General features: G+C 71.6%; 49 protein-coding genes (1 of these 49 only partly in view). 26 read left to right on the top strand and 23 right to left on the bottom strand.

The window, feature by feature from the left end; translation table 11 throughout:
* The 3 genes from ACWEK3_RS17790 to ACWEK3_RS17780 all read right to left on the bottom strand — a co-directional run.
* Positions 1-431: the beginning of an endonuclease/exonuclease/phosphatase family protein gene (locus ACWEK3_RS17790; protein WP_450541213.1), read on the bottom strand. The gene continues 475 nt to the left of window position 1, outside the view; the window shows 431 of its 906 coding nt (coding positions 1-431); its start codon is at positions 429-431; its stop codon lies beyond the left edge, outside the window.
* Between the two features lie 309 nt (positions 432-740).
* Complete coding sequence (locus ACWEK3_RS17785; RefSeq protein WP_450541153.1) at positions 741-2,264, bottom strand: cellulase family glycosylhydrolase; 1,524 nt, start codon at positions 2,262-2,264, stop codon at positions 741-743.
* A gap of 97 nt (positions 2,265-2,361) precedes the next feature.
* The gene (locus ACWEK3_RS17780) at positions 2,362-3,342 is read right to left on the bottom strand and encodes a WD40 repeat domain-containing protein (protein ID WP_453250058.1); all 981 of its coding nucleotides are present in this window, start codon (positions 3,340-3,342) and stop codon (positions 2,362-2,364) included.
* Positions 3,343-3,430: 88 nt separating this feature from the next.
* Between ACWEK3_RS17780 and ACWEK3_RS17775 the strand changes: the two genes are divergently transcribed.
* The 3 genes from ACWEK3_RS17775 (at position 3,431) to ACWEK3_RS17765 (ending at position 5,877) form a co-directional block, all read left to right on the top strand.
* On the top strand, positions 3,431-4,105 hold the full coding sequence (locus ACWEK3_RS17775; protein WP_453250057.1) for a GDSL-type esterase/lipase family protein: 675 nt from the start codon (positions 3,431-3,433) through the stop codon (positions 4,103-4,105).
* Positions 4,106-4,221: 116 nt separating this feature from the next.
* Entirely contained in the window at positions 4,222-4,809 is a 588-nt protein-coding gene (locus ACWEK3_RS17770; protein WP_453250056.1) for a Uma2 family endonuclease, read from the top strand.
* 72 nt (positions 4,810-4,881) lie between these two features.
* Entirely contained in the window at positions 4,882-5,877 is a 996-nt protein-coding gene (locus ACWEK3_RS17765; protein WP_453250055.1) for an aldo/keto reductase, read from the top strand.
* 154 nt (positions 5,878-6,031) lie between these two features.
* On the opposite strand, the gene thpR is transcribed toward ACWEK3_RS17765, so the two are convergent.
* A complete protein-coding gene (thpR, locus tag ACWEK3_RS17760; RefSeq protein WP_450541144.1) occupies positions 6,032-6,604 on the bottom strand; it encodes an RNA 2',3'-cyclic phosphodiesterase in 573 nt (190 codons plus the stop codon).
* Positions 6,605-6,708: 104 nt separating this feature from the next.
* Between thpR and ACWEK3_RS17755 the strand changes: the two genes are divergently transcribed.
* Entirely contained in the window at positions 6,709-7,296 is a 588-nt protein-coding gene (locus ACWEK3_RS17755; RefSeq protein WP_453250054.1) for a Uma2 family endonuclease, read from the top strand.
* A gap of 30 nt (positions 7,297-7,326) precedes the next feature.
* On the opposite strand, the gene ACWEK3_RS17750 is transcribed toward ACWEK3_RS17755, so the two are convergent.
* On the bottom strand, positions 7,327-8,688 hold the full coding sequence (locus ACWEK3_RS17750; protein WP_453250053.1) for an MFS transporter: 1,362 nt from the start codon (positions 8,686-8,688) through the stop codon (positions 7,327-7,329).
* A 49-nt stretch (positions 8,689-8,737) separates the two neighbouring features.
* Positions 8,738-9,175 (bottom strand): MarR family winged helix-turn-helix transcriptional regulator, encoded by a 438-nt coding sequence (locus ACWEK3_RS17745; protein WP_100568981.1) that lies wholly within the window; start codon positions 9,173-9,175, stop codon positions 8,738-8,740.
* Positions 9,176-9,328: 153 nt separating this feature from the next.
* Between ACWEK3_RS17745 and ACWEK3_RS17740 the strand changes: the two genes are divergently transcribed.
* Complete coding sequence (locus ACWEK3_RS17740) at positions 9,329-9,511, top strand: ribbon-helix-helix protein, CopG family (protein ID WP_141360185.1); 183 nt, start codon at positions 9,329-9,331, stop codon at positions 9,509-9,511.
* A gap of 21 nt (positions 9,512-9,532) precedes the next feature.
* Here the strand turns inward: ACWEK3_RS17740 and ACWEK3_RS17735 are convergent, their stop codons facing one another.
* On the bottom strand, positions 9,533-10,984 hold the full coding sequence (locus ACWEK3_RS17735; RefSeq protein ID WP_453250052.1) for an NCS2 family permease: 1,452 nt from the start codon (positions 10,982-10,984) through the stop codon (positions 9,533-9,535).
* Positions 10,985-11,232: 248 nt separating this feature from the next.
* Here ACWEK3_RS17735 and ACWEK3_RS17730 point away from each other — a divergent pair, with 248 nt between their 5' ends.
* A complete protein-coding gene (locus tag ACWEK3_RS17730; protein WP_450541136.1) occupies positions 11,233-11,511 on the top strand; it encodes a DUF2530 domain-containing protein in 279 nt (92 codons plus the stop codon).
* A 190-nt stretch (positions 11,512-11,701) separates the two neighbouring features.
* Here the strand turns inward: ACWEK3_RS17730 and ACWEK3_RS17725 are convergent, their stop codons facing one another.
* From ACWEK3_RS17725 to ACWEK3_RS17710, 4 genes are all read right to left on the bottom strand, one after another.
* Positions 11,702-12,643: a sugar kinase gene (locus ACWEK3_RS17725; protein ID WP_450541212.1), complete on the bottom strand. Its 942-nt coding sequence runs from the start codon at positions 12,641-12,643 to the stop codon at positions 11,702-11,704.
* Positions 12,644-12,648: 5 nt separating this feature from the next.
* On the bottom strand, positions 12,649-13,299 hold the full coding sequence (locus ACWEK3_RS17720; protein ID WP_453250051.1) for a bifunctional 4-hydroxy-2-oxoglutarate aldolase/2-dehydro-3-deoxy-phosphogluconate aldolase: 651 nt from the start codon (positions 13,297-13,299) through the stop codon (positions 12,649-12,651).
* Positions 13,300-13,461: 162 nt separating this feature from the next.
* Complete coding sequence (locus tag ACWEK3_RS17715) at positions 13,462-14,253, bottom strand: IclR family transcriptional regulator (RefSeq protein ID WP_450541132.1); 792 nt, start codon at positions 14,251-14,253, stop codon at positions 13,462-13,464.
* Positions 14,250-15,848, bottom strand: coding sequence for an N-acyl-D-amino-acid deacylase family protein (locus ACWEK3_RS17710; RefSeq protein ID WP_453250050.1), 1,599 nt, complete (start codon positions 15,846-15,848; stop codon positions 14,250-14,252). Before ACWEK3_RS17710 ends, ACWEK3_RS17715 begins: the two co-directional genes overlap by 4 nt.
* A 182-nt stretch (positions 15,849-16,030) precedes the next feature.
* Between ACWEK3_RS17710 and ACWEK3_RS17705 the strand changes: the two genes are divergently transcribed.
* The 7 genes from ACWEK3_RS17705 (at position 16,031) to ACWEK3_RS17675 (ending at position 25,304) form a co-directional block, all read left to right on the top strand.
* Entirely contained in the window at positions 16,031-17,551 is a 1,521-nt protein-coding gene (locus ACWEK3_RS17705) for an ABC transporter substrate-binding protein (protein ID WP_453250049.1), read from the top strand.
* Positions 17,552-17,555: 4 nt separating this feature from the next.
* Entirely contained in the window at positions 17,556-18,413 is an 858-nt protein-coding gene (locus ACWEK3_RS17700) for an ABC transporter ATP-binding protein (protein WP_453250048.1), read from the top strand.
* Positions 18,410-19,423, top strand: coding sequence for an oligopeptide/dipeptide ABC transporter ATP-binding protein (locus ACWEK3_RS17695; RefSeq protein ID WP_453250047.1), 1,014 nt, complete (start codon positions 18,410-18,412; stop codon positions 19,421-19,423). Before ACWEK3_RS17700 ends, ACWEK3_RS17695 begins: the two co-directional genes overlap by 4 nt.
* Positions 19,423-20,370, top strand: coding sequence for an ABC transporter permease (locus ACWEK3_RS17690; protein WP_361412631.1), 948 nt, complete (start codon positions 19,423-19,425; stop codon positions 20,368-20,370). The genes ACWEK3_RS17695 and ACWEK3_RS17690 overlap by 1 nt, the downstream gene beginning before the upstream one ends.
* A 9-nt stretch (positions 20,371-20,379) precedes the next feature.
* A complete protein-coding gene (locus ACWEK3_RS17685; RefSeq protein WP_453250046.1) occupies positions 20,380-21,345 on the top strand; it encodes an ABC transporter permease in 966 nt (321 codons plus the stop codon).
* 44 nt (positions 21,346-21,389) lie between these two features.
* Complete coding sequence (locus ACWEK3_RS17680; RefSeq protein WP_453250045.1) at positions 21,390-22,742, top strand: serine hydrolase domain-containing protein; 1,353 nt, start codon at positions 21,390-21,392, stop codon at positions 22,740-22,742.
* 165 nt (positions 22,743-22,907) lie between these two features.
* Complete coding sequence (locus ACWEK3_RS17675) at positions 22,908-25,304, top strand: HAD-IC family P-type ATPase (RefSeq protein ID WP_450546255.1); 2,397 nt, start codon at positions 22,908-22,910, stop codon at positions 25,302-25,304.
* Positions 25,305-25,308: 4 nt separating this feature from the next.
* On the opposite strand, the gene ACWEK3_RS17670 is transcribed toward ACWEK3_RS17675, so the two are convergent.
* Both ACWEK3_RS17670 and ACWEK3_RS17665 read right to left on the bottom strand, forming a co-directional pair.
* Positions 25,309-26,238 (bottom strand): hypothetical protein, encoded by a 930-nt coding sequence (locus ACWEK3_RS17670; protein ID WP_450546253.1) that lies wholly within the window; start codon positions 26,236-26,238, stop codon positions 25,309-25,311.
* 234 nt (positions 26,239-26,472) lie between these two features.
* Positions 26,473-27,939: a chlorohydrolase family protein gene (locus ACWEK3_RS17665; protein WP_450546251.1), complete on the bottom strand. Its 1,467-nt coding sequence runs from the start codon at positions 27,937-27,939 to the stop codon at positions 26,473-26,475.
* Positions 27,940-28,267: 328 nt separating this feature from the next.
* Here ACWEK3_RS17665 and ACWEK3_RS17660 point away from each other — a divergent pair, with 328 nt between their 5' ends.
* The 6 genes from ACWEK3_RS17660 to ACWEK3_RS17635 all read left to right on the top strand — a co-directional run bounded on the left by ACWEK3_RS17660 (position 28,268) and on the right by ACWEK3_RS17635 (position 35,408).
* On the top strand, positions 28,268-29,278 hold the full coding sequence (locus ACWEK3_RS17660) for an ABC transporter permease (RefSeq protein ID WP_450546257.1): 1,011 nt from the start codon (positions 28,268-28,270) through the stop codon (positions 29,276-29,278).
* Between the two features lie 63 nt (positions 29,279-29,341).
* Positions 29,342-31,060 carry an ABC transporter substrate-binding protein gene (locus ACWEK3_RS17655; protein WP_450546249.1) on the top strand — a complete coding sequence of 573 codons (1,719 nt, stop codon included), beginning with the start codon at positions 29,342-29,344 and terminating at the stop codon, positions 31,058-31,060.
* Positions 31,061-31,119: 59 nt separating this feature from the next.
* Positions 31,120-32,121 (top strand): ABC transporter permease, encoded by a 1,002-nt coding sequence (locus ACWEK3_RS17650; protein WP_376542066.1) that lies wholly within the window; start codon positions 31,120-31,122, stop codon positions 32,119-32,121.
* Positions 32,121-33,134, top strand: a complete 1,014-nt coding sequence (locus ACWEK3_RS17645) for an ABC transporter ATP-binding protein (protein ID WP_450546247.1) — start codon at positions 32,121-32,123, stop codon at positions 33,132-33,134. Before ACWEK3_RS17650 ends, ACWEK3_RS17645 begins: the two co-directional genes overlap by 1 nt.
* Entirely contained in the window at positions 33,131-34,132 is a 1,002-nt protein-coding gene (locus ACWEK3_RS17640) for an ABC transporter ATP-binding protein (RefSeq protein ID WP_450546245.1), read from the top strand. The genes ACWEK3_RS17645 and ACWEK3_RS17640 overlap by 4 nt, the downstream gene beginning before the upstream one ends.
* Positions 34,133-34,196: 64 nt before the next feature.
* A complete protein-coding gene (locus ACWEK3_RS17635; RefSeq protein WP_450546243.1) occupies positions 34,197-35,408 on the top strand; it encodes an amidohydrolase in 1,212 nt (403 codons plus the stop codon).
* Positions 35,409-35,479: 71 nt separating this feature from the next.
* Here ACWEK3_RS17635 and ACWEK3_RS17630 read toward each other — a convergent pair whose 3' ends face one another.
* The 4 genes from ACWEK3_RS17630 to ACWEK3_RS17615 form a co-directional block, all read right to left on the bottom strand.
* Complete coding sequence (locus tag ACWEK3_RS17630; protein WP_453250044.1) at positions 35,480-36,667, bottom strand: amidohydrolase; 1,188 nt, start codon at positions 36,665-36,667, stop codon at positions 35,480-35,482.
* A 56-nt stretch (positions 36,668-36,723) separates the two neighbouring features.
* Positions 36,724-37,362: a GntR family transcriptional regulator gene (locus ACWEK3_RS17625; RefSeq protein WP_450546239.1), complete on the bottom strand. Its 639-nt coding sequence runs from the start codon at positions 37,360-37,362 to the stop codon at positions 36,724-36,726.
* A gap of 120 nt (positions 37,363-37,482) precedes the next feature.
* Entirely contained in the window at positions 37,483-40,611 is a 3,129-nt protein-coding gene (locus ACWEK3_RS17620; RefSeq protein ID WP_453250043.1) for a sacsin N-terminal ATP-binding-like domain-containing protein, read from the bottom strand.
* A gap of 120 nt (positions 40,612-40,731) precedes the next feature.
* Positions 40,732-41,658, bottom strand: a complete 927-nt coding sequence (locus ACWEK3_RS17615; RefSeq protein WP_450546235.1) for a DUF3027 domain-containing protein — start codon at positions 41,656-41,658, stop codon at positions 40,732-40,734.
* Between the two features lie 1,160 nt (positions 41,659-42,818).
* Between ACWEK3_RS17615 and ACWEK3_RS17610 the strand changes: the two genes are divergently transcribed.
* The 4 genes from ACWEK3_RS17610 to ACWEK3_RS17595 all read left to right on the top strand — a co-directional run bounded on the left by ACWEK3_RS17610 (position 42,819) and on the right by ACWEK3_RS17595 (position 46,384).
* Positions 42,819-44,252 (top strand): MFS transporter, encoded by a 1,434-nt coding sequence (locus ACWEK3_RS17610; protein WP_453250042.1) that lies wholly within the window; start codon positions 42,819-42,821, stop codon positions 44,250-44,252.
* A gap of 79 nt (positions 44,253-44,331) precedes the next feature.
* On the top strand, positions 44,332-44,805 hold the full coding sequence (locus ACWEK3_RS17605; protein WP_450546231.1) for a DUF2771 domain-containing protein: 474 nt from the start codon (positions 44,332-44,334) through the stop codon (positions 44,803-44,805).
* On the top strand, positions 44,775-45,533 hold the full coding sequence (locus ACWEK3_RS17600; RefSeq protein ID WP_450546229.1) for a futalosine hydrolase: 759 nt from the start codon (positions 44,775-44,777) through the stop codon (positions 45,531-45,533). The genes ACWEK3_RS17605 and ACWEK3_RS17600 overlap by 31 nt, the downstream gene beginning before the upstream one ends.
* Complete coding sequence (locus ACWEK3_RS17595) at positions 45,530-46,384, top strand: 1,4-dihydroxy-6-naphthoate synthase (RefSeq protein ID WP_450546227.1); 855 nt, start codon at positions 45,530-45,532, stop codon at positions 46,382-46,384. The genes ACWEK3_RS17600 and ACWEK3_RS17595 overlap by 4 nt, the downstream gene beginning before the upstream one ends.
* Positions 46,385-46,411: 27 nt before the next feature.
* Here ACWEK3_RS17595 and ACWEK3_RS17590 read toward each other — a convergent pair whose 3' ends face one another.
* Both ACWEK3_RS17590 and ACWEK3_RS17585 read right to left on the bottom strand, forming a co-directional pair.
* Entirely contained in the window at positions 46,412-46,795 is a 384-nt protein-coding gene (locus tag ACWEK3_RS17590; protein WP_361412651.1) for a cold-shock protein, read from the bottom strand.
* A gap of 432 nt (positions 46,796-47,227) precedes the next feature.
* Complete coding sequence (locus ACWEK3_RS17585; protein ID WP_384083883.1) at positions 47,228-48,016, bottom strand: AfsR/SARP family transcriptional regulator; 789 nt, start codon at positions 48,014-48,016, stop codon at positions 47,228-47,230.
* A gap of 615 nt (positions 48,017-48,631) precedes the next feature.
* On the opposite strand from ACWEK3_RS17585, the gene ACWEK3_RS17580 reads away from it, so the two are divergent.
* Positions 48,632-48,883 carry a hypothetical protein gene (locus tag ACWEK3_RS17580; protein ID WP_361412653.1) on the top strand — a complete coding sequence of 84 codons (252 nt, stop codon included), beginning with the start codon at positions 48,632-48,634 and terminating at the stop codon, positions 48,881-48,883.
* Here the strand turns inward: ACWEK3_RS17580 and ACWEK3_RS17575 are convergent.
* Positions 48,859-49,506, bottom strand: a complete 648-nt coding sequence (locus tag ACWEK3_RS17575; RefSeq protein WP_453250041.1) for an HAD family hydrolase — start codon at positions 49,504-49,506, stop codon at positions 48,859-48,861. The two genes, ACWEK3_RS17580 and ACWEK3_RS17575, sit on opposite strands and share 25 nt — an antisense overlap.
* A 592-nt stretch (positions 49,507-50,098) precedes the next feature.
* The gene (locus tag ACWEK3_RS17570; protein WP_453250040.1) at positions 50,099-51,094 is read right to left on the bottom strand and encodes a hypothetical protein; all 996 of its coding nucleotides are present in this window, start codon (positions 51,092-51,094) and stop codon (positions 50,099-50,101) included.
* A 118-nt stretch (positions 51,095-51,212) separates the two neighbouring features.
* Here ACWEK3_RS17570 and ACWEK3_RS17565 point away from each other — a divergent pair, with 118 nt between their 5' ends.
* Together ACWEK3_RS17565 and ACWEK3_RS17560 are read left to right on the top strand one after the other, a co-directional pair.
* Positions 51,213-53,888, top strand: a complete 2,676-nt coding sequence (locus tag ACWEK3_RS17565; protein ID WP_450547250.1) for a helicase-associated domain-containing protein — start codon at positions 51,213-51,215, stop codon at positions 53,886-53,888.
* 54 nt (positions 53,889-53,942) lie between these two features.
* A complete protein-coding gene (locus tag ACWEK3_RS17560) occupies positions 53,943-55,589 on the top strand; it encodes a DNA repair helicase XPB (RefSeq protein WP_384428912.1) in 1,647 nt (548 codons plus the stop codon).
* Here ACWEK3_RS17560 and ACWEK3_RS17555 read toward each other — a convergent pair.
* On the bottom strand, positions 55,544-56,734 hold the full coding sequence (locus ACWEK3_RS17555; protein WP_450547249.1) for a glycosyltransferase 87 family protein: 1,191 nt from the start codon (positions 56,732-56,734) through the stop codon (positions 55,544-55,546). The genes ACWEK3_RS17560 and ACWEK3_RS17555 overlap by 46 nt on opposite strands.
* A 17-nt stretch (positions 56,735-56,751) precedes the next feature.
* Complete coding sequence (locus ACWEK3_RS17550; protein ID WP_376542102.1) at positions 56,752-56,937, bottom strand: hypothetical protein; 186 nt, start codon at positions 56,935-56,937, stop codon at positions 56,752-56,754.
* Positions 56,938-57,180: the final 243 nt, after the last annotated feature.

Raw genomic sequence — 57,180 nt, 5'->3', positions numbered from 1 at the left:
GTGCCCCGGACCTCGTGGTACGGGTAGGCGGCGGCGAGGGTCCTCTCGTAGACCGACAGCGCCGGGGGCACCAGCTCCTCCAGCGCGATGAGGTCGGGCCCGGCGTCGGCCAGGGCGCGGGCCGTGCCCGCCGGATCGGCGTTCTCGTCGCTGACGTTGTGCTGCACCACGACCAGTTGGCGCGCGCCGGGCGCCGGGCCGGGCAGGAGCAGCCCGCCGAAGAGGTACGTCCAGGCCGCCACCGGCAGCAGCAGAGCCACCAGCGCCACGGCCGAACGGCGCAGCAGCGCGAGGGCGAACAGCACCACGACCACCAGGCCGAGCCACGGCAGGAACGCCTCCAGCAGACTGCCCAGGCGGCCCACCGAGTTGGGCACGGCACGGTGGAACGCCAGCAGCCCGGCCGTCAGCGCCGCGAGCGCGGCGAGCACCCGCCCCCGCCGCCACGCCGACCGGTGCCCCGCGCCCCCCTGCGCCTCCTGGCCGGGAGCACGCCGCTCCGCCCCGCGCCGCACCCACGGGGGCACCACCACCCGCAGCGCCGCTGCCGCACCGCCGCCCGCCCGTTCCCGACCCACCCTGGCTTCCCCTCCACTCGGCCTCGCCATCCAGGACGCTCCTCCGAATGGATCAGTTTCCGCCATCCGCGCGTGGGCGCCGGAACGACCGGACGCCGTCCGTTCGACGACGGGCCGCAACCGTGAGGCGCCCGGCGTCGAGCACCGGGCACCTCGCGGTCGTCAGGACGCCGTGCAGCTCACGCTCGGCACACCCCCGCCCCCGGGCGCGCCACCGAAACCGAAGGCGGTCGAACCATTGGCCGCGATCGCCCCGTTGTGGGCGGCGTTGACCGCCGTCACGGTCGCCCCGCTCTGGGTGTAGGACGCGTTCCACATGTTGGTGACCTTCTGGGTCCCGCTCCAGGTCCAGGTCACCTTCCAGGACTTGATCGCGGTGGTGCCCGTGTTGGTCACCGTCACATCGGCGTTGAAGCCGCTGCCCCAGTCGCTGCTGACGACGTAGGCGGCCCGGCAGGCGGCCTTGCCGCCGCCGTCACCGCCGCCGTTGTCGCCGCCGCCCCCGGTGCTCGGGAAGCCCGGCGCCTTGGCGGTTGCCAGATAGCCGTCCTTCGCCGTGTCCACGGTCTGCCAGTCGTCCTTCAGGATCCCGCCGGTGTCACCGGAGTTGGGGTTCCAGGACCAGAACGTCCAGTGGAAGGAGTCGCCGCCGTACGTCGAGGTCGGGCGCAGGTAACTCACCAGCGCCGCCAGCCACTTCTGGTCCACCGTGGACTGGAGCGTGGTGCCGAACTCGCCGACCCAGACGGGGGCGATGTTCTGCTTGAAGATGTAGCCCCAGTACTTGTCCCAGATGTCCGGCATGTTGTTGGGGAAGGACGGGTCGCTGAACCAGCTCTGCTGGGCGACGCTGGTGGCGTAGTCGTGGGCGGAGTACACGACCCGGTTGGCCACGTCGAGGCGCACCGGGTACTGGCCGACGCCCATCAGGTTGCCGCCCCACCAGCCGGAGACTCCGTTGAAGGTCTGGATGCCCTCGACGAAGATCAGCAGGTCGGGGTTGGCGGAGAGGACCGCGTTGCCGGCCCGCTCGGCGGCCAGCCGCCAGTCGGTCGCCTGGTCCCCGCAGCCCCAGCAGGCCGGGTCGTGGGGCTCGTTGTGCAGGTCGATGCCGATGACCGTGGCGTTGCCCTTGTAACGGGTCGCCAGCGACTTGAGATTGGCGATCCACGTCGACTCGGGGACGGAGGCGGTGTACCAGAGGGCCGACTGGCCGCCCGAGTCCGGCCGGTGACGGTCGAGGATGACCTTCAGGCCGTCCTGGCCGGCGTACGCGACGAGCTTGTCGATGACCTGGAGGGAGGTCAGCCCCTGCAGGTCGGCGTTCTTGCCGGCGGAGAAGTCGATGCTCGACGGCTTGGCGCCGGACTTGAGGATGTCGTCGCTGTAGGGCAGCCGGATGGTGTTGTAACCCAGCGACTTCATCTGGTCGATCATGCTCTTGTAGTCGCGGGACCACAGGCCGTGGACGACCTGGTTGCTGGTCTCGAAGCCGAACCAGTTGATGCCGGCGATCCGGACGGACTGTCCGGACGCGTCCAGGATCTGGCGTCCGCTGGTGTGCCAGTAGCCGGCGCCGCCCGCGGTGGGGGCCGCGTGCGCGGTGGCCGGCAGGCCGAGTCCCAGGCCCAGCGGTAACAGGAGCGCCGCGGCGGCGCAGAGCGCTCTTCGCAAGGTGCGGAACATGTTGCTGCTTCCTCCCGAGGGGGCCGCGGGACCGGAACTGGTGGGAGCGCTCCCACACACCCGCGCCTCCCAGTGGAAGTCAGGTGGCGACCACCCGTCAAGAGCGGCGACGCAACAAACGCCCCAACCCCCACACCGCGGCCACCACGCCGGCCACCACGACGACGGTGCCCGCGCCGAAGCGGCCGCCTCCGTCCGGACCGGCCCCGGCGGAGTTCGAACCGCCCTGCGGGGACGGCGACTTGGCGGACCCGTCGGCATCCGGCGCGTCGCGCACCTGCACCGGGCTCTCGGAACCCTCGCTGCCGTACAGGAGCTTCGTGCCGTCCACGCTGTAGGTGACGGACTCCCCCTGCCCCTGGAGCGGCACGTCGAGCCGGCCCGCGCGCTTGATCCTGCCGCCGTTCCAGTCGTAGTGGATGCCGCCGAAGTAGCCGCGCACGGCGAGGTGCGTGCCGTCCGGGGAGAGGGCGGCGTCGGTGGCCCACAGGTCGACGGGGGCGATCGGCTTGAAGACGTTCGTGCCCGAGGAGGACAGCTCGGCCGGGCCCTCGTAGAGATGGCCGCCGTCCTCCTTCTTGTCGATGATGTAGACGCGCCCCGTCTTCGGGTGCACGACCATCGACTCGGCGTTGCGCGGCCCGTCCGCGTACTTCACGACGTACTGCGTGGCCCGGATCGTCTGGTCCTTCAGTTCCTTCGGCTCGGGCAGCCGGTAGATCCACACGTACGGCCAGGTGCCGTCGAGGTTGTCGCCGATGTCGCCGACGTAGATCTGGTTGCCGGGCCCGATGGAGATGGCCTCCATGTCGCGGGGCTTGCCGATGCCGCTGAGGGTGACGGTGGCGACGGTCTCGCCGGTCCTGCCGTCCACGGCGTAGATCTGCGGGCCGTAGCCGCTGTCGTTGTGCGTCCAGTAAACGCCCGGATGCAGGCGCGAGGCCGCGAGACCGCTGGACTCCTTGATCCGCGGGTCCTTGATCGTGAACCCGTCGTCGCCGTCGGCGGCGAGGGCGGCGGGCGCGGCGAGCGCACCCGCGAGAAGGGCCCCGGCGAGCAGGGCGAACGGTCGGCGCATCCCCCAAGCCTGCCATCCCGCACGGATGTTCACACTGCGTGGTGGGCCTCACATCGCACCTTCCCCGCCCATCGTCCATGATGAGCGGATGCTCAGGTTCATGCCCGTCGGTGACTCCATGACGATCGGCAGCGCGGGCGAGCACACCTGGCGTTACCGCCTGTGGCAGCACCTGTGCGCGACGTACGGCGGTGCGTTCACCCTCGTCGGCCCACGCGAGACGCTCTACGACAAGTCGGCGGACGCGCCGGCCTCCCTCGCCTACGCCGATCCCGACTTCCCCCGCGCGCATCTGGCCGGCTGGGGCGAGGGCTGGGGGCACATGGTCCCGCTCGTCGGCGACGCGGTACGCGAGTGCCGCGCGGATGTGCTGCTGGTCTCGCTCGGCCTGATCGACCTGGGCTTCTACACGAACGCCGAGCAGACGGCGGTGCACGTGGAGGCCTTCGTGACCCAGGCGCGGGCCGCCAACGCGCGCATCCGCGCGGTCCTGCTCCCGGTGATCACGAACATCCGCGCCGAGGCCGACCCGCTCTTCGCCGCGGAGGTGGACCGCTTCAACGAGCTGCTGGCCGCGGGGGTGGCCGGCCTGGACGAACCCGGCTCCCCGCTGCTCCTGGCGCCCCCGCCGCCGACGTACGACATCCACACGGACACCTACGACGGCACCCACCCGAACGAGAGCGGCGAGCACAAGATCGCGGCGGCGTTCGCGGGGGCGCTGCACCAGGAGTGGGGGTGGGGTGGAGAGTACGAGGGGTGAGCCGCGTCGCCTCCTCCTCTTGGCATATGCGCTGCCACCCGTGCCCTCGTCACTGTGCGTATCGTTGTACTGCGCGGCTGCGCCCGTCCACGGAGCAGCCGGGGAGGAGCGCCACGATGACCGTCCTGGAAGACAGGATCACGATGGCCGAGGAGAGCGACGAGCTGACTCTGGACGTGATGTTCGAGTGGCTCGAGAAGATGCCCGTCCCCGAGGGAACGAAGGTCGAGATCGTCGGGGGGAACATCTTCATGTCACCGCAACGTCACACCCACTGGCAGATCATCTTCGACATCGCCCGACAGTTGAGCGCCAAGTACCCGGCCAAGCGGCTGGCCTCGGACGTACGGATCGATTTTCCCGGGCGCCTGAACGGATTCGCCTGTGATGTCGCGGCGATGGCCGACCGCTCGGTGCAGGACGCCAAGGGCCGCTGGCACTACCGGGACATCGAGTTCGTGGCCGAAGTCATCTCCGAGAACACGGCCGCCAATGACTACGGTCCCAAGAAGCTCACCTACGCGCTCGCCGAAGTTCCGGTCTACCTCATCGCCGATCCGTACGAAGGCGAATGCCGCGTCTACACCCATCCCATGAACGGCGACTACACGACCGAGACGAAGCTCCCCTTCGGCGAGGACCTGGACCTCGCCGACACCCGGGTCGGCCTCGTCCTCAGGACCGACGGGTTTCCCCGCGACTGACCACCGGCCGCCGGCGCCCCGTCCACAACTCCCCTTGCATCGAGCGCACTCCAAGACGTTGGCTTGGGGACCATGAGGTACACACAGCTCGGACGCACAGGACTCAAGGTCAGCCGACTGGTGCTCGGCACGATGAACTTCGGTCCGCAGACCGACGAGGCGGACAGCCACGCGATCATGGACGCGGCACTGGACGCGGGGATCAACTTCTTCGACACGGCCAACGTCTACGGCTGGGGCGAGAACAAGGGCCGTACCGAGTCGATCATCGGCAACTGGTTCGCCAAGGGCGGGGACCGGCGCGACAAGGTCGTCCTGGCCACCAAGGTGTACGGGAACATGTCCCCGGACAACTCCAACGTCTGGCCCAACCACGACAAGCTCTCCGCCGTGAACATCCGGCGGGCCGTCGACGCCAGCCTCAAGCGGCTGCAGACCGACCACATCGACGTCTACCAGTTCCACCACATCGACCGGGACACTCCCTTCGAGGAGATCTGGCAGGCCGTCGACGTACTGATCCAGCAGGGCAAGATCCTCTACGTCGGCTCCTCCAACTTCCCCGGCTACAAGATCGCCCAGGCCAACGAGATCGCCGCGCGGCGCTCCGGCACCATCGGGCTCGTCAGCGAGCAGTGCCTGTACAACCTCGCCGAGCGACGCGCCGAGATGGAGGTGATCCCGGCCGCGCAGGACTACGGCCTCGGGGTCATCCCCTGGTCGCCGCTGCACGGTGGGCTGCTGGGCGGTGTGCTCAGGAAGCAGGTCGAGGGCGGCAGGCGCGCTTCCGGCCGGTCCGCCGAGGCGCTCGCCGACACCGCCGTGCGCGACCGGATCCAGGCGTACGAGGACCTGCTCGACAAGCACGGTCTCGAGCCCGGCGAGGTCGCGCTGGCCTGGCTGCTCACCCGGCCCGGCGTGACCGGCCCGATCGTCGGCCCGCGCACCGCCGAGCAGCTCGCGTCGGCGCTGCGGGCGGTCGAGCTGGAACTGAGCGGGGAACTGCTGGCCGGACTCGACGAGATCTTCCCGGGACCGGGTCCGTCGCCGGAGGCCTTCGCCTGGTAGGCACCTCCCGCGCCGCCCGAGCGGCCGTACCGTCCCTGGCGTCCGTGCTCCGCGTCACCTGCCGAGCGCGGACGCCAGGGCGACGACGGCGAACATCAGCACGAGCGTACCGGCCATGATCCGGTTCCGGGTTTTCGGGTCCACGTACTCGAGACTAACCGGCCGCCCGCAGTGGCCAGCGGCCGACCGGCTCGTAGCGGGGCTGCTCCCCCCGCACCCCGGACCTCGGCAGCAGGCTGCGCATGAGGACCAGCTCCTCCACGGTCCACGTACCGCTCGTGAAGTCGCGCAGCGCCTGGACGTACGGCCGTACGTCCAGGCCGTCCCGGCTGCGCGCCACCGTCAGGTGGGCCTGGTAGGGGCGGTGCTCCTTCATCGGCACACCCGCCTTCCGCGCCGCCGCCTCCGCGCGGTCGGCCAGCATCCGCAGGGTCGCGAGGTCGCCCTCCGCCCCCGTCCACAGCGCCTTGCCGCGCCCGAACTGCCCTCCCCCGCGCAGGGCGAGCGAGAAGGCCCCGGTCCGGTGTGCGGCCTTCTCCAGGCGGGCCGACAGCTCGGGTACGACCTCCTCGCCGACCTCGCCGTAGAAGGCGAGCGTGAAGTGCCAGGCGGGCCGCTGTGTCCAGCGCAGCCGGTCCGCGCCCGGCAGCTTCCGCAACCCGGCGATCTCGTCCGCGAGCGCGCCGAGCACGTCCCGCGGGGGCAGTACGGCGGCGAACAGTCTCATGGGCCCAGTGTCCCGCCGCGCTCCCGGACGTGACCTGGTCACCGTGCGTATCGTTGTACCGCGCGGCTGCATGCGACCAGGCAGCAGCGGGGAGGAGCGGCACAGTGACTGTTCTGGCAGACAGGATCGAGATGGCCGACCACAGCGACGGGCCCACCCTCGACGAGATGTTCGAGTGGCTGGAGCAGATGCACATCCCCGAAGGTTTCAAGACCGAGATCGTCGAGGGGGGCATCTTCGTGACGCCACAGCGGGACACCCACTGGGAGACCATCCTGGACATCGTCGAGCAGTTGCGCGCCAAGTACCCGCGCCAGCGCGTGAAGTCCGACGTCCGCATCGACTACCCCGGACACCTCAACGGCTTCGCGTCCGACGTCGTCGCCCTCGCGGAGGGCGCCCGGAAGGACGAGAAGGGTCACTGGCGTCCCGGGGACGTCGAGCTGGTCGCCGAGGTGATCTCCCAGGGCACTGCCAGGAACGACTACGGCCCGAAGAAGGACGCGTTCGCGGCCGCCGGAGTGCCGGTGTACCTGATCGTGGACCCGTACACCGGCACATGGCACCTGCACACCCTGCCCAAGGACGGCGAGTACCGCGGTGTCCTCAGCCTCGACTTCGGTGACGAGATCGACCTGAACGACACCCCGGTCGGCCTCGTGCTCAAGACCGACGAGTTCCCCCGCGACTGACCCCTGCCCGGCGGACCGGGCGCACCCGGGCTACGCCGCGGCGGCCAGTTGCTTTCGGTGGTCGCGGGGGACCAGGTCCACGCGGGGGTGTCCGCGGTTCCAGCCGAACGACAGGCGCAGACCGCCGGCGCGGGCCAGGACCAGGCCTATGGTGGCGGCCGCGGCGAGCGAGACGACACCGCCCGCGGCGAAGCCGACACGGGCGCCGTAGGCGTCGGTGATCCAGCCGACGAGGGGCGCGCCCAGCGGTGTACCGCCCATGAAGACCATCATGAACAGGGCCATCACCCGGCCGCGCATGGCCGGGTCGGTGCCCATCTGCACCGCGGTGTTCGCCGTGACGTTGACCGTCAGGCCGAAGATCCCGATGGGTGCCATCAGCAGCGCGAACAGCCAGTACGACGGGGCCAGCGCGGCGACGATCTCCAGCGCGCCGAAGGCCGCGGCGGCCGCGATGAGCACGCGCAGCCGGGCGGTGCCGCGGCGGGCCGCGAGCAGGGCGCCGACCAGGGAGCCGACCGCCATCACGGTGTTGAAGAGGCTGTAGGCGCCGGCTCCGGAGTGGAAGACGTCCTCGGCGTAGGCCGACAGCCACACCGGGAAGTTGAAGCCGAAGGTGCCGATGAAGCCGACCAGGACGATCGGCCAGATCAGCTCGGGGCGGCCGGCGACGTAGCGCAGGCCCTCGCGGAGCTGGCCCTTGCCGCGCGGCGCGCGCTCGACGACGTGCAGCTCACGGGTGCGCATCAGCAGCAGGCCGACGATGGGGGCGACGAAGGACAGGCCGTTGGCGAGGAACGCCCAGCCGGTGCCCACGCCGGTGATCATCACGCCCGCGACGGCGGGGCCGACCAGACGGGCGGACTGGAAGTTCGCGGAGTTCAGGCTGACCGCGTTCTGGAGCTGCTTCGGGCCGACCATCTCCGAGACGAAGGACTGGCGGGCCGGGTTGTCGACGACCGTGGCGAGGCCCACCGCGAACGCGGCGAGGTAGACGTGCCACACCTGGACCTGGCCGGTGAGGGTGAGCACGGCGAGCGCGAGGCCGGTGACGGCCATGGCCGACTGGGTGGCGAGCAGCGTGGGCCGCTTGGGCAGGCGGTCGACGAGGACGCCGCCGTAGAGGCCGAAGAGCAGCATCGGCAGGAACTGGAGGGCCGTGGTGATGCCGACGGCGGCCGAGGAGCCGGTGAGGCTGAGGACCAGCCAGTCCTGCGCGATGCGCTGCATCCAGGTGCCGGTGTTGGAGACGACCTGGCCCAGGAAGAACAGGCGGTAGTTCCTGACCCTCAGCGAGCTGAACATCGAGGACTTGCGGGGGGTGTCGGGGGCGGTGGGGGAATCGTGGGTGGTCGGTGCGGGGGCGGAGTCTGCTCCGGATCCCGTACTCAAAAGGGTTCGCCTCCTTGGCCGGCTGCTCACTCGCCGAGCGGTACGTGTTTTACAGGTGTGCGAGCTTCTCCAGTACGGGGGCGGCGGCGCTCAGTTTGGCCCACTCGTCCTCGTCCAGACCCTCGACCAGACCGGCCAGGAAGGCGTTCCGCTTGCGGCGGCTCTCCTCCAGCATGGTTTCGGCCTGGGCGGTCCTCGTGACCACCTTCTGACGCCGGTCCTCGGGGTGCGGCTCCAGGCTGACCAGCCCCTTGGCCTCCAGCAGCGCCACGATGCGGGTCATCGACGGCGGCTGCACGTGCTCCTTGCGGGCGAGTTCGCCCGGGGTGGCGCTCCCGCAGTTGGACAGGGTGCCCAGCACCGACATCTCGGTGGGGCTCAGCGACTCGTCGACGCGCTGGTGCTTGAGCCGACGGGACAACCGCATCACGGCGGAGCGCAGGGAGTTCACGGCGGCAGCGTCGTCGCCATGGGTGAGGTCCGGCATGTTCTTTAGCGTAACTCATTACTCTCGCTAAATACCACCGCGAACACGCCCCGCGCCCGTGACTCCCGCCACTGAAGATCACATCACTCTTTCGGGTGATCCACGCCCGAAACACCACGCCTCGCGCGCGAAAGTCCCGCGACCCTCGTGTCCATGGGGACCAGTGTGCTCAGCCTGCGCATGGACCACGAGCTGCTCGAACGGCTCAGGTGCCATGCCGCCAAAAGAGGAATGAGCGTCCAGGACTATGTCGTCCGGACGCTCATTCGGGATGACTTCGACGAGCGGTTCCAGGCCGCCGTCGAGGAGACGGAGAGGTTCTACGGGGTCACATGACCCGCACCGAACCGGGTGGGATCAGGTCAGGCCGAGGGCCGGCATCAGGTAGTAGAAGGCGAAGACCGCCGCCACCACGTACATGGCCACCGGGACGTCCTTGCCGCGGCCGGCCGCCAGGCGCAGCACCACGAAGGTGATGAAGCCCATGCCGATGCCGTTGGTGATCGAGTAGGTGAACGGCATCATCACCATCGTCACGAAGGCCGGCATGGCGATCGTGTAGTCCGCCCAGTCGATCTCCTTGACCGAACCGGACAGGATCAGGAAGCCCACCGCGAGCAGGGCCGGGGTGGCCGCCTGGGACGGCACCATGGTGGCGATCGGGGTCAGGAACAGCGCCACGGCGAACAGGGCACCGGTGACGACGTTGGCGAAGCCGGTCCTGGCGCCCTCGCCGACGCCCGCCGTCGACTCCACGAAGCAGGTGGTGGCGGAGGAGGAGCTGGCGCCACCGGCGGCGACCGCGATGCCGTCGACGAAGAGGACCTTGTTGATGCCGGGCATCTGCCCCTGGGCGTCGGTCAGCTTCGCCTCGTCGCTGATGCCCATGATCGTGCCCATGGCGTCGAAGAAGGTCGACAGCAGCACGGTGAAGACGAAGAGGACGCCGGTGAGCACGCCGACCTTCTCGAAGCCGCCGAACAGGCTGACCTTGCCGAGCAGGCCGAAGTCGGGAGTGGAGAACGGGCTGCCCGGCCACTTCGGGGTGGTCAGACCCCAGGACGGCACCTTGGCGACGGAGTTGATCACGACCGCCAGGACGGTCATCGCGACGATCGAGATCAGGATCGCGCCGGGCACCTTGCGCACGATCAGCGCCAGCGTGAGCAGCGCGCCCAGGATGAAGACGAGAACGGGCCAGCCGTTGAGGTGACCGTCGGCGCCGAGCTGGAGCGGCACGGTGGTGTGGGCGGCGTCCGGGATGCGGGAGACGAAACCGGAGTCGACGAGCCCGATCAGCATGATGAACAGGCCGATACCGATGGCGATGCCCTTGCGCAGGCCGAGCGGCACGGCGTTCATCACGCGCTCGCGCAGGCCGGTGGCGACCAGCAGCATCACCACGAAGCCGGCGAGGACGACCATGCCCATGGCGTCCGGCCACGACATGCGCGGCGCCAGCTGGAGCGCGACGACCGTGTTGACGCCGAGGCCGGCGGCGAGCGCGATCGGCACATTGCCGATGACACCCATGAGGAGAGTGGTGAACGCGGCGGTCACGACGGTGGCGGTGACCAGCTGGCCGTTGTTGAGCTGGTGCCCGTACATGTCCTTCGCGCTGCCCAGGATGATCGGGTTCAGCACGATGATGTAGGCCATCGCGAAGAAGGTGGCGAAACCGCCGCGGATCTCCCGGGGCAGGCTGCTGCCCCGCTCGGAGATCTTGAAGTAGCGGTCGAGAGCGCCGTACGGGGGTGGCGTTCCCGGCTGCTCGGGGGCGGAAGCCTTGGCGGTGGCCGAGGTGGGCATGCGGGTGACCTCAAAGGTGCGGGTGGGTACGGGGTTCCGGGCCGGACCGAGGATCAAACCAAACCGACAACCAACAGGTTCCCCCAGGTCCCTGTCGCGACTCTGTTGGTGATTCCTACGAAGAGAAGTGGCCAGACTCGGACCGTTTCAGTATGAACATATGAAGCCGAAAAGACCATCTCCGCGCGTAGACCGCGGTCCTGCCAGGGGCGGGACGCTTCTCACCAGGGCCCCGTAAGCTGATCCCCATGGCGAAGTGGACCCCCAAGCACGAGGCGCCGGAGCCCCTGGAGGGCCCCGTGGTCGCCACCATCACCGGCGGCACGATCGTGTGGTTCGTCCTCTTCCTGGTCCAGCTCCCCTTCTACGGCTGGTTCCACGACCACGGTCACACCTGGTGGCTGTGGACCTGCCTGGCCGGCGGGGGCCTCGGCCTGATCGGCATCTGGTACGTCCGCAAGCGGGACGCCGCCATCAAGCGGGCGGAGCGGGCGGGGCTGCCGCAGCAGTCGACGTCCGCGGACTAGTGCCCTGACAGGCAACGTTCGCCCCGTCGCGACGCCCGGCACGCCCTCTCGCCGCACCGGACGCCGCTCCTTCACGGGCAAACGTTGCCTGCCGCGGCACTAGGCGGACCCGCGCACCCGACGTGAGGGAGCGGGCCGAGGCAGGGTGCGCCTGCCCCGGCCGAAGGCCCCCGGACCGGGGCCGCCCGCGTCAGCGGACGACGTCGGTGCCGAGGGCGGCGTCGTCGATCTCGGCCGCGAACGGAGCGCCTTCCCAGTCACCGGCGACGGTGACGGCACGGGCTCCGCACAGACCGGCGATCCGGAGGCGCTCAGCCGCGTCCTCTCCGGCGAGCACCGCGCTGAGGTAGCCGGCGGCGAAAGCGTCTCCGGCGCCCACCGGGTCGACCACGGCGACCGGCTGGGGCCGCTGCCGGTGGACGACCCCGTCGACGCACGCGACGCTGCCGGCGGAGCCGAGCTTGATCACGACCTGACCGGGACCGAGTGCGGCGATGGCCCTCGCCTGCGCCTCGGGGTCCTTCTCGTCGGTGAACAGCAGGGCTTCCTCGGTGGTCGCGAAGAAGACGTCGGCCTTGCCGAGCAGATGGCCGAGGACCGTGCGGGCCCGGTCCTGCGGCCACAGCCGGGAGCGGAAGTTGACGTCGAAGGAGACGGTGACGCCGTGCTCCTCGGCGAGGGTGACGGCCCTGCGCACCGCGTCGGACGCGGACGCGCTCAAGGCCGGCGTGATGCCGGTGACATGCAGGATCCTCGCGCCGGCGATCACGGCCTCGTCGAGATCGGCGGGCGCGAGGCGGGAACCGGCGCTGTGCGTGCGGTAGTAGCTGACCTGCACCCGGCCCGAGGCCTGGCGGGTCTTCAGCATCAGGCCGGTCGGCGCGGGATCGCGCACGATCGACGTCGAGACGGCCTCGGCGCGCAGTTCCCGGGCGATGAGTTCGCCGACCTCGTCCGTGCCCAGGCGGCCGATCCAGTGCGCGGCGCGGCCGAGCCGGGCCAGGCCTATGGCCACATTGCTCTCGGCGCCGCCGAAGCCGAGCCGCAGGGTCGGCTGCCGGATCAGCGGCACGTTCGCCGACTGGGTGAGCAGCCCGATGGACTCGCCCAGGGTGACGACTTCGGGACCCATCGCGCTCACACCGCTTCCTCGATCGACTTGAACAGGGTGGCCGCGCGCCGGGCGATCACCGATACGTCGCCGTCGCGCAGCGCGCTGCCGGTGAGCGCGCCGCCCAGGCTGACCGCGACCGCCCCGGCGGCCACATACGAGCCGGCCGTCTCGACGGTGATCCCTCCCGACGGGACGAACGGGATGCCGGGGAACGGTTCGCGCAGGCTGCGCAGGTGGGCGGGGCCGCCGGTCGCGGCGGGGAAGATCTTCACGGCGTCCGCGCCGAAGGCGTGGGCACGCATCACCTCGGACGGCGTCCAGGCGCCGACGATGCTCGGCACCCCGTGTACGGACGCGATCCGGGGCAGCTCGTCCACCAGCCCGGGAGACACGGCAAACCCGGCTCCGGCGTCGATCGCGGCGCGGGTGAGGGCCTCGTCGGTGAGGGTGCCGGCGCCGATCACCGCGTCGGCCGAGAACTGCCGGACGGTCCGTTCCAGGACCGCCGGGAAATCCGGGGTGGTGGCGGTCAGTTCGATCGTTCGCACTCCGGCGCGTATGAGCGCGGCCACGGTGGTGGCGAGGTGCTCGGTCGTCGCGGGACGCAGGACGGCCACGACGCGGGCCTCGGTCAGGGCCACGGGCAGGGGCAGGGGGGCCGCCGATTGGGCCACGGAACAGCTCCTTCTCACAACAGGGTGCTGGGGGCGGACTGCCTGGTCGCCTTCGACGAGGCAGGACACGCCGTTGGTCGGGTGTGGTCAGCGGGACCTGGTCGGGCTTCGGCCGCCCCACGCGAGCGGGCTCCGGCCGGGTCGGTCATCGGGGCGCCGTGGTCATCCGCGGCCTCCCCACCGCTGCGAGATGTCGCGGGCCGCCGCTCTCACCAGGGGCACCACCTGCGAGACCCGCTCCGGTGGCATGCGTTCCTCGGGCGCCGACACGCTGATCGCATGGGTCGCGGCTCCGGTCACGTCGAAGACCGGGGCGGCGACGCAGCGCACCCCCGCCTCGTTCTCGACGTCGTCGATCGCCCAGCCGCGGGCACGGGACCTGGCGAGCTCGGCGCGCAGCGCGTCGCCGTCGGTGATGGTGTTCTCGGTGCGCGGGGGCATGCCCGCCGCGATCACCGCGTCGACCACTGCGTCGTCGGCGTAGGCCAGCATGGCCTTGCCGACGCTGGTGCAGTACGCCGACTGGGTGCTGCCGACCCGCGAGGCCATCCGCACGGGAAGCGGGCTGTCGACCTTGTCGACGTAGACCACGTGCGGGAAGTCCGCCGTGACCAGGTGAACGGTCTCGCTCGTCGCCTCCGACAGGCCCTTCAGCACGTCACGGGTGTCGCGGTGCGGGTCGTTCCCGGCGAGATACACCTGGCCGAGCTGGGCGTTGCGCCAGCCGAGCCGGTACGCGCCGCTCGGCAGGACCTGGACGAAGCGGGCGTCGACGAGCGGTTGGAGCAGACGCAGCACCGTGGACTTGCTCAGGCCCTGCTGTGCGGCCAGCTCGGTGAGCGTGCAGCCGCGGCCCTCGACGTCGTCGCCGAGCCTGATGAGGATCCCGAGCGCCCGGCGCAGCGAGGCCGAGTTGTTGCGTGCGCCGGGGGTGGGGGCGAGCCGGTCGGTCAAGACGAGCCTCCTCGTCGAATCGCGCGGCCGGCCGTGGCGTTGCGCAGGTGGCCGTCGCGGAGTGCGAACGCGCCGCCGATCACCACGTGGTCCACACCGTCCGCGAACTGCAGTGAGTCGTCGTAGGTTGCCAGATCGGCGACGCGGCCGGCATCGAGCACGACCAGATCGGCGATCTTCCCTGTCGCGATCAGGCCACGGTCCCCAAGCCCGAACCGGGCCACCGCCCGTGTCGACAGGTGCTGGACCGCGTCCGCCCAGCTCCAGTTGGTGCGTTCCAGCACCTGGTCGCGCAGGAACCGGGCGAACGCGCCGTAGGCCCGGGGGTGCGGGGCGCCGCCCATGAAGATGCCGTCCGAGCCGGCCATGTGCACGCGGTGCTGGGCGAGTTCGCTGACGTCGTCGTCGGTGTTCGCGGCGGGTTGCTGCACCAGGCAGCCGACCCCCAACTCGCAGTCGACCAGCAGGTCGCAGATCAGCTCGCCGACCGGCCGGTCCACCGTGGCGGCCACCTCGGTCAGGCGGCGCCCCTCGGCCCATCTCCAGGACGGGGCGGCGGTGTAGGCGAGGATCACCCGCTCCGGCAAGTCTCCGAGGGTGGGGAACCAGGTCCGGCCCAGTTCCCGGCGGGTGGCGGGATCCTTCAGCAGGGCGAGCGTCCCGCCCGAGCGGCCGGTCTGGAGTTCCGGCGGCAGGGTGAGCATCGACAGGATGGTGCTGCCGCGTGTGTAGGGGTAGCTGTCGAAGCTGAAGTCCAGTCCGGCGTCGAGGGCGGAGTCGAGCAGCGGCCGCAGGGCGGCGGCCGGGCCGTGGAAGTGCGAGACATGGGTGGCGACGCCGCTTCGCGCCGCGATCCGCCTCAGTTCCTCGATGCCGGTGTGCGCGTGTTCCTCGTATCCGCGCATGTGGGAGACGTGCACCGCGCCGGCTTCGGCCACCGGGCGGCACAACTCGGCGAGTTCCGCCGCGTCGGCGAAACCGCCGGGGACGTACTCGAGGCCGGTCGACAGCCCGACCGCTCCGTCGGCCAGTCCGCGGGCGACCAGCGCGCGCATGCGCCGGAGTTCGTCCGCCGTCGGCGTGTGCGGCGCGAAACCGGCGATCTGGGCGCGGATGTTGCCGGCGGGCACCAGGGCCGCCGCGTTGACGCCGATGCCGGTGTCGAAGTGGGCCAGAAGTCCGGCCGTCGACGCGTCGGCGGAAAGGGCGCCGGGCCGCGGTCCGTTGACCGCCGAGAAGTAGCGGTCGAGTTCCCCGGCGGTGGCGGCGCAGGACGGCGCGAAGGAGACGCCGTCCTGTCCGACGACGACGGTGGTCACGCCCTGCCGCAGATAGGCCTCGGTCACGGCCGGGTCGCCGAGGCGGCCGTCCGCGTGGCTGTGGGCGTCGACGAAGCCGGGCAGCACCAGACGCCCGGAGACGTCGACGACCTCGGTCGCGGCGGCCGCGTACCGCCTGGCGTCCGGGCCGACGTGGACGATGCGGTCGCCGCGGACCGCGACATCCGCCACGCGGGGTGGCCCGGAGCCGCCGTCGACCACCTTTCCGCCGCAAAGGACCAGGTCGGGGGGTGGTTCTGAGGTCGCGTCAGTCATCGTCACCTCGGAAGGCCGGCCGTCGGCTCATGGGTGTCTTCCCCTTTCGCTCGGCCTGCAGGGTCTTGCGCCGATTACGCCAGGCATTATATTCATGCCCCGTGCACTGCAAGACCAAGTTCTGCACTGCACAACGTAATTGGGGTCGCGCTCACCCAGGGCGCAGGTGAAACGAGGATCGAATGCCCCCAGCGCGCAAACGCGCCATCGCGGCGAGTGCTCCGTGCCTCGCAGCCGCCCTTCTGCTGTCGGCCTGCTCCGCGCCGATGGCCGACAGCGCGCGGCCGGACGGCCTGGTGGTGGCCGAGACGACGGCGCCCAGCACCCTGGACCCGCAGGGCTCCAGCATGTACGCCGACCGGTTCGCCTGGCAGCTCTCCTACGAGTGCCTCTACACCACGACCGCCGACGGCCGGGTCGAGCCCGCCCTCGCCACCGGCTACGACGAGTCGGCGGACGGTCTGACCTACACCTTCACGCTGCGCCACGGTGTGCGCTTCCACAACGGCTCTGCGCTCACCGCCGACGACGTCGTCTACTCCTTCGACCGGCTGCACAAGGGCTCGGACGGCATCGACGAGGAGCTGTTCCCGACGCTGAAGGGCGTCGAGAAGGTCGACGCCGAGAAGGTCAGCTTCAAGCTGAAGACTCCGGACGCCGGATTCATCAACAACATGGCCAACCCCCTGGTATGGGGGTGCGCGATCATGAGCCGGCACGCCGACGCGTCCAACCCGGCCACCACCATGGTGGGAACCGGGCCATGGAAGCAGACGTCGTACCGCGCCAACAGCGAACTACGGCTGGAACGCAACGACGACTACTGGGGCAGGAAGGCCGCCGCACCCGCCCTCTCGGTGCTGTACATCCCCAATGTCGCCACCCAGGTGGCCAATCTCCAGGTCGGCAAGATCGACCTGATGTTCCCCGACGCGGCGAGCGCCGCGGCGCTGAAGGGCCGCCGCGACGTGGCCCTCGACAAGGTCGAGACCGACTCGACGATCTTCCTCCAGATCAACAACCTCCGTAAGCCGCTGGACAACCAGCTCGTACGGCAGGCGCTGGCACTCGCCGTCGACCGCGGGGAGCTGGCCGAGGGCGCCTACCACGACGGCGCCCGGCCGAGCGTCTACATCCCGCCGTCGTCGGCCTGGGCACCCTCCGTCGACCGGCTGCCGTACTCCCAGCCGGACCTCGACCGGGCCAAGAAGCTGCTGAGCCAGGCCGGCTATCCGCACGGGTTCTCCACCACGCTCATGTACATCAGCGGGTACGACCCGGGCACCGACAACCTGATGACCCTGATGCAGGCCCAGCTCGCCCGGGTGGGGATCAAGGTCAAGCTGCTGCCCCTGGAGCGGGCCGCCTGGAGCTCCAAGCTGACCGGGCCGGACTACGACCTCTCCTGGAACGCGCAGTCGTACTACTCCAACCCGATCCAGTACGTGCTGCCCGCCGAGGGCCGGCAGGGTCCGACGCCCGCGGAGCTGCGGAAACTGCTCGACGACGCCCGCGCCGCCGGCGACCAGGCCGCTTACCAGCAGGCACTGACGAAGATCTCCGAGTACGAGGCGACGCACGTCTACCCGACCGTCACCCTGCTCGCCACCAACACGTTCGCCGCCTACCGAAACGTCCTCGACCACGTGACGGTACCGCCGAGCCAGAGCCGCACCTTCCTGACCGACGTGACGAAGGAGTAGCGCGATGACGACCGCGCAGACAGCGCCCGGCGCACCCGCCGACACGGCAGCCCTCTCGGTACGCGATCTGACCATCGGCTATCGACGCGGCGACCGCGAAGTCCCCGCCGTCGTCGGGGCGGGCTTCGAGATCTCCGCCGGCGAACGGGTCGCCCTCGTCGGTGAATCCGGGTCGGGCAAGTCGACCCTGGCCTCGGCGATCCTGCGGACCCTGCCCGACAACGCGAACGTCGTGTCCGGGTCGATCTCGCTCGGGGGACGCGACCTGCTCCGCCTCGACCCGGCCGGCCTGCGCGGGATCCGCTCCACGCGGATCGCGCGGGTGCCGCAGGACCCCCTCGCCAGCCTCAACCCCGTCTTCCCCGTCGGCAAGCAGCTGACCGACGTCGTCCGGGCCCATCACGCGGTGTCCAAGAGCGAGGCGATCGGCATCGCCGAGGAGGTCCTCCGCCAGGTCGGACTGCCCGATGTCGCGGTGAAGCGCCGCAGCTTCCCCCACGAGCTCTCCGGCGGTATGCGCCAGCGGGTGCTGATCGCCATGGCGCTCATCAACCGGCCCCAGCTGCTGATCGCCGACGAGCCGACCACCGCGCTCGACGCCACGGTCCAGGCGCAGATCGTCGACCTGCTGCGCACCCGCGTCACCGCCGCGGGGATGTCGCTGCTGCTCATCACCCACGACATCGGCATCGTCGGCGAACTGTGCACCCGGGTCATGGTGATGTACCGCGGCCAGATCATCGAGCAGGGCCCGGTGACGGACGTTCTCACCAACCCCCGGCACGACTACACCGCCTCACTGCTCGCGGCCGCACGCGGAGAGCCGAAGGCGTACCGCAGAGAACCAGGAGTGACCGCATGACCAGCCCTACGACGGCCGAGGCGCCCAGCCACGTGCTCCAGGTCGACAGCGCGCGGAAGTACTTCCCGGTCCGCCGGGCCAGGCTCCGCGACCCGCGCCGCCACGTCCACGCCGTGGACTCCGTGACCCTGGCCCTCGGCGGCGGCCAGACCCTCGGGATCGTCGGCGAGTCCGGGTGCGGCAAGTCGACCCTGGGCCGGGTGATCGTCGGGCTCGAACGGCCCGACGCCGGCACCGTGCGGGTCGGCGTGGACGCCGCCGCCGCGGGCACCCCCCGCGCCCTCGGAGTCGTCCAGGCGGTGTTCCAGGACCCGGCCAGCGCCCTGGACCCGCGCATGACCGTCCGGCAGAGCATCGCGGAGGCCCTTCCCGACGTGGACCGGGCCACCCGCGAGCGGCGGGTCGTGGAAGCACTGGAGGAGGTCGGGCTCACCGAGGAGTACGCCGACCGCTACCCCCACGAGCTGTCCGGCGGGCAGCAGCAGCGGGTCTGCATCGCCCGCGCGGTGGTGGGCCGCCCGGAGCTGATCCTGCTCGACGAGGCGGTCACCTCGCTGGACGCCTCCTTGCAGGCGCAGGTGCTCGACCTGCTCAGCCGGCTCCAGGAACGCACCAGCGTGGCCTACGTGTTCATCTCGCACGACCTGCGGGCCGTGCGCCGGTTCAGCGACCAGGTGGCCGTGATGTACCTCGGCCAGCTGGTCGAGGTCGCCCCGGCCGCCGACTTCGACACCGGGCTGCTGCACCCGTACTCGGTGGCCCTGCGGTCCACCGAACCGAGCCTCCCCGGCGACGACGGGCCGCGGCTGCCGAGAATCGTCCTGGACGGCGAGCCCCCCAGCGCGATCGACCCGCCGCCCGGCTGCCGGTTCGCCGCGCGCTGCCCCGTGGCGGAGGCCCGCTGCCGGGAGACGTTGCCGGAACTGGTCGAGGAACGCCCCGGCCACCTCGTCCGCTGCGTCAAGCCGGGAGCGCTCACCCCCGCCTCGTACTCGGGAGAGGCCGCCTGATGCTGCTCTACACGCTGCGCAAACTGGTGGGCGCCGCCGCCGTCCTGCTCGCGCTCTCCGCACTCGTCTTCATCGCCGGCCGCGCCCTCACCCCCGGTGACGCGGCACAACTGATCGCCGGCTCCAAGGCCAGCCCCGAGACGATCGAGAACATCAGGCACTCCCTGGGCCTGGACCAGCCGATCCTCGAGCAGTACCTGAACTGGCTGGGCGACGCCCTGCGCGGGGACTTCGGCACCTCGCCGTTCTCCGGTCAGGCCAACCGCGACGTGATCCTCCAGCAGGCCCCGGTCTCCCTGGAACTGGCGCTGCTGGGCCTGCTCATCGCCGTGGTCATCGGCATCCCCGCCGGGGTGTACGCCGCCACCCGCGCACGGTCGGCCCGCGTCTGGGCCGTACGGCTGCCGCTGCTGTTCGCGTTCGCCTTCCCGGCGTTCGTCTCCGGCTCGTTCGCGCTGTACGCGGCCACGCACTACTTCCCGAACCTGTACTCGCCGAGCTACATCCCGGTCGACGACGGCCTGATCGCCAATGTGCAGACCATGCTGCTGCCGGCGCTGGCCGTCGGCATCCCCACCGCGCCGCTGATCATGCAGATGACCCGGTCCTCCATGCTGGAGGTGCTGGCCGCCCCGCACATCTCGACCGCGCGCACCAACGGCATCGCCGAATGGCGCATCACGTACGTCTACGCGCTGCGGACGGCGCTGCCTCCCGTGCTCACCCTGATCGGCATGATCTTCGGGCTGCTGGTCGGTGGCCTCTTCATCGTCGAACAGATCTTCAGCCTGCCGGGTCTCGGCCGCGGCATCCTCGGCTCCATCGAGATGCGCGACTTCACCCAAGCGACCGGGCAGGCACTCGTGCTCGCCGCGGCCTTCATCCTGGGCAACCTGGTTGTGGACCTGGTGCTCCCGCTCGTCGACCGCCGTATCGCGCGCTCCTAGGAATCCGCCATGACTTCAACCCCGGAACGCATTCCGACTCAGGGCACCACGTCCACCGACTCGTCCGCCCCGTCGGCATCGTCCGCCTCGTCCGCCTCGTCCGCCTCGTCAAAGGGCAGTAGCGCCGGCCCCCGCGCCGTGCGCCGGCGCTGGCCGATACGCGGCATCCTCGCCAACGCGGCCCTCGCCGTGCTCGTGCTCTACGTACTGGCCGCGCTCCTCGGGCCGGTGATCGCCCCCTACGCGCCGAACGAGCTCAACGCCGGTCCGCGGCTCGTCGGACCTTCGGCCAGTCACCTGTTCGGGACCGACGCCCTCGGCCGCGACCAGTTCTCCCGGGTGATCGCCGCCGCCCGCCCCGCGGTCGAGGCCGCCCTGATCTCGGTCACCTTCGCCATCGTGGTGGGCACCGCGATCGGCACCGCCGCGGGCTTCCTGCGCGGTGTGACGGACGGGATCCTGTCCCGCGTCACCGACCTGCTGTTCGCCATTCCGGAGTACCTCCTGGCGATCCTGGTGCTCGCCATCATGGGCAGCGGACTGGTCAACGCGGCACTCGCCATCGGCCTGGTCATCATCCCGCGCTTCGCCCGGATCGCCCGGGGAGCGACGATCGAGGTCGCCGGGCGCAGCTACATCGACGCGGCACGGCTGTGCGGCCGCGGGAGATGGTGGATCCTGCGCCGCCACATCCTGCCCAACATCAGCTCGCCGCTGGTCATCATGACCGCCATCAACCTGTCCACCGCCGAGGGCGCCTACGCCGCGCTCAGCTTCCTCGGCTTCGGCGTCGCGCCCCCGGACGCCGACTTCGGCAGCATGATCTCGGCCGCGCAGCAGTACATGCTCACGGAGCCGTGGCTGGCGGCGTACCCGGCGCTCGCGTTCGTCGCGCTCGTGCTCGCGTTCAACCTGCTCGGTGACGCGCTGCGCGACCAGCTCGATCCCCGCAGCCGTACGGCGGCCGGCGCGTGAACCGCGCCGACCGCGGAACGAACCCCGAATCTGGAGAGACCCCCGTGCCCGACCTGCGCGCCCGGCTCGATTCCGCCGTCCCCGACCTGCTCGCCGAGCACCGTGTCCCCGGTGCCGCGGTGGGGGTCGCCCTGGACGGCCGGACCTGCGCCACCGGTTATGGCGTCACCAACGTGGCCCACCCGATCGCCGTCGACGAGAACACCCTCTTCCAGGTGGGCTCGATCTCCAAGACACTGCTCGGCGCCGTCATCGGCCGGCTTCTGGAGCAGGGCGTCCTGGAACTCGGCGCACCCGTCGCCCCGCTCCTCGGCCCGGACTCGGGCCTCGACGAGCGCATCACCCTGCGCCACACGATCACGCACACCTCCGGCATCGACGCCCAGAACATGATCGCCGACGCGCCGCGGCTGCTGGCCGGCCACGCCGACGACAGCATCCAGGCGTCGCTGCGGCACTTCGCCGGCCGGCCGCTGATGTTCGACCCGGGCACGAACTTCACCTACAGCGGCCCCGGCATCATGGTCGCGGCCGCCGCCGTCGAGCGCGCGACCGGCCGGCACTACGCCGACCTGCTGCGCGAGCTGGTGATCGAGCCGGCCGGCATGGAGCTGACCTGCACATCGGCCGACGAGGCGATCTTCCACCGGGTGGCCGCGCCCCACGGCCACGGCCCCGACCGCTCCCCGGAGCTCCTGGTCGACCGCGGCTGGCAACGGCACTGGCAACTGCCCGGCTGGGACGTGCCGGGCGGCGGCGTCGTCTCCAGCGCCGGCGACCTGCTGCGGTACGCCGCCTGGTCGGTCTCCGAGGCGGCCCCCAAGCGCCTCTTCGAGCCCCTGGCGAGCCAGGGCATCGCGGGCCACGACATCGGACTGGCCTGGCACCTCGGCGAGACCGGCGGCCGTCCGGCCATGTCGCACAGCGGCCTGACCATCGGGTACGCCTCACGGCTGGTGCTCGTACCGTCCACCGGACTGGCGTACGCCGTCCTGACCAATTCGCTGCACGGCGAGGAGTTCATCCGCGACCTGGAGAAGGTGATCCTGGACGCGGCGGGCGTCGACACCACGGCCGCGAGCACCCGGCCGGTGCCCTCCGACCTCGCCGAGGCGCTCCAGGGCACCTACGACTGCGGCTTCTACGGGACCGTCTCGATCGTCCCGGGCGCCCGCCCCGGAGAGCTGGCGATCACCGCCAACGGCGCGCGGGCCGAGGAGGACCAGTACGTCATCGAGCTGGAAGGCGCCGACCGGGCCGTGCTCGCCGGCCCCGACTCGCTCGTCACGCTGTCCGAGGACGGTGCGCAGGGCTCGCTCGTCGGCTTCGTCCGCGAGGACGACGGGACCGTCTCCGCCATCCGCTACCACGGCCGGCTGGACCGCCGCATCGCCTGACCCCACGTCGGAGGTGGGACGGCCGTCCCCGGGGACCGCGCCCCGGGGACGGCCGTCCCGTCGCGCACCGCCCGTACGACCGACGTACGAGGCCTCTCCTCCCCAGGTCGGATCTTCCACCCCCTCGACGAGTGAAGCCGCACAACCGCACGTACCGTCGAATGCATGACGCATATCGACGCGGGCACGGAGCTCGACCCGGTGCACCCCGTGCCCGTCCCGGTCGTCCGGACGACCGGACTCACCTCCGCCGAGGTCGCGGAGCGCATCGCCCGCGGCGAGATCAACGACGTGCCGGTGCGCAGCAGCCGCTCCCTCCCCGAGATCGTCCGCGCCAACGTCTTCACCCGGTTCAACGCGATCATCGGCGTCCTGTGGGTGATCACCCTCTTCGTCGCCCCGATCCAGGACGGCCTGTTCGGCTTCGTGATCATCGCCAACACGGGCATCGGCATCATCCAGGAGTGGCGGGCGAAGAAGACCCTCGACTCGCTCGCCGTCATAGGCGAGGCCCGCCCCACGGTGCGCCGCGACGACACCGCCGTCGAGATAGCCACCTCCGAGATCGTGCTCGGCGACCTCATCGAGATCGGCCCCGGTGACAAGGTCGTCGTCGACGGAACCTGTGCCGAGACCGACGGGCTGGAGATCGACGAATCCCTGCTCACCGGCGAGGCCGACCCCGTCGTCAAGCGGCCCGGCGACCGTGTGATGTCCGGCAGTTTCGTCGTCGCCGGCGGCGGCGCCTTCCAGGCGACCAGGGTCGGCCGCGGCGCCTACGCCGCCCAGCTCGCCGAGGAGGCCTCCCGCTTCACGCTCGTCCACTCCGAGCTGCGCACCGGCATCTCCACCATCCTCAAGTACGTGACCTGGATGATGGTCCCGACCGCGATCGGCCTGGTCATCAGCCAGCTCGTGGTGAAGAACAACGACCTCAAGGAGTCCGTCGCCCGCACCATCGGCGGCATCGTCCCCATGGTCCCCGAGGGACTGGTCCTGCTCACCTCCGTCGCCTTCGCCATCGGCGTGATCCGGCTGGGCCGCAAGCAGTGCCTCGTGCAGGAGCTGCCCGCCATCGAGGGCCTCGCCCGCGTCGACACGGTGTGCCTGGACAAGACCGGCACCCTCACCGAGGGCGGCATGGACGTCACCGAGCTGAGGTCGCTGGACGGCTACGACGAGGCGTACGTGCGCAAGGTGCTCGGCGCGCTCGGCGAGTCCGACCCGCGCCCCAACGCCTCCCTCCAGGCGATCATCGCCGCCTACCCGGACAGCGAGGAGTGGCGCTGCGTGGAGTCGCTGCCCTTCTCCTCGGCCCGCAAGTACAGCGGCGCCAGCTTCAGCGAGGGCGACGGCGATTCCAGTACGTGGCTGCTGGGCGCCCCGGACGTGCTGCTGCCCGCCGAGGCCCCCGCGCTCGCCGAGACCGGGCGGCTGAACGAGCAGGGCCTGCGCGTGCTGCTGCTCGCCCACGCCGCCCGCGACCTGGACGACCCGGAGGTGGCCAGGACCGTCCGGCCGGCCGCGCTCGTGGTGCTGGAACAGCGGCTGCGGCCCGACGCCGCGGAGACGCTGCGCTACTTCGCCGAGCAGGACGTCCGAGCCAAGGTCATCTCCGGCGACAACGCGGTGTCCGTGGGCGCGGTCGCCGCGAAGGTCGGCCTCGACGGGACCGCCGTCGACGCCCGCCGGCTGCCCGCCGGGCGGGACGAGATGGCCCCGGTGGTGGACGAGGGCACGGTGTTCGGGCGGGTCACCCCGCAGCAGAAGCGGGACATGGTGGGCGCGCTCCAGTCACGCGGGCACACGGTCGCGATGACCGGCGACGGCGTGAACGACGTGCTGGCACTGAAGGACGCCGACATCGGCGTGGCGATGGGCTCGGGCTCGGAGGCCACCCGGGCGGTCGCGCAGATCGTGCTGCTGAACAACAGCTTCGCCGTCCTGCCGTCCGTGGTCGCCGAGGGGCGTCGGGTGATCGGCAACATCACCCGGGTCGCGACCCTGTTCCTGGTGAAGACGGTCTACTCGGTGCTGCTGGCGGTGCTGGTGGTCTGCTCGCAGGTGGAGTATCCGTTCCTGCCCCGCCATCTGACCCTGCTGTCCACGCTGACCATCGGCGTCCCGGCCTTCTTCCTGGCCCTCGCCCCGAACACGGAACGGGCCCGGCCCCACTTCGTACGGCGGGTCATGCGCTACGCGGTACCGGGCGGGGCGGTGGCCGCCGTGGCGACCTTCGTGACGTATCTGGCCGCCCGCCACCACTACACCGGCCCGGGCGCCCTGGACGCGGAGACCAGCGCGGCCACGCTCACGCTGTTCCTGGTCTCGATGTGGGTCCTGGCGATCGTCGCCCGCCCCTACACCTGGTGGCGGATCGCGCTGGTGGCCTCGATGGGCGCGGCGTTCCTCGTCGTCCTGGCCGTGCCCGCGTTCCAGGACTTCTTCGCCCTGAAACTGGAGGGCACGGCCATGCCGTGGCTCGCGGTGGGCATCGCGGTGGTGGCGGCGGCCGTCCTGGAGTTCCTGTGGAAATGGACCGGCCGCCGCTTCCCCGTCTAGCGGATTACTTCGTCACGCGGACCAGGTCACCCGCGGCGTTGACCGCCGGGGTGGTGGTGTTGCCCACGAAGATGAAGCGGTAGTAGCCGTCGACGGTGGCCTTCGTGGTGGTCTTGAGGGCGCCCGTGGAGTTCGTCTTGACGGTCTTCAGCGTCTTGTAGGTGGTGGTGCCCTTCTTACGGAACTGAAGCTTCACCGCCTGACCGCTGTACCCCGAGTACTTGCCGCTCTCCCAGTTGGCCCGGGACAGCTTGCCGGTGACGGTGACGGTCTTGCCCTTCTTCACCGGCTTGGGCTTGGCGCTGGTGGTCAGCTTGGAGTTGCGCTGCACCAGCGTGGTGCCGAGGCCGCCCTTCTCGGCGAAGCCGACCTTGGTGATGTCGAAGTCACGGGACTCGATGTCCTGGCCGTTGTACGCGATGGCCAGGGCGCCCGCGCGCCAGGTACCGGCCTCGGCGTTCGCCAGTTCCCCGTCGGCCGGATAGATGTCGATCTTGCCCTTGCAGTTGGCCGTGGTCGCCGAGGTGACGGAGCAGGTGGCCGGGAGGTCGCCGTAGAGCTCGTTCTGCGGCATGTCGTAGGGGCCCCGGTAGAGGAACGGGCCGGTGAAGAAGTCCTTGGCGCGCACGTCCACGTCGGCGCCGAACTTCATGGTGTAGGTGACCGTGGTGGACACGTGGCTGGTGGTGCCGACCTTGACCGCCTTGGCGACCTTGAGGTTGGAGAAGGTGACGTCCAGGTCGTACGGCATCTCGTCGCCCGCGACGCGCGCGCTGATCCCGGCCTTGGCGGCGGAGGGAGCGTGGGCGGCCTGGAAGACCTTCGCGACGTCCGCGCGGTAGCTGGAGGGACCGGCGGCGTGCGCGGCGGGCACGGCAAGGGCGGAAAGGGCCAGGGCGCCGGACACGGCGGCCACAGTGGCTCGTATACGCATGCGTTCCCCAAGTGGAGAAAGGGGGCCGGCGCCGGCCGTTCCTCGCGGTCCGTCTTCGGCGCCGGGCCCAATGATCGTGGAGTCTGTCTGACTCACGAGATCAGATCCGTTACCGCCGGGGATGGTTGCACGGAAGTTGGGATTTTTTATGGGCGGCCCTCGGAAGCCGTCCACTTTCCGAACGTGATCGTCCGGTTCGGGCCGGATGGTCGTGAACTCCGGCTGGTGGATGCGTCAACTCCGCGGGAACACCGGCGGAAAGAGTTCGTCCACCGTGCGCCGGCGGTGGTCGCGCTCCGGGTAGGCCGCGCGCATCGTGTCGAACAACTGCTGGCCGGTTCGCCTCAGTTCGGTGAGATCGACGCCGGGGATCGAGCCGTCGCGCATGACCACCCGGCCCGCGACCATCGTCAGGACCGCGTCGCGGGCGGTGCCGTTGAGCACCAGGGTGCGCAGCGGATCCTCGGTGACGCCCATACGGAAGTCGTCCAGAGCGAACGCCGACAGGTCGGCGGTGGCCCCCGCGGCCAGCCGGCCGAGATCCGGTCGGTGCAGCGCGGTCGCCCCACCGGCCCACAGCGCGTCGAAGTAGCCGGTGAGGTGCCCCTGCCCCAGGTCGCCGGCCTGGAGCCTGGCCACCTGGGTGCCCACGTCGATTCCCCGGATCAGGTCCGGCGGGAAGGAGTCGGTGCCCAGGCACAGGTTCACTCCCCGCGTCCGGTAGTCGCCGAACGTGTGCAGGTTGTGGGCGTATCGGGCGTTCGTCAGCGGGCAGTGCACGATCGAGACACCGGCGTCGGCCAGCACCGCGACATCTCCGGTGTCCCTGCCGAGCACCTCCGGGTGCACATCCAGCACCACCCCATGCGGAACGATCAGCCGGTCGGACAACAGCCCTGAGTCGGCGATCAGTTGCAGCGGGGTGCGGCCATAGGCGCGCTGGATGTAGTCACGCTCCGACATGCCTTGCAGCGCGTGCAGGCGCACCAGCGCGCCGCGCTCGTCCGCGGCGCGGGCGACGTCGCCGAGCAGCTCCGGGAGCAGGGTCTCGATCCGGCACGGCAGCAGCACCCCGGTCACCAGGGGATCGGCGAGCCGAGCGGTGTGGTCCAGGAAGCGCAGCGCGTCGGCCAGACCACGCCGGCCGGCCTCCTCGTCGAACATCACGGTGCGTTTGCCGTCGGCGCCGATCACGTTCACCCCGGACCGGAACGACGGCCCGAGGAAGCCCCGCAGACCCAGCCGCGACGACACCTCGGCCATCGCCACGAAGTCCTCGTAGGTCTCCGCCCAGTCGCTGTGCACCTCCGAGGCGATCGGCATGTAACTGGTGATGCCGTGCAGGGCGAGCTGGACCAGCGCGTACTCGCGTACCGCGCGGCGTTGCGCGGCGTCGAACACCGCCCGGGGCGCGGCGAAGTAGTCGGCCGACCAGGTGAAGCCGGACGCCAGATCCGGGGACGCCCAGGAGTCCAGGATCAGGTGGTCGATGTCGGTGAGGGCGTCCAGATCGATGAGGCCGGGGGTGACCACCGCGTCACCGAGGTCGATGCGGACGTCGGCCTGCCGCCGGTCGAGTTCGGCGCGATCGCCCACATCGACGATCGTGTCGCCGTCGATCAGCACGGCGCCGTCCGGCACCTCCACGTGCGAGCGTCCGTCGTGGGCGATCACCCAGGAAGCAGTGACCAGGGTCTTCATCGACGTGCCTTCCAGATTTGGTACACCAACTGGCTGAAACGGTCGCCCGGCCCCGGGAGCAGTTCATGCTTCCCCGGGCCCGGTAACAACCGGCTATGGCCCGCGCAAACTTTTACACAAGCCGGAAATCGCGCCCTACAAGGGCTGATGCCCCAGCGACGACTGTCCGCCGGGTTATCAAAGAACCCTAGTAGAAATCGCGATTGCTGGTATACCGTTTCGGCCACCTCCCCTCCCCTCGAGCACCAAAGGATCGGACGTGCCGGATCCGCATGAGCCGCCGAGTCCGCCGCGCCACGCCGCCGCGCCGGAACCCACCGATGGGCAGGTGGCCACTCTGCCTCCCCCAGAACCCGCAACCGCCGAGCGCAGGCCCGCAGCGGAGATCGCCACCGCGCGGTCGCTGCTGGGCACGGCGTGGCTTCGGATACGGCGCAGCCGGATCGCCATCGCCGCCCTGATCGTGGTGGTCCTCATGGTGCTGTTCGCGATCCTGGCGCCGGTGTTGGTGGCCATCGAAGGATCGGACCCGTTCACCTCCCGGACGGGGCCGGACTTCCTGGATTCCTTCTACGCGCCGGGCCTGCCGCTGCCGTACTACCGCTTCCCGTCGAGCGAGCACTGGCTCGGCCTCGAACCGGGGCTCGGGCGCGACATCTTCGCCCGGATGGCCTACGGCGCGAGGATCTCCCTGACCATCGCGCTGCTGTCCACAGTGGTCTCGGTGGTCCTGGGCACCGTGCTCGGCGCCGCCGCCGGATACTTCGGCGGCAAGATCGACATGGTGATCAGCCGGGTGATGGACCTGTTCCTGGCCTTCCCCCACCTGCTGCTGGTGCTGTCGCTGACCCCGATCATGCAGTCCCGGCTGCGTGGCACCGCCCTCGACTCGGGGAGCCTGGTGCCGATCGCCTCACTGGTGATCATCCTCGGCTTCTTCGGCTGGGCCTACCTGGCCCGAGTCGTGCGCGGCCAGGTGCTCTCGATCCGGGAGCAGGAATTCGTCGAGGCCGCCCAGGCCTACGGGGCCTCGCACCGGAGCATCATCCTGCGGCAGATCATCCCGAACGTCATGGGCGTCGTGCTGGTCTACGCGACCATGATGATCCCGACCAACATCACCGCAGAGGCGGCTCTGTCCTTCCTCGGGGTCGGGGTCAAGGACCCCACACCCTCCTGGGGCCAGATGCTCAACGCGGCCCAGGCAGGCAACTGGTACCTGTCCGACCCGTGGTTCCTCGCCGTCCCGGCCGGAGCACTGGTGATCACCGTGCTCGCGTTCAACCTGCTCGGCGACGCGGTCCGGGACGCGTTGGACCCCAAGTCCTCCCGAAGCTGACCTCCCTCGACGCGCCGTCCTCTCCCGACGCGCCGTTCCTTTCCTTACCCTCAAGGAGACGCAGTGAAACGAAGCACCATGGCGGCGATCGCCCTGACGGTGAGTGCCGGGCTGACCCTGACCGCCTGCGGCGGGTCCAAGCCCACCCCCGGTTCCGGCTCCGGTCCCAGAGCCGACGCCTATGCGCCGGTGGTGATCGGGAAGGACTACACCACCAAGGGCGGGAACATCAACGTCCTGATGTCCTCGGACTTCCAGACGCTGGACCCCGGCAACAGCAACTACGTGCAGACCGCCAACGTGGGGCAGCTGTACTACCGCACCCTGACGATGGCCAAGGAGACGGCCGGCAAGCCGCCGACCATCGTGCCGGACCTCGCCACCGATCTGGGCAAGCAGTCCGCCGACGGCCTCACCTGGACCTACACCCTGAAGAAGGGGCTGAAGTTCGAGGACGGCACGCCGATCACCAGCAAGGACATCAAGTACGGGGTCGAGCGCACCTACGCCCGCGACGTCTACACCCAGGCACCGCAGGAACTGAACGCCGCACTGTCCGACGACAGTTACAAGGGCCCGTACACCGGTGGCGACTTCAAGGCCATCGACACCCCGGACGACAGCACCGTCGTCTTCCACCTCAAGCAGCCGTTCGCCGAGTTCCCCGCCCTGGTCTCGCGGTCGAACACGGCGCCGGTGCCGAAGGCCAAGGACACCAAGCTCGACTACACCAACCACCCGGTCTCGTCGGGCCCGTACAAGATCCAGTCGTACGACCGCGGCCGCTCGATGAAGCTCGTCCGCAACGACCAGTGGAACCCGGCAACCGACCCGAACCGGACCGCCCTGCCGGACACGTTCACCTTCACCCTGTCCACGGCCCAGGCGACCATCAGCCAGCAGCTGCTCGCCGACTCGGACCCGACGGCCGTCACCCTGGACAGCAACGGCGGTCTGCAGGCGTCCGACGCCGCCAAGCTCAACGCGGCCGACGTCAAGAAGCGCACCGCGGGCGGCCTGCTGGGCTGCACGGACGTGCTGGACTTCAACACCGAGACGATCAAGGACCCGCAGGTCCGCAAGGCACTCGCGCTGTCCATCGACCGGAGCGCCATCCAGGTGCAGTACGGCGGCGAACGGTTCGGCAAGCTGACCCAGTCGTACATCAACTCGGCCCAGCGGGGATACGTCGAGCAGCACACCGACCTCGACCCGACGGGCAAGCCCAAGCTGGACGAGGCCAAGAAGCTCCTGGCGGGCAAGACCTTCCCCAAGAAGCTGGTGTACGGCTACGCCGACGCCAACCCCCGGTACAAGAACGTCGGCACCGTGCTGCAGCAGAACTTCAAGCAGCTCGGCATAGACCTTCAGCTGCGCCCGATCCCGACCGCCAACTACTACACGGTGCTGGCCGGTGACCAGATGCCGGACATCGCCCGCAGCGGCTGGTGCGGTGGCGCGGACAGCGGTTCGGTGCGCACCACGGTCGACCCGAACCTGGGCCCGAGCGTGGACGGCAAGACCTACGGCTTCTCCAACATCCCGCGCTACTACGACCCGAAGATCTCCCGCGCGATGTACGAGCTGCGCGGCACCAACGGGTCCAGCGAGGAACTCGGCAAGAAGTGGGCGACCCTGTTCGACCAGGCCATGCAGGGCTACCCCCTGGTTCCGCTGATCCGCAGCTACACCAACAGCGTGGTCGGCTCCAAGGTCCGTAACGCCCAGGTGGGTTACTTCTTCGGCGGCATCGACCTGTCCATCCTCGGCGTCCAGCACTGAGACTCCGTCACAAAAGAGGTAGAAACGGTGAGTCCATCCCGAGCCGACGGGTCGCGCCCATGACCAGATTTCTGACGCGGCGATTCGTCGCGATGATCCTCCTGTTGTTCGTCATCAGCTTCGTGACGTTCAGCCTGTTCCAACTGGGCCCGGCGGACCCGGCCGCGGCGGCCTGCGGTCAGGAGTGCACTCCGCAGCGCATCGCCGAGGCCCGGGTCGCGCTCGGGATGGACAAGCCCTTCCTCACCCAGTACTTCGACTACATGTCGGGCCTGATCGGCAGCCGCCACGTCGGCGCGCCGGGCAGCCAGACGCTGTGCTCCTGGCCGTGTCTGGGCAAGTCGTTCCAGACCAACGAGGACGTCACCGCGATCATCGGGCGGGCCCTGCCCTACACCCTGTCGGTGGCCAGCGGCGCGATCGTGCTGTGGAGCGTCGTCGGCGTCGGTCTTGGCCTGCTGGCGGCGCTGCGCAAGGGCCGGTTCACCGACAAGCTCATCGTCGGCGCCGCCTCGGTCGGGGTGTCCCTGCCCATTCCGGTGACCGGTCTGCTGCTGCTGCTCTTCTTCGTCAGCACGATGCACCTGCTGCCGTTCACCACCAACGCGATCACCTCACCGTTCGGCGACGCGGGTCCGGGCGGCTGGTTCCTGAACTACCTGCTGCCCTGGGTGGCGCTCGCGGTGCTGTTCAGCGCGCAGTACATCAGGGTCACCCGCGGCAACATGCTGGAGACCTTCGGAGAGGACTTCATGCGCACCGCGCGCTCGAAGGGCCTGTCCCGGCGGAGCATCGTGTTCAAGCACGGTGCGCGGGCCGGAATCACTCCGGTGGTCACCATGCTCGGTCTCGACATCGGCACCCTGCTGGGCGGCGCCGTGCTCACCGAGCAGATCTTCTCGGTGCCGGGCGTCGGATTCACCGCGGTGCACGCCGCCCAGGCCGGCGACCTTCCGGTCACCATGGCCATCACCATGATGGCCGCGTTCTTCATCATCGTCGCCAACGTCGTGGTCGACGCCACCTACGCCGTGATCGACCCGCGAGTGAGGGTTGCCTGATGACCACGCCCAATGCCGCGCCCATGCTGGACATCCGTGATCTGCGGGTGAGCTTTCCGACCGACGACGGCGTGGTGCACGCGGTCAACGGAATGGACCTGACCCTGGCGCGCGGGGAAACCGTCGGCATCGTCGGCGAATCCGGCTCCGGCAAGACCGTCACGAGCCAGGCGCTGATGGGCCTGCTCAAGGACACCTCCGCCACCGTCACCGGGCAGATCCTCCTGGACGGGAAGGACCTCAACCCGCTGAGCGAGGCGCAGATGCGCGCCTACCGCGGCAAGAAGATCGCGATGATCTTCCAGGACCCGCTGTCGGCGATGCACCCGTTCTATCCCGTCGGGGTGCAGATCGCCGAGGCCTACCGGGTGCACAACGCCGTGTCCAAGAAGGCCGCGGCGGCCGTCGCCGTCGACATGCTCGGCCGGGTCGGGATTCCCGACCCCAAGCGCCGCTACTCGGCATACCCGCACGAGTTCTCCGGCGGTATGCGGCAGCGCGCGATGATCGCCATGGCGCTGGTCTGCGAACCCGAGCTGCTGATCGCCGACGAGCCCACCACCGCGCTCGACGTCACCGTGCAGGCCCAGATCCTCGATCTGCTGGGCGAACTGCAGGCCGAGACCGGGTCCTCGGTGATCCTGGTGACCCACGACCTCGGCGTGGTCGCCGAGGTCTGCCACCAGGTCGTCGTGATGTACGGCGGGGTGTGCGTGGAGCAGGCGACCGTCGCCGACCTGTTCAGCGACCCGGGGCACCCCTACACCCAGGGGCTGCTCGCTTCGATGCCGTCGCTGGCGGGGAGGTCCGAGCGGCTCAACCCGATCCCGGGCTTCCCGCCGTCGTTGCTGGCCCTGCCCGAGGGCTGCCTGTTCGCGGACCGCTGCCCGAAGACGCACCTGGTGCCCGACGGCGCCTGCGGCACCCACAGGCCGACGCTGACGGGCCCCGTCGGGCACCAGTCGCGGTGCCACCTGCAGACCCTGGAACCAGCCGGAGAGGTGGTCCGATGACGCCGCTGCTGGAGGTCACCGACCTCACCAAACACTTCCCGATCCGCTCCGGCGCCTTCCGGTCCGCCGGCGGTGTGATCAAAGCCGTCGACGGGATCAGCTTCTCGGTCGAGGCCGGGCAGACCCTCGGACTGGTGGGAGAGTCCGGTTGCGGCAAGTCGACCACCGGCCGACTGCTCATGCGGCTGCTTGAGCCCTCGTCCGGGAGCGTCAGGCTCGCCGGTCAGGAGATCTCCGAACTGCGCCGGTCGAACCTGCAGGAGTACCGGCGCCGGGTGCAGATGGTGTTCCAGAACCCGTCGTCCTCGCTCAACCCGCGCCAGTCCGTGGGCAGTGCGATCGCCGCACCGCTGCTGGCCCAGCGGATCACGCCGCCCGGCGGCGTCAAGGCCAAGGTGCGGGACCTCATGGACCGGGTGGGGCTGCGCCCCGACCACTACAACCGCTTCCCGCACGAGTTCTCCGGCGGCCAGAAGCAGCGCGTGGGCATCGCCCGTGCGCTCGCCCTGGACCCGCAACTGATCATCTGCGACGAACCGGTGTCCGCGCTGGACGTCTCGGTGCAGGCCCAGGTGATCAATCTGCTGGAGGACATCCAGCGGGACACCGGGGTGGCGTACCTCTTCATCGCCCACGACCTGTCCGTGGTCAAGCACTTCGCCGACCGCATCGCGGTCATGTACCTGGGCCGGATCATGGAACAGGGCGACACCGAAGAGGTGTTCGACGCTCCGCGGCACCCCTATACCCGGGCGCTGCTGTCCGCCGTCCCGCAACCGGACCCGACGGCCGACCGCAGCGGGCGGATCCGGCTGTCCGGCGATCTGCCCAGCCCGGCCGACCCGCCGCGCGGCTGCGTCTTCCAGTCCCGGTGCCCGGTGCATCCGCGGCTGGACCCGCAACGCCGGGAGCTGTGCACCGGCAGCGTGCCGAGCGGCGACATCGCCTGCCATCACACCGACGTCGCAGCCGAGACCCTGGCCACGACGCCCGGGTGAGCCGTGCCGCGTCCGTGAACCGCCGTACCGCGCAACAGAACCGCGCAACAGAGAGGTGACAACCGTGTTGATCCGTGACGTCCGCCCGTGGGGTGGCGAGCGCAGCGACGTCGAGCTGTCCGGCGATCGCATCGCGGCGATCCGCCCGCACGACCCGGCCGCGCAACCGGCCGGTGAGGTGGTGGAGGGTCGCGGCCGGCTGTTGCTGCCGTCGTTCAGCGACGTGCACGTGCACCTGGACTCCACCCGGATCGGCCTGCCGTTCCGTCCGCACACCGGCGGCCCGGGAGTCTGGACGATGATGCTCAACGACCGTGAGAACTGGCGCACCGCGGAGGTTCCCCTCAAGGAGCGGGTGGCCGGCACGCTGGAGCGGATGATCGCCCGCGGAACCACCCGGGTGCGGTCGTACGCCCAGGTGGACGTGGACTGCAAGCTCGAGAAGTTCGACGCCGTGGTGGCCGCGAAGGAGAGGTTCGCCGGGCAGGCCGACGTCCAAATCATGACGTTCCCGCAGGCGGGCATCCTCCGCGAGAAGGGCACCGTCGACTACCTGGAGGCCTCGCTGAAGGCGGGCGCCGAGGTGATCGGCGGCATCGACCCCTGTTCCCTCGACCGGGATCCCAAGGGGCACCTGGACGTCGTGTTCGGACTGGCCGAGAAGTACCAGGTCGAGGTGGACATCCACCTGCACGAGCCGGGTCATCTCGGGGTGTTCTCCACCGATCTGGTGCTCGAGCGCACCCGGGCGCTGGGCATGCAGGGCAAAGTCACGATGTCCCACGCCTACGAGCTCGGTTCGATCTCCGAATCGGTGAGCCGCCGCATCATCGACGACTTCGCCGAGCTGGACGTCGCGATGGCCACCGTGGCGCCGCCCGACCGCGGGCAGCTGTCGCTGGTGGCGCTGACGGAGGCGGGCGTCCGGGTGGGCCTGGGCGAGGACGGCCAGCGCGACTACTGGAGCCCCTACGGCAACTGCGACATGCTCGACCGCACCTGGCAGCTGGCTTTCACCAACAACTTCCGTCGCGACGAGCTGATCGAGATGTCGCTGGCGGTCGCGACCGTCGGCGGCGCCTCGATCATGAGCCACGACGTCGCCCGGCCGGCCGGGGTCGCCGACCGGCCCGGTCTGGCCGTCGGCGACCGTGCCGACCTGCTGCTGGTGGACGGCGAGACGCCGGCCAGTGCGGTGATGGACCGCGGCACCGACCGCACCGTCCTGCACGACGGCGTCGTCGTCGCCGATCAGTTGGCCCTGGTACACCACTGAGCCCGCGAACGTCATTGCCCTGAGAGGTGGGAACCTCTCAGGGCAATACGTCGTCCAGGCCAGCAGCTCGCCTACACGAGCAGCTCGCCGCCCTGGACCACCACTCGTCCGCCGGACATCACGAGTTCACGGCGCGGTGCCCGCATCAGAGCGTCCTGCACGTTCTCGGCATCGACCAGCACGACGTCCGCGGGTGCGCCCGCCGCGAGGTCGTGGATGCCCCGGTGCACGAAGCCCGCCGCACGGGTGGTGGCGAGTTCCACCGCGTAGGCGAGGTCCTCGTCGGTCCGCATGCCGTGCAGCCGCGCGAAATCCAGGGCCACGCGCAGCAGATCACCGTCGCCGAACGGCGACCACAGGTCGCGGATCCCGTCGGTGCCCAGCCCCACCGGCATCCCCCGGTCCCGCATCCCGCGCCAGGGCAGTGGCGCCATGCGCACCGGGGCGACCGTCGACCAGGAGACACCGGCCTCGGCCAGCTCGTCGAGCAGATCGGCCTGCCGCTCCGGCGGCAGCTCCCCGAGGGCGAAGCCATGGGAGACGTTGACCTTCCCCCGCAGCCCCGCGCGGCGCGTGCGGTCGGCGATGAGCTCGAACTGGAAGGCGCCCAGCGCGCCCCCGTCGTGCAGGTGGATGTCGACACCGACCCCGCGCCGCTCGGCGATGTCGAACAGCCCGTCGAGCTGCTTCACCGGATCGCGGTCGATCGCCGCCGGGTCGAGTCCGCCGATACTGGTCGCACCGTTCGCCGCCGCCTGGTCCAGCAGGTCCAGGACGCCGGGCCGGCGGACCACCCCGTCCTGCGGGAACGCGACGATCTCCACCTCGATCGCGCCGCCGAGTGCGTCCACCGCCTCGCGGACGGCGTCGATGCCCCGCAGGCCGACTCCGAGGTCGACGTCGACGTGGCTGCGCACCGCGGTGACGCCGTGCCGCAGGAACTCCCTCAGCACCGTGAGGCTGTTGGCCGCGCTGGGAATGCCGAGCGCGTCCCGCTCGGCTCGTTCGTGCGCGATCCGTCCCAGCGTGGTCGGCTCGCCGCCGTAGGGCACCCAGGGCCGGCCCCACCAGCTCTTGTCCACATGGGCGTGTGCGTTGACGAAGCCGGGCAGGGCGAGCAGTCCGCCGCCGTCCACCCGCTCGCCGGGTCCGCTCGCGGCACCGGCGGGTACCAGATCGCGGATCTCCCCACCGGAGACGACGATGTCGGCAGCCTTCATGCCCCAGGGTCGGACATTGGTCAGAATCAGATCAGCCATTCAGAAATGGTATACCGACGCGCGGAGGCTGGACCCTGCCCACCCGGCCGCGGGGATCACTGGTGATGGGCGTCGATCGCGAGCCGGCTGTTCTCCAGGTGCTTGGCCACCAGTTCGTCGACGAGCGCGACGTTCCGGTCCGCGATCGCGGCATAAAGGGCCTCGTGCTCCCGCGCGATCGCCATGAGGTCGTCGTGCTGCCCCAGCAGCCACCGCAACCGGCTGCGGAAGGTGCCCTCCAACTCGCTCAGCAGCTCGTTGGCGGCCATCGACGTGACGGTCTCGTGAAAGTCCGCCGCCGCACGCCGGGCGCGAACGCCGTCCCCCGCACCAGCGGCTTTCAGCTCTTCTTCCAGGTTGGAGCGGAGCCGGTCGAGGCCTGCGCGGTGGCGCCGTTGGGCGGCGAGCCGGAAGGTCAGCGCCTCCAAGGCCCCGCGGACCTCGTTCAGATCCGCGATGTCCGATGACGTGAACTCCCGGACGACCGCCCATGTCCGCGGCCTCGGCGTGACCAGACCCTCGGCGACGAGCACGCGCAGAGCATCGCGAACGGGCACCCTGCTCACGCCCATCTGCGCCGCCAGCTCGCGCTCGACGAGCTTGCTCCCGGGCTTGCGAACACCAACGAGAATGTCGTCCCGGAGCTGCCGCGTGACCCGCTCGGACTCCGGCTGGAACTCCCCAGATCCTGCCATGCCCACCAGTGTCCCATGGGGGGCGCGACTATTTGGTATACGGGTCTGGGTTCGACGTGGCGCAGTCCGCCGCGGCGAGTCGGCCGCTTTGCCACGGCACGGCCGCGCGGCGGAGGCCACTCAGTCGAACCAGCGGTCCCGGGCCAGTTCCTCCGTCCGGGACGGGTCCTCCAGGAGTGCCGCGACCTCGAAGCGGCGCGGCCACTGGCCCGACGCCCAGGCGAGGCCCGCGGCCACGCCCTCCAGGGTGGCGGCGTGCAGGACGCCGTCGGACGTCAGCCGCCAGTCCAGCTCGGTTCCGTCGACGACCAGTTCCTCGTGCTCGACGTAGGTGCGCGGGGTGCGCGGGCCGAGCAGCACCCGCACCGGCTCCGGTACGTCGTGCTCGGTGCCCTCGGAGTCGATCCCGCCGGTGACGGACTCGCTCAGCCGCCGCACCTGGAACAGTTCGGCCAGCTCGGCCGCCAGCGCGGGCCGTACGGGCAGCAGCGGGACACCCCCGGTGAACGGCAGCAGGTCCGGGGAGTCGCACACCACGGCGTCGGCGGCGTCCACGACCTCCACCCGGCCGTCGACCACGGCCCGCACCTCGTCCGGCAGGGTCACCTGGTCCGGATCGAGTTCGGCCAGCGCGCCGTACAGGGCGTGCAGTTGGGCGGAGGTCACGGGACGCTCGGGGTCGGCGAGCCGTTCCAGCAGCTCCGCGGCGCCGCCCGGTTCCTCCAGCAGGGCGGCGACGCTCGTGCGCACGCCGAGTGCCCGCAGCACCTGCTCGTCGTCGAAGCCGGCGGCGTCGGCCTCCTCGTACAGGCCGCGCAGCAGCGGATCGGACCCGGCGGCGCGCAGACCGGCCGGGCGGCGCCCGCCGAGCACCGGGTGCCCGCGCAGCCACCAGGCGGTGTACGGCCGGACGATCTCGTGCGTGCCGTCGGGCAGCAGGATCCGCACCGGCTGGGTGAGCGCGTCCCGCAGCGGCGGCCGGGCGAGCAGCGCGAGGGCCTGGGGCCACTGGTCGTCGCCGACGAGGTCCAGATCGCGCACGGCGACGATCTCGGTGGCGACCGGCGGCACGGGGGTGTCCGGGAACCGGTCGAGCAGATCCTCGCACCACACGTCGACCGCGTCGAGCAGCCCGGGATCGTCCGGCTCGGGGAAGTCCCCCTCACGCGGATCGAGTTCGTCCGGGTCGAGGACGACGTCCGTGGCCCGCACCAGGGCGAAGTTCGCCAGCACACCGCACGCGGCGAGCGGCTGCTCACCCCACTTCCCGGCCAGCTCGGCATCCACGGCCGGGAGTTCGCCCTCGCGCATGAGACGGGCGAACGGGCCGCCGGGGAGGACGAGTTCGCCGGCCGGGGCGAGTTCGCCGTCCTCGTCGGGCAGGGCGAGCGCGCCGAGCCAGGGCTCGTCGCCGGGGTCGAGTCCGGCGTCCCTGACCAGGGCGAGGACGGTGTCGGCGAGTTCCTCGGCGTCCGGGGTGTCCTCGTCCCATCCGCCGGTGTCCTCGTCGAGGGAGGCGGCTACGGCGGCCCGCACCTGCGGGGTGGTGAGCACGGCACGCGGCGTCGCGGGCAGGGAGCCGAGCTTCTCCAGGAGGGGATGCACGGCGTCCGGGTGGGCGACCTTCAGACCGAGCCGGGCCAGCACCTCCGGGTCGGTGAGTGCGACGCCTGCCACGGGCAGCAGGACCTGCCGGGGCCCGATGGTCGTACGGCTGTCGGCCAGCGGCACGGGCAGCCCGGAGAGCCGGTCGGGGTCGATGCCGGCGAGGCTGTCGTACAGCCGCCGCCACCAGCCGGGCTCCTTCTCGAGGCCGGCCAGCCGGTCGACGGCGTCGGTCAGCGGCAGGCGGGCCACGCCCAGCGTGCGCAGCTCCACACGCCGTTCGAGTCCGGCGGGCAGCAGGGTCGGCAGCACCTCGGCGAGGACGCGCACGGTGTCGGCGCCCGCGCCCTCGACCACCTCGGCGTCCCGGGGGCGGAGGGATTCGGGCAGGTCGGAGTCGTGGTCCTGGTGGGCGGCGGCTACGGCCGCGGGCGGCAGGAAGGAGGTGCGCGGCAGCCGGTCGAGGATGGCCTGCCGCAGCGCGCCGTCCAGCTCGCCCTTGCCCAGCGGGCCGGGCACGAGGCCGATGACGCCCTCGGTCACCGGCCGCCAGTCGGCGAGGAGTTCGGCGTAGGCGTCGGCCGCGCGCTGCACGAGGAAGTCGGTGAGCGGGCCGGGCGCGGTGTGGCGGCGGGTGCTGTCCAGCGGGAACGAGGCGATGAGCAGGGCCGGCACGCCGAGGGGTTCGTCGCTGGGGGTGGGGGCGTGGACGACGGGGCTGGTGCGGGGGCCGGCCGGGGTCCCGTCGGCGTCCACGGGGACGGCCCAGGTGACCGACCAGTGCGGGCGAAGGCGTTCCTCCACCGGGCGGTCGGCGAGGAGTTCCGGGGTGAGCGGGCCGTGCGCGCCCGCGGTACGCCAGCGGGTCGTGCCCTCGCGGGTGTCCTCCACGACCGTCAGGGCGCCCTCGGTGCGGCGGCGCAGGGTCCGCGGCGCGGCGTCGCCGATCTCGACCACGACCTCCTCGAGCCCGGGCAGGGCGAGGAGCAGGGCGTCGTCGACGGCGTGCAGGAGGCGTTCGGCGAGGTCGGCGGCGGCCGCGTCGCGCAGGCGCAGGATGACGACCGTGTCGTAGGGGTCGGGCGCGGTGCCCTCGGCGGCGAACGGCAGCCGCAGCAGTGGTACGTGTCCTTCGCGGCGGCGGATCTCGTCGCCGAGGCCGGGGCTGTGCCGGGCGGTGTCCTCCGCCAGCGCGCGGGCCTCGGCCAGCGACCACCGGACACCGCCGTGCCGGCCGACGACGGCGGGCTCGTCGGTGACGGCGAGGACGGCGGCGAAGCCGACACCGAAGCGGCCGACGGCGCTGTCGCGGGCGTCGCGCTTGGCGGAGGCCCGGAGCGTGGCCAGCGACTCCACGCCGGCCGCGTCGAGCGGGGCGCCGGTGTTGGCGGCGAGCAGCACGTCGTCGCGCAGGGTGAGCCGCAGCCGGCCGGGCACGCCGGCGCGGGCGGCGGCGTCGGCGGCGTTCTGCGCCAGCTCGACGACGAGCCGGTCACGGTAGCCGCCGAGGACGAGGTCCTCCTCCGCGTTGGCGTCCTCGCGGAACCGGGCCGGGCTGGTGGCCCAGGCGTCCAGCACACCGCGCCGCAGGCGCGCGGTCCCGAACGGATCGCCTCCGGCGGACGGCTGCACCAACATGCTCACGTTCACTCTCCTCATCGGCGTGACGACGAAGGTACCGCGCGTGGGAGAGGTCATTCGCCCGGCGGACGGACGGACCGGTCCGGACCGGTCGCGGGGCGGGTCCTGGTCGCGGGGCAGGTCCTAGGAGTGCCCCAGCTCGGCGGTCTCGTCGTCCCCGGTCACCGGCACCGAGCCGGAGTCCTGCGCCGGACGCAGCGGGAAGGGGTCCACCCGCGTCTCGTCGATCACGGGCGGGGGCGGCTGCGGGGGCTTGGGCATCACCGCGGCCTCGGAGTGGCCGCCGCAGCCGTACGTCAGGGAGACCACACGGCCGTCGGCCGGGGAGAACTCGTTGGCGCACACGCCGAAGGCCTGGCCCAGCGAGCCGCCGAGCGGCACCAGGAAGCCGCAGCTCACGCAGGCCGCCGGGGCCGCCTGGGCCATCGGCGTCTTCGCGCCGAAGCCCTCCTCCCAGCGGTCGGCGGCGACGTGCAGGCCGTAGCGGGACAGGACGCGGGCGCGGCGCATGCCCAGCTCCTGGGCGAGCGCGGAGATCGAGCCGCGGGACGGGACGGTGGACAGGTTCCTCGGCGGGCCCGCCGTGACCTCGGCGTCCTCCGCCTCCGCCAGCTCGGCCATCTCCTGGGAGACCGCGGCGTTCGGCGCGGGCTCGTCCTCGCCGGAGTAGCCGGGCTCCAGGCGGAGGTCCTCGGCGTCGGTGGGCAGCAGGTCGCCGGGGCCCATGTCGCCCGGGCGCAGGCGCTCGCTCCAGGGCACCCACTCGGGCGCGAGCAGCGCGTCCGGGCCGGGCAGCAGGACGACCTCGTCCAGGGTGACGATCTTGGCGCGCGAGGCGCGGGCCACGGTGACGGCCCAGCGCCAGCCCCGGTATCCGAACTCCTTGCACTCGAAGAAGTGCGTGACGACCCGGTCGCCCTCGGAGAGCACTCCCGCGTGCTCGCCGACGACACCGGGCGCGGCCGCCTCCTCGGCTGCGGCCCGGGCGAGGTCGACCGCCTCGGCGCACAGGCGGTCGGGGGTGCGGCTTCGCGTGGTCGCTGCGCTCACAGGTATCGCTTCTCTCCTACGCCGTCTTTCGGGTGCGCCGGCCTGAAGGCGGCGGGGCGGACGGAGCGGACCCTGGGACCGCGTCGACGTCCGCGCCCGATCGCGCTCGGGCGCACCTACGTCATCCATTCTGCGGTATGCCCGTAAGGCGCGCGGTCGAGAACGTTCGCCACGGCGCGCTACGCACGCTACCTTCTCGTCGCCGCTCGGCCTACACCGACGTTGTCTTCACCGCGCCGCGCCCGAACTTTCCCACCCCCACCGACACCGCCCCACCCCGCAACAAACCCACCACCAGAGCCACGAGCCCGTTCCCGAACACGCCCCGCGGGGCCGGAGGGCAGCCGCGGCCGGGCACACGGCGCCCCGCACCGAGCACACCAGGGGGAAGCCGCACCGTCCGCTGAGACGTCGGGCCACGCCCGAGGCGAACCACCGGCCCACGCCGCCGGCGAGGCAGAGCCGCGAGGGGCCGACCGGCCCGAGCCGCCGTAGCCGGCTCGGCAGAGCCACCGGGCCCCGGCCGAACCGGGCCACCGAGGCCCGCGACCGAGCAGGCAATCCGCGGCGCCGGCCGAATGTGCCCGGCAAACGACGCAACGATGCCCCGCCCCCGCGAACGCGGCCGATCGGAGGCGAGGACGGCCCCAACCATCGCAAGCACGACCGAGCCGGGAGTCGGCGACTGCCCCGCCGCCAGGAGCGCCGGACCGCGAGCTCCGCACCGAGTACGCCCGAAGGGCAGCCGTGGCCGGCACCGCCCCGCCGCGCCGTCCGGCCCGCAGCCGAGACGAACCACCGGCCCAGGCCGCCGCAGCCGCGGCCGCCCTGGCAGAGTTGCTGGAGCCCCAGCCAGCCCGCACCACCGGGGTCCGCGGCCGGACAGGCGGTCGCGGCAACGGCCGAGTGGGGCCGACAAGCAGCGGAGCAACGTCGCAACGCAGCCGTCGCGAACGCGGCTGAGTCGGGCCCGGGGACCGCCCGCCTCCAAGCACGACCAAGGCCGAGGCGCGAAAACACCCCGCCCCCGCGAGCGCCACCGCGTCAAGGTGTCGGGGGTGGGGACTGTCGGGGCCGGGTGGGTGCCTTAGGGGTGTCTGGTTGGTCGCATCCGTGCCGCCATGGCGCTACCGGTGCCGTTTCCGGGGCAGTATGACGGGGTGGCAGCCGCGAGGACGCCCCCGGGAACCACCGGCGTCGGTGGGGACAAGGGGGTCAAGGGGAGCAGCCGGGGCAGCGGTTCGGGCCGGTTCGGCGGCTCCGTCCGCGCGGTCGGGCGTGCCCTGCATCTGCCCGTGACCGGAGCGGTCCGCGGCATCCGCAGGGCGACCAACGCCCACGGCGCCGGCGAGTCCGGGCTCGGCCGGCTGATCGAACTGCACGCGGTGAACGGCGCCGGCGACGTCATGATCACGGTGGCGCTCGCCTCCACCGTCTTCTTCTCCGTGCCCACCGACGAGGCCCGCGGCCGGGTCGCGCTGTACCTCGCGATCACCATGGCCCCGTTCACGGTCCTCGCGCCCGTGATCGGCCCGCTCCTCGACCGCCTCCCGCACGGCCGCCGCGCCGCGATGGCCGCCGCGATGCTGGCCCGCGCGCTGCTCGCGCTGATCATCGCGGGCGCCGCCGCCAGCGGCAGCCTGGAGCTGTACCCGGCGGCGCTCGGCGTGCTGGTCGCCTCGAAGGCGTACGGCGTGGTCAGGAGCGCCGTCGTACCCCGGCTGCTGCCGCCCCGGTTCTCCCTGGTGAAGGCGAACTCGCGGGTGACCCTCGGCGGGCTGCTCGCCACCGGCGTGGCCGCCCCCATCGGCGCGGGCCTTCAGGCCCTCGACTCGCACTGGCCGCTCTACGGCGCCTTCGTGATCTTCGTCGCGGGAACGTTCCTGTCGTTCGCCCTGCCCCCGAAGGTCGACTCGGCCAAGGGCGAGGACCGGGCGCTGCTCGCCGCGGACGAGCAGCACCTGCGCGGTCCGCGCCGCAAACCGCTGAAGCGTCCCGGCCTGCGCACCGTCGGCACGGCCGTCACGCACGCCCTCGCCGCGAACGCCGCGCTGCGCTGCCTGTCCGGGTTCCTGATCTTCTTCCTCGCCTTCCTGCTCCGGGAGCACCCGCTGACCGGCGAGAGCGCGGCGGTCTCGCTGGGCATCGTGGGCGTCGCGGCGGGCGCGGGCAACGCGCTGGGCACGGCGGTCGGCGCCTGGCTGCGGTCGCGGGCACCGGAGATCATCATCGTCACCGTCGTCGCGATCGTGCTGGGCGCGGCGGTCACGGCCGCGATCTTCTTCGGCGCGTTCCTGGTGGCCTGCCTGGCCGCGATCGCCGGCTTCGGGCAGGCGCTGGCCAAGCTGTCCCTGGACGCGCTGATCCAGCGGGACGTGCCCGAGCCGGTGCGGACCTCGGCGTTCGCCCGCTCCGAGACGCTGCTGCAGGTGGCCTGGGTACTCGGCGGCGCGATCGGCATCGTGCTGCCGCTCAACGGCGTACTGGGCCTGTCGGTGGGCGCCGGGCTCGTGGCCGCCGGCTGGCTGTCCACCGTCCGCGGTCTGCTGGCCTCGGCCCGGCACGGCGGCGCCGCGCGCCCCCGGGTGGCGTGAGGCCCGCGCCTCACGGCCATCTGCCACGCCCGCACCCCCGCGTGGGCGGGCAGGCGGGCGCGCCCGATAGCCTTCGGCCATGACCACGCTGCATTCCGCCGTGCGACGCCGCCGCGCCGTCGCCGCTGCCGGCGCCGTTTCCGCCGGGCTGCTCGTCCTGTCGGCCTGTTCCAAGCCGACCCCTCTGTCCACGATCACCGTCGGCAGCTCTTCCGTGAGCTCGGAAGCCAACTGCTACAACGACGGCAACGCGATCAAGACCGCCGACCTGGCCAAGTGCCTCATGTCCAAGGACATCAAGACGATCAAGGTCGACCCGGACGAGACCGTGCGCTTCGGGGTCGACCCGAAGATCGCGGACACGGGCTGGACCATCCTGATGAACGGTCAGCCGCTGACCGACTCCAGCACCAAGACCTACCGCACGATCCCGGGCAGCGTCTTCTTCAACGCCCAGTACGGCGCCAGCGGCAACTCGACGCGGGTCTCCATCAAGGAGGGCGAGAAGGACGTGCGGGGTCTGTGGTCCTTCACGCTGAAGAAGGCCTCCTGACCACGTCCGCGCCACGCGTCCTGGTCGCCACCGCGGTCCCCGTCGAACGGGACGCGGTGGCACGGGCGTTCGCCGGGCCCGCGGATGAGGAGGCGCTGCGGCCGCTGCCCGAGGCGGCCGTGTGCCGGGTCCCCGGGCCGCCCGCCGTCGACCTGATCGCCGCCGGGGTCGGCCCCGCCCTCGCCGCCGCGACCACCGCCTCCGCCCTGACCGCCGCCGCGCTCGCCGGCGCCCCCTACGACCTCGTCGTCTCGGCCGGGATCGCCGGCGGCTTCGCGCCCCACGCGCCCGTCGGCTCGCTCGTCGTCGCCGACGAGATCACCGCCGCCGACCTGGGCGCCGAGACCGGCGACGGATTCCTGCCGGTGACCGAACTCGGCTTCGGCACCGTCACCCACCGTCCGCCCGAAGCGCTCGTACGGGCGATCGCGGCCGCCGCCTCGGCCCGTACCGGCACGGTGCTGACCGTCTCCACGGTGACCGGCACCGCCGCCCGCGCCGACGCCCTGCGCGCCCGCCACCCCCGTGCCCTCGCCGAGGCCATGGAGGGCTTCGGCGTCGCCGAGGCGGCCACCGCGCACCGCGTCCCGGTGCTGGAGGTGCGCGCGGTCTCCAACCCGGTCGGCCCGCGCGACCGGGCCGCCTGGCGCATCGGCGACGCCCTGACCGCCCTGACCGAGGGCTTCGGGAAGCTCGCGCCCGTCCTCACGAGTTGGAAGATTGCATGAGCCCTGACAGCAGCCGACTGCGGATCGCCTACTCCCCCTGCCCCAACGACACCTTCGTCTTCGACGCGCTCGCCCACGGCCGCGTCCCCGGCGCGCCCGCGCTCGACGTCACCTTCGCGGACATCGACGTCACCAACGGCATGGCCGAGCGCGGCGAGTTGGACGTGCTGAAGGTGTCCTACGCGGTGCTGCCGTACGTCCTCGGCGAGTACGCGCTGCTGCCGTGCGGCGGCGCGCTGGGCCGGGGCTGCGGGCCCCTGGTGCTCGCCAAGGAACCGGACGCCGACCTGGCGGGCCGCACGGTCGCGGTGCCGAGCGAGAAGTCGACGGCGTACCTGCTGTTCCGCCTGTGGGCCGCGGACGTCGTCCCCGGCGGGGTGGGCGAGATCGTGGTCATGCCGTTCCACGAGATCATGCCGGCCGTGCGGGACGGGAAGGTCGACGCCGGTCTGGTGATCCACGAGGCGCGTTTCACCTACCGGAACTACGGCCTGCACAAGCTCGCCGACATGGGCGAGCACTGGGAACGCACCACCGGGCTGCCGATCCCGCTCGGCGCGATCATCGCCAGGCGGTCGCTGGGCGAGCGGACGCTGACGCGGCTCGCCGACTCGATCCGTGCGTCGGTGCGCGCGGCCTGGGACGACCCGGAGGCCTCCCGGCCGTACGTCATGGAGCACGCCCAGGAGATGGACCCGGCCGTCGCCGACCAGCACATCGGGCTGTACGTCAACGAGTTCACCGCCGGCCTCGGCGAGGACGGCTACGCGGCGGTCCGCGGGCTGCTCACGCGTGCGGCGGCCGAGGGGCTCGTACCGCCCCTCGGCCCGGACGCGCTCGCTTTTCCCTGACTCCCTGACCTTGTCAGCCCCGTCGGGTCATACGTCCAGTTGGTCGGCGACCGCGCGCAGCAGTCCGGCGACGTTCTTGCCGGACGTCTTGTCGGGGTAGCGGCCGCGCTCCAGGGTCTGCGCGACGCCCTCCAGGAGGGTGGTCAGGTCCTGCACGATGGACGCCAGTTCGTCCGGCTTCTTGCGCTGGGCGGCGGCGACCGAGGGGGTCGGATCCAGGAGCGTCACGGAGAGGGCCTGGTCGCCGCGCTGGCCGGCGACCACCCCGAACTCCACCCGCTGCCCCGGCTTGAGCGCGTCCACTCCGGCAGGGAGCACCGAGGAATGGACGAACACGTCGCCGCCGTCGTCGCGGGAGAGGAAGCCGAAGCCCTTCTCAGCGTTGAACCATTTGACCTTGCCGGTAGGCAAAGCACGCACCCCATCTCACCGGTCAGCCGAACCACAGTTGCCGCAGGTCAGGCTATCTAGCGCTCGCTCGTGCCTGCCGTTGTCCCGAAGCCTCCCCAGCTCTTTACCCGCCGTCAAGCCCGCCCACTCCAGTCGGCCGAACCTGGCCGATCGGCGTGCGCGCGCTCGCTCGGGGGCGAGGGAGACAGGGGATATCTCAGCACATGAGGGGGCGGCTCCGGCAACCCGTATTCGCGGGCGGTGACGGCACCCGGACGGCGCGCGCGGCATCCTCGGACACCTCGATGCCCGCCCTGCGCAGGGTGTCCGACAGTGCGGCAGCGAGAAGGACGTCGTCCGGTGTCCGAAACGGTTCGTCGCCGCGAGATCCACCGGCACCGGTGGCCGGCCGCGAGTGCGCCGGCCGGCCACCGCGGGTGTCGCCCGGATGCGCTACGACAGCGCGGAACCGTGGCCCGCGGGATCCGTCCGCTCGCCGTTGTCGGCGCCCAGCGTGCGGGCCGCCACCAGGCGGAGGGCGTCCTCGCTGTTCCAGCTGAGGGCCGCCGCCCGCATCGCCTCGACGTTGGGCGGCAGGTCGAGGCCCAGGTCCTCGGCGAACAGGGTCTGGCAGCGCTTGATCGCGCTGAGGGCGCTGGCGGCGTCGCCGTCGATGCAGTGCACCGCGGCCAGGAGTTCCCACAGCCGCTGGCGGTAGGGCGCTTCGGCGATGATGCTCTCGATCCGGTAGGAGAGCGTCTCGGTGCGGCGGGCGAGTATGCAGCTGGTGAACAGGTCCTGGTAGGCGTCGAAGCGCGCGTTGTTGACGCCCGCGACATGGGCGTTGAACCACCGCGTCGGCGGCAGGTCCTGCCCGAACGGGCCGCGCCACCAGGCCAGGGCCCCCTCCAGGACCTCGGCCGCCGGCTCCGCCTCACCGCGCAGCAGCAGATTCCGGCCACGCCGTGCGGCCAGCGTGAACTGCGCCAGGTCGAACTCGTCGGGCGTGACCTCCAGCCCGTAGCCGCTCTGGCCGCCCCGGTAGGTCCGCACCCGGCAGCTCAGGCCCGGCCGTGCCTCGTCGAGGTCCCGGCGCAGGGCGGTGAGATGGCTCCGAATGTTCGCCGCGGCCGAAGTCGGCGGGTCGTCCCATAATCTTTCGGCCAGTTCGGTGATCCCTATGGGCTGCCCGGGCCGAAGCAGGAAGGCGGTCAGAATCGCACGCCGCACCGGCGATGCCATCTCGACGTTTCCCTGCACCTGGAGTGGGCCGAGAATCCTGAAAAGCATAAGTCCCCGTGTCTCATCTCTACATCCGGCCGCGAGGCGAGCTGCTACGCCTCTTGGCTTGATTTGAACGCAAGTCGTGCGCGATGCCGCCAGGCCCGCCGATCCCGGCGACGGAGCGAGTGCACCGCTGGATCCCCCCTTCCCGGCGGAGCGTGCGCGAAATGAGCATTTGTTAAATTGTTAACCACACCGGGAAGGCATTCTCAAGACCGCGGTCAACGGCCTTCCCCCTTCGCGTCGGCGCGAGGTCGGCACCCCCTCGTCATTACCCCACCGAGACTGGCCGAATTTCGCAGCGCAACGCGCGCCACTATGGCAGGTGAGCGTCCGGCCATCAATGGAACTGCCGGGTAATTTTCCACCAAGGCAAGTAGACGTTCAGCGTGCGTGTATCACGAAAGAGAGCTATGTCCGGAGCGATTGCGAAATCATTCCCTCTTGCGACAAAACTCCGGTCCGGTTCGAATATGCCGGGGTCGTCCACCGTTGCCGACCGCCCCGCCGGCGCCCGCTCCATGGTCATCCGGGGCTCTCGGCACCCGCGCACCAGGAACTATCCTTGGCGGCGTGCGTGACAATACCCGAACGAATTCCGCCACAGCCGGCGACCGGCTGGTCCGTGCAGGTGCCATCGTCTTCTTCGTCGGTGCGCTGGCCACCGCGGTGACGGTGGCGCCGCTGTTCCTCGGCGCGAAGCCCTTCCCGACCTACATGTTCGGCCTGAGCATGCTCATGGGCGTCGGCTTCCTGATCGCCGGTGCGGGCGTGCTCCGGTCGATCGCGGCGGGCCGCCGTCAGGCGCGCGGCGACTCACGGTAGCGGCTGAAAAGCGTGCGGTTGGCCGCGAGCCAGTCCGGGAACGCGGTCAGATCCGCGAGCACGACGTCCGCGCCCGCCGCCCGCAGTTCCCCCTCGTCGCACGGTCCGGTGACCACCGCCACCGACAGCGCGCCGGCCGCGCGGGCGCCCCGTACGTCCCCGACGTGGTCGCCGACGTACACCCGGGCGCCGTACTCGCGCAGCGCCTCGGCCTTCCGCTCGGCCCACAGGTCGCCGATCACCGCGTCCGGCTCGATGCCCAGGTGCTCCAGGTGCAGCTTGGCGTTCGGCTCGTACTTGGCGGTGACGACGATCGCCCGGCCGCCGCCCTGCCGCACGGCCTCGATCGCCTCGCGGGCGCCGGTCAGCGCGGGCGTGGCGGAGACGGCGATCGCCGGGTACAGCTCCCGGTACAGATCCCCCGCCGCCTCCACCCGCTCGACCGGGAACCAGTTGACCAGCTCCTCCGCGAGCGGCGGACCGAGCCGCGTGACCGCCAGGTCGGCGTCGATGTACGTCCCCGTCCGCTCGGAAAGCTCCAGGTAGCAGGCGTGGATGCCCGGGCGGGAGTCGATGAGGGTCATGTCGAGGTCGAAGCCGACGGTCAGCGGGCGAGAGGTCATACGGGCCATTGTGCCCAGGGGCCGTGGCCGCGAGACCTCCGGCCCGTGTGACGTACAACTACCTCCGGTGCCTCCGGCGCCGCGAGCGGCTGGGGCTGTGGCCGGAAAGGTTTGCCGGGAAGCTCGCGGCGTCCGGTGCTGGGGGTACCTCCCACGCCGTTCAGGCTGTGGGGAAGCATGGCGAGGCGGAGCATCACCCGCGTACTGGATGTACTCGGGTGATGCGACAACGCGGCTGGGGGTCCCCCTGCTCGAAGAGCTTGGGGGAGCCGTGCCGGGCGTCGCGAGCCGGTGAACCTTTCCGGTCGCAGCACTAGTGCCCCGGCAGGCAACGTTCGCCCGTCAAGGAGCGGCGTCCGGTGCGTGCTCTCGGTGCCCCGGCAGGCAACGTTCGCCCGTCAAGGAGCGGCGTCCGGTGCGTGCTCTGGGGGTCCCCCCTGCTCGAAGAGCTTGGGGGAGTGCCGGCCGGAAGTCCTCGTACTGGACGTACTTGGGCTTTCGGCCGGTGCGGCGAGTGGGGGTCCCCCCTGCTCGAAGAGCTCGGGGGAGCGTGCCGGGCGTCGCGACGGGGCGAACGTTGCCTGTTGGGGCACTAGGTCCGCCGCTGCGAGCGCCACACCAGGAACAGCGCCGACAGCACGGCCGCGGCCCGCACCACCCACGGCCAGGTCTGGGAGACCGCGTCGTTCATGTGGCCCTCGGCGATGGGGGTGCCCCAGCGGTCGTCGGTACGGCCCCACAGCCAGACCACCCCGGCGGCGAGCGCCAGGCCGGGCATGCCGACGACGGCCCACTTGGACTCCGCGGGGGTCAGCCGGCGGGAGGCGTAGGCGATGATCCAGCCGAGCAGCAGCGCGTACCAGTTGCCCAGGACCGCGCCGACCACCAGCAGTCCGGCCGCGAGCAGCAGCAGGGGATTGCTCCGGCCCGCCATCAACGGGGGCAGCGCGAAACGCCGGCGCCCGGCGGGCGCCTCCGGCTCGGCCGCCTCCATCGGCTTCGCGGTGCCGGCCGCCTCGGGCGCGGGCTCCGCCTTGGCGGATTCCTTCGAAGGCGGGGGCTTGAGCAGCTCCGGGATCTCCACCCCGCCCATGAAGCCGGGCACGTCGTCACCTGTCCCCAACGGGCCCTGCTCCAGGCGCCACCACTCGGAACCGGCCACCGGGCCACCGAGCTCGTCGGCGCTCGCCAGGTGCGGCGGGGCCGGGCCGCCGGACGCCACGGGGCCCGCCGGCGGCTGCGACGGACGCGGCCGCGGCACGACCTTGCGCAGCCCCTTCGGGCGCGCCGGCTCCGCCTCCGGTTCACGCTGCGCGGGCACGGCCGGGACCGCCGCCCGCGATCCGCCCCCACCGGAGCCGCCCGCGGCCGCGGCCGCGACGACGGCGGCGGGACTGCCGAGCCCGTCGATGATGCGGCGGACGGCGGAGGGACTGTCCACGGCGGCCTTGGCGCGGCGCCGGTCGATCTCGTTGCGCAGCTCCGCGACCAGACGCATCCGCGTGGCCGAGGACAGCTGGCGTTGCTGAGCGACGTCCCCGACGCGGCTCAGATACTCGTAGACGACCTGATCGCTCTCGATCCCCACGAAGCCCCTCCGGGGTGGCTGGCCGATGACCCCGTTGGACGACGGTACCGTCTCCGGCGCGGTGCCCGGTGCCGCTGTACGGGGCCGGGCGCGACACTCACCCGGTACCGTGAATCGGATGAGCAGCGATGAGAAACCGGCGGCCCCGCGTTCGCTCGCGGAAGCGCTCCGCGCGCGCGACGACGCCTCCCTGGCCGCGCTCCTGCGCAGCCGCCCCGACCTCATCACCCCGGTCCCCACCGACCTCACCCAGCTCGCCACCCGCGCCGGAACCCGCGCCTCGGTGGTCCGTGCCCTGGAGCGGCTGGACCGGTTCGCCCAGCAGACGGCCCAGGCCCTCGCGGTGGCCGGCGACCCGGCCACGTACGGCGAACTGCTCGGCCTGATGGCGTCCGACGCCCGCGATCCCGTCGTCGCCGCCGCGCTGCCCCGCGCCCTGGGCACCCTGCGCGAACAGGCCCTCGTCTGGGGCGGCGACGACCGGCTGCGCCTGGTGCGCACGGCACGCGAGCTGCTCGCGCCGTCGCCCCAGCACCCGTCCCCGACCGGGCTCGGACCGACGGTGCGGGAGGCCACGGCGGGCATGTCGCCGGGACGCATCCAGGAGATCGTGGCGACCACCGGACTGCCCTCGACCCACGACTCCGTCTCCGCCGTCGCCTCGCTCACCGACCTGTTCACCGACCGCGAGCGGATGTCCGCGCTGCTCGCCGGGCTGCCCGCCGACTCCCTCGAGGTGCTGGAGCGCCTGGTGTGGGGTCCGCCCTACGGCCAGGTCACCCCCGACCCGGCGCCGCGTCTGCGCCGACTGCTGGACCGCGGACTGCTGCTGCCCACGGCGCCCGGAACCGTCGTCCTCCCCCGCGAGGCGGCCCTGCACCTGCGCGCGGGCCGTGCCCACCGCGCGCCCGAGCCGGTGCCGCCGGCCGTGGCGGCCGCCGCGGCCCACGGTCCACAGGTTGTGGACGCGACGGCGGCCGGGCAGGCGTACACCGCCCTGGCCACCGTGGAGGAACTGCTGCGGGACTGGGACGAGGGCGGCCCGAACGTACTGCGCGCGGGCGGACTGAGCGTGCGCGACCTCAAGCGCACCGCTGTCGCCCTCGACGTGCCCGAACCGGTGGCCGCCTTCTGGGTCGAACTCGCCTACGCGGCCGGTCTGCTCGCCTCCGACGGCGAGGCCGACGAGCGGTACGCGGCGACCCCGGCCTACGACGAGTGGCTGGAGCGGCCCGCCGCCGAACGCTGGGCCCACCTCGCGGCGGCCTGGCTGGCGGCCACGCGGACCGCGGGTCTGACCGGCGGACGGGACGCCAAGGACCGGACCCTGTCGGCGCTCGGCCCCGGCCTCGACCGCTCGGCGGCGCCGGAGGTACGGCACCGGGTGCTCACCCTGCTCGCGGGGCTGCCGCTGGGCGCCGCACCGGCCGGTGAGTCGGTGCTGGCCCGGCTGCGCTGGGAGCACCCGCCACGCGAACCGCGGCAGGAGGACGACCTGCGCGGCCGCCTCGCCCGGTGGACGCTGTCCGAGGCGGAACTGCTCGGCGTCACCGGCCGGGGCGCGCTGTCCGCACACGGGCGCGCGCTGCTCGGCGCGTCCGCACCGGCTCCCGCGGAGGCGGAGCCCGCGCCCGGGACGAGCCCCGCGGGCGAGGGCGGGCACGGTCCCGCCGCACGCGCGATGGCGGCCACGGACGCGGCCGGGGCCGCGCCCGCGAGCCCCGGGGACAAGCTGCCCGTCCACAAGCACCACCGGCCGGAAGGAACCCCCGGCACCCCGGAACCCCAGTCCCCGCCCACGCCGGTCTCCTCCCTCTCTCCCCTCACCCCCGTCGCCCTCGCCTCCGCCGCCGAACAAGCCGCCGCGGCCCGCGTCCTCGCCCCGCTCCTGCCCGAGCCCCTGGACCACGTCCTGCTCCAGGCGGACCTGACCGCGGTCGCGCCCGGACCCCTGCGGCGTCCGCTCGCCGAGACGCTGGGCGTGCTCGCGGACGTGGAGTCCAAGGGCGGCGCGACCGTCTACCGGTTCACCCCCGCCTCCGTACGCCGCGCCCTCGATGCCGGCCGCACCGCCTCCGACCTGCACGCCTTCCTCACCGCGCACTCCCGTACGCCGGTACCGCAACCGCTGGCGTACCTGATCGACGACGTGGCCCGCCGGCACGGCCATCTGCGGGTCGGCGCGGCCTCGGCGTACCTGCGCTGCGACGACGACGCGCTGCTGAACGAGATCCTCGCCGACAAGCGGTCCGCCGCGCTGCGCCTGCGCCGCCTCGCGCCGACCGTGCTGGCCGCGCAGGCCGACCCGGCCACGCTCCTGGAGGGCCTGCGCGCGATGGGCTACGCCCCCGCCGCCGAATCCGCGGCGGGCGACGTCCTGATCACCCGCGCGCACTCCCACCGCACCCCGCCGCGCACCGCCCCCGAACCGGTCCCGGAGGGCCCGCCCGCCCCGGACGCCACGCTGCTGTCCGCCGCGATCCGCGCGATCCGCGCCGGCGACCTGGCCTCCACCGCCCCGCGCAAGCCGACCGCGGCCACGCGGGAGGACGGCGAACTGCCCCGCACCGGCTCCGCCGAGACCCTCGCCACCATGCAGGCCGCCGTCCTCACCGGCGAGGCCCTGTGGATCGGCTACGTCAACGCCGAGGGCGCCGCCAGCCAGCGCGTCATCGCGCCGATCCGCGTCGAGGGCGGCTTCGTCACCGCGTACGACCACACCGCGGACGAGGTCCGCACCTACCCCCTGCACCGGGTCACGGGGGTCGCCGAGCTCGCGGACGACCAGCCGTGAACCGCCTCGGATAGGGCACACTGGACGTTTGACCACACGGAAAGGGCGCTGCGCGTGAATGGTCCCCTGATCGTCCAGTCGGACAAGACCCTGCTTCTCGAAGTCGACCACGAGCAGGCCGACGACTGCCGCCGGGCCATCGCGCCGTTCGCCGAGCTGGAGCGGGCACCCGAGCACATCCACACCTACCGGGTCACCCCGCTCGGCCTGTGGAACGCGCGCGCCGCCGGGCACGACGCCGAGCAGGTCGTCGACGCCCTCGTGCAGTACAGCCGCTACCCCGTGCCGCACGCGCTGCTTGTCGACATCGCCGAGACGATGGACCGCTACGGGCGGCTGACCCTCAGCAAGCACCCTGCGCACGGCCTGGTCCTGACCACCACCGACCGGCCGGTCCTGGAGGAGGTGCTGAAGTCCAAGCGGATCGCCCCGCTGGTCGGCGCCCGCATCGACCCGGACACGGTGGCCGTGCACCCCTCCGAGCGCGGGCAGATCAAGCAGACCCTGCTGAAGCTGGGCTGGCCCGCCGAGGACCTCGCCGGGTACGTCGACGGCGAGGCGCACCCGATCGAGCTGCGCGAGGACGGCTGGGCGCTGCGGCCCTACCAGAAGCAGGCCGTGGAGAACTTCTGGCACGGCGGGAGCGGGGTCGTCGTCCTGCCCTGCGGGGCCGGCAAGACGCTGGTCGGCGCCGGCTCGATGGCGCAGGCGAAGTCCACGACGCTGATCCTCGTCACGAACACCGTCTCGGCCCGGCAGTGGAAGCACGAGCTGGTGAAGCGGACCTCGCTGACCGAGGACGAGATCGGGGAGTACAGCGGGACCAGGAAGGAGGTCCGCCCGGTCACCATCGCCACCTACCAGGTGCTGACGACCCGGCGGAAGGGGATCTACCCCCACCTGGAGCTGTTCGACTCCCGGGACTGGGGACTGATCGTCTACGACGAGGTGCACCTGCTGCCCGCGCCGGTCTTCAAGTTCACCGCGGACCTCCAGGCCCGGCGGCGGCTGGGACTGACCGCGACCCTGGTGCGCGAGGACGGCCGCGAGTCGGACGTGTTCTCCCTGATCGGCCCCAAGCGGTTCGACGCGCCCTGGAAGGAGATCGAGGCGCAGGGCCACATCGCGCCCGCGGACTGCGTCGAGGTCCGGGTGAACCTGACCGACTCCGAGCGGCTGGCGTACGCGACGGCCGAGACGGAGGAGAAGTACCGCTTCTGCGCGACCACCGCCACCAAGCGGAAGGTCACGGAGGCGATCGTCCGCCGCTTCGCCGGACAGCAGATCCTCGTCATCGGCCAGTACATCGACCAGCTCGACGAGCTGGGCGAGCACCTGAACGCGCCGGTGATCAAGGGCGAGACGTCCAACGCGCAGCGTGAGAAGCTCTTCGACGCCTTCCGCGAGGGCGAGATCAGCGTGCTGGTGGTCTCCAAGGTGGCGAACTTCTCCATCGACCTGCCGGAGGCCACGGTCGCCATCCAGGTCTCGGGCACCTTCGGCTCCCGCCAGGAGGAGGCCCAGCGCCTCGGGCGGGTGCTGCGCCCGAAGGCCGACGGCCACCAGGCCCACTTCTACTCGGTGGTCGCCCGCGACACCATCGACCAGGACTTCGCCGCCCACCGTCAGCGCTTCCTGGCCGAACAGGGCTACGCCTACCGGATCATGGACGCCGACGAACTGCTGGCGGAGGAGGCCTGACCCTCCCGGGTCCGGCCGGACCGCTGTCTGCGGAACTCCAGCGCCACCGCCATGAGCAGGACCAGCCCCAGCAGGGGGTAGGGCGAGGCCAGGGGCTGCTGCCACCAGGACAGGTGCAGTTCCATGTCCTTGTTGGGGACCATCCACAGGGTGCGGGCCGTGAACAGGACCACGGTGCCCGCCGCCCAGACGCGGCGGCCCTCGGCCAGGAGTACGGCGATCAGCGGGACGCACCACACCCAGTGGTGGGACCAGCTGATCGGTGAGACGAGCAGCGCGGTCAGGCCGGTCAGCAGCACGCCCCACCGCTCCCGCCGCACCCGGCACGCGAGCCACAGTCCGGCGGCGGCCACCGCGACGGCGGGCAGCATCCAGGCGAGTCCGGGCGACGGCTCCCCCAGCAGCCGGGCGACCAGGCCCTGAAGCGACTGGTTGGCGATGATCCACGGCTTGCCCACCCGGTTGGTCTCGAACAGGCGGCGCGTCCAGTAGTCGACGCCGGCCGCGGGCAGCACGAGTGCCCCGACGGCGACCGTCCCGGCGAACCCGGCCATCGCCGCGGCCGCCTCGCGGCGCCGCCCCCGCAGCAGCAGGTACACGATGAAGAGGCCCGGGGTGAGCTTGATACCGGCCGCGACACCGATCAGGAGACCCTTGCCACGGGCTCCGGGCGGTCGGGTCAGGTCCCACAGGACCAGGCAGACGATCGCGAGGTTGATCTGCCCGTACACGAAGGTCTGGAAGACCGGTTCGAGCCAGAGGGCGAGCGCCGTCGCGGCACACACCAGCGGGAGTCCGGCCCGGTGGCCGGCGAGCCGCGCGGAGAGGTGGACGAGCCAGCCGAGCAGAAGCGCGTTGCCCGCGAAGAACGCCGTCTTCAGGGCCGCGGCGGGAAGCCACACCGTCGGCACGAACAGCAGGGCCGCGAACGGCGGGTACGTGGCCGGAAGCCGTCCCTGCGTGACCGTGAAGCCGTAGAGGTCGCGGCCGTGGACGACCGCCGCGCCCTCGGCCTGGTAGACCACCGCGTCGGGCATCTGCACCCGCTGCACCGCAAACAGGACCGCGAGGGCGGCGAGGGAGACGGCGAGGAGGGCCAGGGCAAGTGCCGCTGGTGACCGGAGTATCACCTTCCGTGCTGTCACGGACCGACCCTAGTTGCTCACTTGTGGCGTACGCCCGCCTCCTCGCCGTATTCGCCGAGGACGACCACGTCGAACAGGGCGCCCGCGAACACCTTGACGGCGTGCAGGGCGTCGCCCAGAACGTGATGACGGGGGCTGTCCTCGACAGCCGTGGCGCCGGCCGGGCGGGCGGCGGGAGCGGGGTGGATGGTTGCTGCGCTCATGTCTTCATGGTGGATCCGGGGGCATAGGACTGGCATCGGTCTGCGGACCGGGCCTTCCTGGCTCCGGGTACCCCTCCGGAGGGACTTCCGACCCTGCGTCCGGCGGACGCGAACCCCTAGTGCTGTGACCGGAAAGGTTTGCCGGGAAGCTCGCGGCGTCCGGTGCTGGGGGTACCTCCCGCGCCGTTCAGGCTGTGGGGGAGCATCGCAAGGCGGAGCGTCGCCTGCGTACTGGATGTACTC

This window comes from Streptomyces sp. NPDC004721 (genome assembly GCF_053601495.1).
Note: the sequence above shows the minus strand (reverse complement) of the source record. Positions and strands in the feature narration are given on the sequence as shown.

Bases quoted from the DNA above. Each gene is read 5' to 3' on its own strand.
- ACWEK3_RS17785 (WP_450541153.1), bottom strand. From the start codon at position 2,264: ATGTTCCGCACCTTGCGAAGAGCGCTCTGCGCCGCCGCGGCGCTCCTG.
- ACWEK3_RS17780 (WP_453250058.1), bottom strand. From the start codon at position 3,342: ATGCGCCGACCGTTCGCCCTGCTCGCCGGGGCCCTTCTCGCGGGTGCG.
- ACWEK3_RS17775 (WP_453250057.1), top strand. From the start codon at position 3,431: ATGCTCAGGTTCATGCCCGTCGGTGACTCCATGACGATCGGCAGCGCG.
- ACWEK3_RS17770 (WP_453250056.1), top strand. From the start codon at position 4,222: ATGACCGTCCTGGAAGACAGGATCACGATGGCCGAGGAGAGCGACGAG.
- ACWEK3_RS17765 (WP_453250055.1), top strand. From the start codon at position 4,882: ATGAGGTACACACAGCTCGGACGCACAGGACTCAAGGTCAGCCGACTG.
- thpR (WP_450541144.1), bottom strand. From the start codon at position 6,604: ATGAGACTGTTCGCCGCCGTACTGCCCCCGCGGGACGTGCTCGGCGCG.
- ACWEK3_RS17745 (WP_100568981.1), bottom strand. From the start codon at position 9,175: ATGCCGGACCTCACCCATGGCGACGACGCTGCCGCCGTGAACTCCCTG.
- ACWEK3_RS17740 (WP_141360185.1), top strand. From the start codon at position 9,329: ATGGGGACCAGTGTGCTCAGCCTGCGCATGGACCACGAGCTGCTCGAA.
- ACWEK3_RS17735 (WP_453250052.1), bottom strand. From the start codon at position 10,984: ATGCCCACCTCGGCCACCGCCAAGGCTTCCGCCCCCGAGCAGCCGGGA.
- ACWEK3_RS17730 (WP_450541136.1), top strand. From the start codon at position 11,233: ATGGCGAAGTGGACCCCCAAGCACGAGGCGCCGGAGCCCCTGGAGGGC.
- ACWEK3_RS17725 (WP_450541212.1), bottom strand. From the start codon at position 12,643: ATGGGTCCCGAAGTCGTCACCCTGGGCGAGTCCATCGGGCTGCTCACC.
- ACWEK3_RS17710 (WP_453250050.1), bottom strand. From the start codon at position 15,848: ATGACTGACGCGACCTCAGAACCACCCCCCGACCTGGTCCTTTGCGGC.
- ACWEK3_RS17705 (WP_453250049.1), top strand. From the start codon at position 16,031: ATGCCCCCAGCGCGCAAACGCGCCATCGCGGCGAGTGCTCCGTGCCTC.
- ACWEK3_RS17700 (WP_453250048.1), top strand. From the start codon at position 17,556: ATGACGACCGCGCAGACAGCGCCCGGCGCACCCGCCGACACGGCAGCC.
- ACWEK3_RS17695 (WP_453250047.1), top strand. From the start codon at position 18,410: ATGACCAGCCCTACGACGGCCGAGGCGCCCAGCCACGTGCTCCAGGTC.
- ACWEK3_RS17690 (WP_361412631.1), top strand. From the start codon at position 19,423: ATGCTGCTCTACACGCTGCGCAAACTGGTGGGCGCCGCCGCCGTCCTG.
- ACWEK3_RS17685 (WP_453250046.1), top strand. From the start codon at position 20,380: ATGACTTCAACCCCGGAACGCATTCCGACTCAGGGCACCACGTCCACC.
- ACWEK3_RS17675 (WP_450546255.1), top strand. From the start codon at position 22,908: ATGACGCATATCGACGCGGGCACGGAGCTCGACCCGGTGCACCCCGTG.
- ACWEK3_RS17670 (WP_450546253.1), bottom strand. From the start codon at position 26,238: ATGCGTATACGAGCCACTGTGGCCGCCGTGTCCGGCGCCCTGGCCCTT.
- ACWEK3_RS17665 (WP_450546251.1), bottom strand. From the start codon at position 27,939: ATGAAGACCCTGGTCACTGCTTCCTGGGTGATCGCCCACGACGGACGC.
- ACWEK3_RS17650 (WP_376542066.1), top strand. From the start codon at position 31,120: ATGACCAGATTTCTGACGCGGCGATTCGTCGCGATGATCCTCCTGTTG.
- ACWEK3_RS17645 (WP_450546247.1), top strand. From the start codon at position 32,121: ATGACCACGCCCAATGCCGCGCCCATGCTGGACATCCGTGATCTGCGG.
- ACWEK3_RS17640 (WP_450546245.1), top strand. From the start codon at position 33,131: ATGACGCCGCTGCTGGAGGTCACCGACCTCACCAAACACTTCCCGATC.
- ACWEK3_RS17630 (WP_453250044.1), bottom strand. From the start codon at position 36,667: ATGGCTGATCTGATTCTGACCAATGTCCGACCCTGGGGCATGAAGGCT.
- ACWEK3_RS17625 (WP_450546239.1), bottom strand. From the start codon at position 37,362: ATGGCAGGATCTGGGGAGTTCCAGCCGGAGTCCGAGCGGGTCACGCGG.
- ACWEK3_RS17605 (WP_450546231.1), top strand. From the start codon at position 44,332: ATGACCACGCTGCATTCCGCCGTGCGACGCCGCCGCGCCGTCGCCGCT.
- ACWEK3_RS17595 (WP_450546227.1), top strand. From the start codon at position 45,530: ATGAGCCCTGACAGCAGCCGACTGCGGATCGCCTACTCCCCCTGCCCC.
- ACWEK3_RS17585 (WP_384083883.1), bottom strand. From the start codon at position 48,016: ATGGCATCGCCGGTGCGGCGTGCGATTCTGACCGCCTTCCTGCTTCGG.
- ACWEK3_RS17575 (WP_453250041.1), bottom strand. From the start codon at position 49,506: ATGACCTCTCGCCCGCTGACCGTCGGCTTCGACCTCGACATGACCCTC.
- ACWEK3_RS17565 (WP_450547250.1), top strand. From the start codon at position 51,213: ATGAGCAGCGATGAGAAACCGGCGGCCCCGCGTTCGCTCGCGGAAGCG.
- ACWEK3_RS17550 (WP_376542102.1), bottom strand. From the start codon at position 56,937: ATGAGCGCAGCAACCATCCACCCCGCTCCCGCCGCCCGCCCGGCCGGC.